The organism is Terrabacter sp. Soil811 (genome assembly GCF_001429655.1).
Taxonomy (GTDB): Bacteria; Actinomycetota; Actinomycetes; order Actinomycetales; family Dermatophilaceae; genus Terrabacter.
The window spans coordinates 1,134,738-1,189,274 of sequence record NZ_LMSX01000001.1; the positions used below are offsets into that span (position 1 = coordinate 1,134,738).

The window sequence follows — 54,537 nt, forward strand, 5'->3', positions numbered from 1 at the left end:
CTGGCAGTTCACGCTGACCGCCACGGACGCCAACCGCCACGCGATCCGCTACGCCCGCCACCTCACCCGTCGCAGCAAGGTCGTCGTCCACAACTGGTGCTACCACGGTTCCGTCGACGAGGCCTTCGCGACGCTGGGCCCGGACGGCTCGACGGTCGACCGGCGCAGCAACATCGGCGCCCCGGTCGACACGTCGGAGACGACGCGGGTCGTCGAGTTCAACGACCTCGAGGCGCTCGAGCGCGCCCTGGCCCACGGCGACGTCGCGGCGATCCTCGTCGAGCCGGCCCTGACCAACATCGGCATCGTGCTGCCCGACCCCGGCTACAACGAGGGCGTGCGCGAGCTCGCCACCCGCTACGGCGCAGTGCTCGTCAACGACGAGACGCACACGATCTGCGCGGGCCCCGGCGGCTACACCGGCGCGCACGGTCTCGATCCCGACCTGCTCGTCATCGGCAAGTCCATCGGTGGCGGCATCCCCTGCGGCACCTTCGGTTTCACCCGGGACATCGCCGACCGGATCGCTCGTTCCATCGAGCTCGAGGACATCGACGTGGGCGGCATCGGCGGTACGCTCGCCGGCAACGGGCTGTCGATGGCGGCCATGAAGGCCACGCTCGAGCAGGTCATGACGGCCGAGGCGTTCGAGCACATGGTGCCGCTCGCCGACGCGTGGGCCGACGGGGTGCAGGCCGGCATCGACGCGGTCGGTGCCGACTGGCACGTCACGCGGCTCGGCGCGCGGGCGGAGTACAACTTCTCGGGTCGACCCTCGCACGACGGCCAGGAGGCGCACGACGCCGACGACTTCGAACTGCAGCAGTACCTCCACCTCTACGCCCTCAACCGCGGGATCCTCCTGACGCCCTTCCACAACATGGCGTTGATGAGCCCGGCCACGAGCGCCGCCGACGTCGAGGCGCACACGACGATGTTCGGCGAGTGCCTCCACGAGCTCTTCGCCTGAGCCGTCACGACCTGGGCGTCACGCCACCCGGGCCGGGCGCCCGAACCGCGTGGCCACTCCGGGTGACCACAACGCGCGCAGCCGCGGCCCGGCCGGGGTGACACCGCTCGCCCCGAGAAGGTCGTCGGCGAGCTCGACGACGTCGGCGGCATACAACGGCCACGGCCCGTGCTCGTTGGGCACCCAGAGCGTGCGCCCGGCGACGCGGGTGTGGGCGCCCCAGCGGGCCGTGAGCCAGGTCTCGAGCGGCGTCGGCTCGACCGGCTCACCGACGCGGACCGTGAGGAGGCTGCGCAGTCCGCGGGCCGGGGCTCGGCGCCGGCTCGTGTAGGTCACGACGTCACCGTCGCGGCGCAGCCGCATCCGGGCCCACGTGTAGGGGATCCCGAGGCCGGCGCGAGCGCCGAGGACGACGAGGGCGCGCTCGGTCTCGAGCGAGCGGAAGAGCACACCGTGCCGCCCGGCGTCGTCGACCGAGTAGAGCCGGATGTTCGTCTCGAGGAAGCTGCCGAGCCAGGGCAGCCGAGGTGAGGGCGCCCGACCGAGCCGCATGCCGTCCATGACGAAGGGGACGAGCGCGACGTACGTGCGCCCGTCGGCGAAGACGTCCGGGCGCGTGCCCGCAGGGAAGAGGTGGCGCACGGAGCCCGGGTCGACGGGCCAGTGGACGAACGTCAGGTCACGCCAGATCTGGTCGAAGACGACGGGCGGGCGCAGCGGCGGGGGCGCCACGGGATAGCCGTCCATCGACGGGACGGCATCCACGGGCAGGTCCACGACCCCATCGTCACACGCCGGGACCCGCCGACCCTCGACACGCGTCAGGAGCCCGGAGGGGCGTCGTAGCGGGACCGCTCCTCCTCGGACGGGGCGTGCCACCACGGCAGGTAGGCGTCGAGCTGCGCGCGCGTGATGGGCACGGAGCCGGGGGAACCGTCGCGGTTGCGACGCTCGATCCGCGCCCAGAGCTCCTCGACGGGCAGGTCGAGCACGTGCAGCTCGACCCCGACGCCGAGTGCCCGGGCCGCTTCGCGCTTCTCCTCACGCTCGGCCTCGGCCCAGAGCCCGTACTCGAGCACGACGCTCACGCCGAGGCGCAGGAGCCGTCGGGTGTCGTCCCAGAGCCGGTGCTCGAGCAGGTCGCGGAAGGTGCCGTCGAGCGGGTCGATGCGCAGGTCGCGCAGCCACTCGTCGGGGCTCATCCGCACGGCGGGACGCTCGGTCTCGAGACGCCTCGCCAGCGTCGTCTTGCCCGCGCCGGGCAGCCCGACGACGAGGACGAGCCGCGGTCCCTCACCAGTCATGCCGTCAGGCTGACACACTCGCAGCGACGACGTGCACGAGCGACGGAGGACCGACGATGACCGTGGAGACACCGGCAGGCAGCACCCGCCGCCGCACGACGAAGCTCGGGATCGTCGGGGCCGGCGCCGTCGGCGCCACGCTGGCATATGCCGCGTTGATGCGTGGTGTCGCCCAGAACGTCGCGCTGTTCGACGTCAACAGCGCCAAGGTGCGCGCCGAGGCGCTCGACCTCAGCCACGGCATCCAGTTCGTCCCGATGGCTCACGTCGACGGCTCCGACGACGTCGAGGTGCTGGCCGACTCCGACGTCATCGTCTTCACGGCGGGGGCCAAGCAGAAGCCCGGGCAGTCCCGGCTCGACCTCGCCGAGTCGACGATCGGCATCATGCGGGCGATCCTGCCGCGGCTCGTCGAGGTCGCTCCCGACGCCGTGCACGTCATGGTGACCAACCCCGTCGACGTCGTGACGTATGCCGCGCTCCAGGTGTCCGGGCTGCCGGCCGAGCGGCTCTTCGGATCGGGCACGGTCCTCGACTCGTCGCGGCTGCGCTTCCTCCTCGCCGGGCACACGGGCGTCGCAGCCCAGAGCGTGCACGCGTACGTCATCGGCGAGCACGGCGACTCCGAGCTGCCGCTGTGGTCGTCCGCGACCATCGGCTCCGTGCCGCTCCTGCAGTGGCGCACGTCGGACGGACGCATCGCCCTCGACGAGGAGGCCCGCGACCGCATCGCGACCGACGTCGTGCAGTCGGCCTACCGCGTCATCGAGGGCAAGGGCGCGACGAACTACGCGATCGGCCTCGCCGCCACGCGCATCATCGAGGCGGTCCTCTACGACGAGCGCCGCATCCTGCCCGTCTCGTCGCTGCTCGACGACTACTACGGCATCAGCGACGTCTGCCTGTCGGTGCCGGCGATCGTCCACGCCGGCGGCGTCGGCGACCGGGTCGAGGTGCCGATGACCGACGATGAGCTGTCGGGCCTGCGGGTGTCCGCGGATGCCGTGCGTGCGACGGCCCGGCGCTTCGGTTTCTGACGACGTGGTGGACACGCGAGGAGTGCCGCGTCCGGGTGCCGTGACGGCGCTCGGCGGCGGGATCGTCCTTGCCCTCGCTCTCGGCGTGGCCGGCTGCGCGGGCGACGGAGGGGCTCCCGCGGACGCCCCGACCAGACTGGCCCGCACCTTCGACCTCCAGGCGCACCGCGGCGGCGCGGACCTGACCTCGGAGAACACCCTGGAGGCCTTCTCGCGCGCGCTCGACATCGGCGTCACGACCCTCGAGCTCGACGCGCAGGTCACCCGCGACGGTGCCGTCGTCGTCGCCCACGACAACCGGGTCAACCCCGACACGTGCCGCGACACGTCGCGGGCGGCCCCGTCCGACGACCTCTTTCCTTACTCCGGCAAGCCCTTCCGGCTCCTGACGCTCGCGCAGGTGCGCACGCTCGACTGCGGCTACCAACCGACCCCCGAACACCCGGACCAGCGCGCCGTGTCCGGCGCGACGGTGCCCGAGCTCCGCGAGGTCGTCGACCTGCTGCGCGAGCGCGGCGCCGACGACGTCGGGCTCAACGTCGAGATCAAGGTGCAGGCGGACGACCTCGGGCTCACCGTGCCGCGTGCCGCGTACGCGGCGAAGGTGTGGGCCGTGCTCGACGAGGGCGGCGTCGCGGGCCGGGCGACGATCCAGTCGTTCGACTGGGCGAGCCTGACCGCGGTCCACCGCATCGCGCCCCGAGCCCGGCTCGTCGCCCTCGTCTCCCCCGAGCGGCTCGAGCGGGGCCAGGAGGGCGCGTCCCCGTGGCTGGGCGGCATCGACGTCGACGACGTGGGCGGCGACGTCGTGCGCGCCGCCTCCCGCATCGCCGGTGTCGTCGCCCTGTCGCCGCGGGAGGACCTCCCCGTCGATGCCGCGCTCGTCCGTTCGGCGCACGCCGCGGGGCTCGCCGTCGTGCCGTGGACCGTCGACGACGAGGACGACATGGGTCGTCTCGTCGACCTCGGCGTCGACGGTCTCATCACCAACCGCCCCGACCTGCTCCGCACCGTGCTGACCCAGCGCGGCCTCGCGACACCCCCGTCCCATCCCGCAGCCGGGTGAGGCCCGCCGGGACCCCCCGGAGCATGATGGGGCTGTGAGCACGTCCGCCGCCTTCGACGCCGACCCGGCACCCGGCACGGCACCCGACCCGTCGGGCACCCCGCCGGCGCGGGCGACGTACCACCACGGTGACCTGCGCCGGGCCCTGCTCGAGGCGGGCACCGACCTCGCCCGCGAGGGCGGGCCCGACAAGGTCGTCCTGCGCGAGGCGACGCGCCGTGTCGGGGTCTCGGCCAATGCGGCATACCGCCACTTCGCCGACCGTGACGCGCTGCTGGGCGAGGTCGTCTCCCGCGCCCAGGCACGTGCCGCCGACGTCATCGGCGCCACGATGGACGCCGTGCCCGACGACCTCGAGACGGGCCAGCGGGCGCGTGCCCGCTTCCGGGCCGTCGGCGTCGGCTACCTGCGCTTCGCGATGGACGAGCCGGGCCTGTTCCGCGCGGCGTTCGCCGTTCCGGTCGACCTCAGCCGGGCCGCCTCCCCGGACGCGGCCGGCACGGGCGGGCGCACCCCCTTCCAGCTGCTCGCCGACTCCCTCGACGCCATGGTCGACGCCGGCGTCATGTCCGACGACGAGCGTCCCGGTGCCGAACTGCTCGCGTGGTCCGCCGTGCACGGCATGGCGATGCTCGCCCTCGAAGGCCCGCTGCGCGACCTGCCGCCCGGCGCCGTCGACGAGCTCGCGCCGCGCCTCGTCCGCATGGTCGACCTCGGGCTCGGCCTCTCCGACGGCGCGGTCTGAGCGGCACCCACCGACACCTAGGGTGGGCGGGTGACCAGCGAGACCCGCGACAGCACCGGCTTCGAGCTCGACCGCGACACCCCGGCCTTCTACCGTCGGCTCGACCGCGGCCGCTACGCCCCGACCGTGCACGTGCAGGGCGCCTGGCGCGACGACGAGCAGCACATGGCTCCCGTCAGCGGCATCCTCGCCCACGAGATCGACCTCCACGAGCCACGCGAGGGGATGCAGCTGGCGCGCATCTCCTTCGACATCCTCGGCATGATCCCGGCGCGACCGAGCCGGGTCGAGGTGCGCACGACGCGCCCCGGTCGCACCATCGAGCTCGTCGAGGCGACGTTGCTCGTCGACGACCGCCCCGTCGTGCGCGCCCACGCGTGGAGGCTCGCCGCCCACGACTCCGAGCCCGTGGCCGGCGTGGAGCTCGAGCCGATCCCCCGACCCGACGAGATGCGCCCCTGGGAGGGGGCCGACACCTGGGAGGGCGGCTACATCGAGGGGCTCGAGTTCCGGGTCGACGCCGAGCGTCGCCCGGGCCGGACCCGGGCCTGGATCCGCGCGCTCAATCCCCTCGTCGACGGCGAGACCTGCTCTCCCACAGCCGATCTCGTGCGCCTCGCCGACACCGCCAACGGCATCGCCGTGCGCGTCTCGCCGCGGGAGTGGATGTTCCCCAACGTCGACCTCAGCGTGCACCTCTTCCGCGAGCCGGTCCGCGGATGGGTCGGTTTCGACACCCGGGTGACGATGGGCCCGACAGGTCTCGGGCTGACCTCGACGACGTTGCACGACGAGCGCGGCCCCGTCGGTCGCGCCGAGCAGATCCTCACGGTCCGCCGCCTCCCGGGAGCCTGACCCCCTCCCCTTCCGACCGGTCGCCGGACCGCGACAACCTTTCGGCACGCCGACGCGTCCGGGGAGGTGTCGGCACGCCGCGCCAAAGCCCGGTTCGCCTGCCACAATGAAGGGCGCGATCGCGCCGACTCACACCCGCCGTCGCGCGGTCAGGACACCAGGGGACACCATGAGGACCATCCGCATGGACAGGAATCGCACCGTGGGCAGCGTCGCTGCCACGCTCGCGGTCATCGCACTCGCCGTGACGGCTCCGGCCGCCCGCGCCGACGACCTGACCGGCACGCCGACACCGCCCGGCACCTCGACGTCCACGGGCTCGACGGGCTCGACCGGCGGAAGCACCGTCGCCGACGCCACGACGACCACGACCTCCAGCAGCACGACGACGACCACGACGACGCCGTCCACCACGACGTCGACCACGACGACGTCGAGCCCCACGACGACGACCCCGCCGCCGCCCGCACCGAGCCCCGTCGTCATTGCGGCCGGCAGCTCCGGCTGGAAGGTCAAGGACCTCCAGGTGCGCCTGCGCCTCGTCAAGGCGTCGTACTGGACGTATGCCGTCTCCGGCTACTACGGCTGGACGCTCGGCCAGAAGGTCCTCGCCTTCCAGACCGACCAGTCCCTCCCTCGCACCGGCGTCGTCGACCAGCGCACCTGGAGCCGACTCCTCGCCCTCACGGCGACCGCGACCCGTCTCAAGGAGGGCTCGTCCGGCTACGCCGTCAAGGACCTCCAGTCGCGCCTGCGTGCCGTCAAGGCGTCCTACTGGTCCTACGCCGTGTCCGGCTACTACGGCTGGACCCTCGGCCAGAAGGTGCTCACCTTCCAGCGCGACCAGAACCTCCCCCAGTCCGGGGTGCTCGACCAGCGCACGTGGAGCCGGCTCGTCTCGATGTCGACGTCCCCGGTCGTGCTCGGCCGCACGGCGGCCGCCGCCAACGTCCGCGAGCTCCAGCGACGCCTCGGCGCCAAGGGCCTCTGGCCGTATGCGTTCTCCGGCACCTACGGCTGGACGCTCGGCCAGAAGGTGCTCGCCTTCCAGCGCGCCTACGACGTGCCGCAGTCGGGTGTCGTCGACAGCCGAACGTGGGCGCGCCTGCGGGCCCTGACCTACACCCCCGGCACCTTCGACCAGCACCGCTACTACGCGGGCCTGCGCCCGCTCGTGCCGACGCTCTCCTCGCTCGACAAGCGCTGCCGCACCGGCAGGGTCATGTGCGTCGACAAGTCGACCCGCACCCTGACGTGGGTCGTGAACGGCAAGCCGCTCACGGCCATGTGGGCCCGCTTCGGCCGCCCCGGCAAGGAGACGCGCGAGGGCACCTTCAGCGTCTCCCGGAAGTACGAGTACGTCATCTCCAACCTCTACTTCACGCCGATGCCCTACTCGATGTTCTTCTCCGGCGGCCAGGCCGTGCACTACTCGTCGAACTTCGCGCGGCTCGGCTACGCCAGCGCGAGCCACGGCTGCGTCAACATCGCCGACCACGCGCAGGTCAAGGCGCTCTTCTTCGCGGTGCGCATCGGTGACAAGGTCGTCGTCTACCCCTGAGCGGGCGTCCTTGCCGACAGAGCAAACCCGATCAAGTACGCGTGGGGCCGGGTCGCGCAGGATCGTGACGTGACCGGCTCCCGTGACACCTTCAGCGCCTGGCTGGACGTGCTCGTCGACACCCTCGACGAGCCCGACCTGACCGGCGAGCAGATCGCGGGCCGGCTGCACCTGTCACGGTTCCACCTCGACCGCATCGTCAGCGCGGGCGCAGGCGAGGCGCCGAGCTCCCTGCGCCGCAGGGTGCTGCTCGAGCGTTCGGCCTACCGCCTCGCGGCGAGCCGCCTCTCCGTCCTCGACGTCGCGGTCGAGGCGGGCTACGGCTCGCACGAGGCGTTCACCCGGGCGTTCCGTCGCGCCTACGGCACGACGCCGAGCGCGTGGCGCGGACGTCCGGGGACGATCCGTCTCGAGGCGGCCAACGACATCCACTTCCACCCGCCCGGCGGCATACGCCTCCCGGCCCAGCGAAAGGTCACTGCCATGGACCTCGTGCAGAGGATGGTCGAGCACCACATCTGGCTGACCGGCCAGCTCATCGAGTGCGCCGGCCAGCTCACCGACGAACAGCTCGACGAGCCGATCGTCATCAACGTCGACGACGATCCCGACCCGTCGACCCTGCGGCGCATCATCAGCCGGCTCGTCGGCCAGATGGCGATGTGGAACGCGACGATGGCGAGCCGCGACTACGACTTCTCCGTCGAGGAGCACGAGTCGCTGACGTCGGCGCGCCGCCGTCTCGCCGACGCCGCACCCGTCTTCCTCGGCCACGTGCGCGACGCGATCGAGGAGGGTCGGCTCGACGACGTCTTCGTCGACGCGTCGTGCGACCCGCCCTACGTCTGCTCCTACGGCGCGATGGTCGCGCACGTCCTGACGTTCGCGGCGCACCGGCGCACCCTCGCGGTGCGCGCGCTCGACAAGCACGGGGTCAGCCGGCTCGGGTGGGGCGACCCCATCGAGTGGCTCGACGCCGCCCACCACGCCTGACGGCATACGCCCTCGGGGACGGCGGGTCTCGGTCACTCGACGGTGGTCGTGACCTGCTGCCCGAGCTCGACGGTGCGGCTCACGGTGCACCACTCGTCGTGCGAGCGCTTGACGAGCTTGGGCAGCATCTCGCGCGCCGCGTCGCCGCCGTCACCCTCGGGGAAACGCACCCGGAAGCGCACCTCGATGTCCTGGAGGTGGTTGCCGTGCTCGTCCTTGACCTTGTCGGCCGTCACCTCGATCTCGAACTGCTCGGGCTCGGCGCGGCGCGTCGTCACGGTGTCGACGTCGACCGCGGTGCAGCCGGCGATGCCGGCGAGGAGCAGCTCGACCGGCGAGAGCTCCTCGGTGCCGGAGCTCAACGTGATCGAGCCTCCGCGGTCGTTGCGGGCCGTGTAGCGGCCGACGCTGTCGCGGGTCAGGGTGACGCGGCGCAGGTCCTTCGGGTCTCTCGCGGTCGTGCTCTCGGTCGTGCTCTCGGTCGTGCTCTCGGTCATGGTGCAAGCCTCTCAGAGGTGGGGGGTGGCGGCTCGTCGCGTCCGTCGCTCAGAGCCAGGCGTCCGCGAGCAGCTCGTAGGAGCGCAGACGTGCCTCGTGGTCGTGGGCGCCGCACGTGACGATGACTTCGTCGACGCCCGTGGCCTCGACGAAGCCGGCGAGACCGTCGCGCACCTCGTCGGGCGTGCCGACGAGCGAGACCCGGGTCATCTCGCTCACGGCCTGGCGCTCGGCCGGAGACCACTGCGCCATGAGGCTCGCGATGTCGCCCTCCGGCTCGGGCAGCCCGGCCCGTCGGCCGGTGACGATGCCGTGGAAGCGCTGGAGGACGCTCGTGAAGAGCCGCTCGGCCTCGGCCGTCGTGTCGGCCACCATGACGTTGACGCCGGCCATCGAGCGGGGGGCGTCGAGGCCGCCGGGCTCGGTCGACGGGGTGAAGCGGGAGCGGTAGACCTCGAGCGCGCTCATCAGCGCGGCCGGCGCGAAGTGCGAGGCGAAGGAGTAGGGCAGGCCGAGGGCGGCGGCCACCTGGGCGCCGCCGTGGCTCGACCCGAGGATCCAGATCGGCACGTGGGTGCCTTCACCGGGGATGGCGCGGACCTTGGCGTCGGGGTCCGGGTCGCCGAGGTAGCCGATGAGCTCCTCGACCTCGCCGGCGAAGTTCATCGCGGCGGCCTCGTTGCGGCGCAGGGCGCGGGTCGTGAAGGGGTCGGTGCCCGGGGCGCGGCCGAGCCCGAGGTCGATGCGGCCCGGGTGGATCGTGGCGAGCGTGCCGAACTGCTCGGCGACGACGTACGGCGCGTGGTTCGGCAGCATGATGCCGCCGGCGCCGACGCGGATGGTCTCGGTCTGGTCGGCGACGTGGCCGATGAGCACGGCCGTCGAGCTCGACGCGACCCCGCGCATGTTGTGGTGCTCGGCCATCCAGTAGCGCTGGTAGCCCCACTTCTCGGCGTGCCTCGCGATGTCGACCGTCGAGGCGATGGCCTCACCGGCCGTGCCACCGTCGAGGACGGGGACGAGATCGAGGATGTTCAGCTGGGCTCTCGGGGCAGGACTCACGTGGGTGCCAACGGGCCGGCCGGGCCGCCGTATTCCGGGACGCGCGGTCCGGGCCGGCCCCTGCGAGCGTCTGCGAGGCGGGCACCGGATGCGGTGGAGGCACTCTTTGGGTACCTATGGATCACCGACACCGACGGCAGGTTCGTGTCGTCCCGACCCCGTGAGCGCCACCACCATGTCGACCGAGACCATCGCCCCCGCCTCCGAAGGCCGAGGTGTGCGCCTGCCGGGCGCTACGCCGCGGCTCGGCGTGCGCCTGCGCGTCGTCGCCGTCATCGCCGCCGCGTTCCTCGTGACCGAGGGGGTCGCTCAGGCGGTCACTCCCTTCATCCGCCAGGACGACTGGGCGTTCCTGCTGCCCGAGGGCTCTCCGGGGGCGGTCCCCCCGTCGTACTACAACGTCAGCGAGGGGCGCTGGCTCAACTCCGGCTGGTGGTGGCTGGTCGGTCAGCACGGCACCGTCACGACCGCCGCCCTGACGTATGCCGCCGCCTACGCGCTGCTCGTGGCGGGCATCTGGCGGCTGCTCCACCGGGCCGGGGTGCGCCCGCGACCCGCCGTCGACGCTCTCCTCGGCGTGGCGCTCTTCGCCTCACCGGTCTGGGTCCAGCTGCTCTACTGGCCCGGGGCGCTGACGCCCTCGGCCCTCGTGGCCGCCGGGACGGTCTGGCTCCTGCCCCGAGCCGCTCGCTCGGGGCGGTGGCTCGCGGTCTGGCTCGTCCTGAGCGGCATCGCCGCCGTGCTCACCTATCCGCCGATCGCCCTCGTGCTGCTCGTCCTCGCCGTCGTGTCGCTCCGTGACGCCCCGTGGCGCAAGGTGCTTCTCGTCGTCGTCGGCTGGGCCGCCGGGTTCGCCGCTGGTGTCGCGGTGGCCTACGCGCTCAACTGGGTCGTCAACGGGCACTTCGGCATCGAGGTCGCCGCCTGGCGTCAGGCCAACCCGTTGACCTCGCTCGACGCCCTCGGCGTCAACGCCGGTCGGTGGCTGTCGGCCACGGGCTCGCTCTGGGCCGCGCAGTGGTGGGTCGCACTCGTCGCCGTCGTCGCCGTCGCCCTCGGCTGGAGGGACCCGCTCGTCCGCCCCCGGCTGCAGCGTCTCCTCCTCGCTCTCGCCGTCGCGTGCGGCGTCGACGCCGCGCAGACCCTCGCGACCGGCCTCGTCACCGAGGCCCGCGGTCAGCTGTGGACGTGGTTCGCGGCGGTGCTGGCCGTCGCGCTGCTCCTCGTCGACCGGGGTGCGGGCTCCAGGGCGCACGTCGGACCAGTGCCCACCAGGCAGCCCGGGATACCGCCCACCGCACGCGTCGCGACGGCGCTGCTCGCGGTGCTCGCCGGGTGCGGGGTCCTGACGTGGCGCGCCGACATCGGCAGGCACCAGGACACGCGCCGGCAGTATGCCGCGATGGCCGAGGCCGCGACGGCGCACCCGACCGGGACCGCCCCGCCGACCGTCGTCGTCTACCAGGACCCCGCGCTCAAGGACACCCGCTCGGGCCGGCTCATGGCGAGCACCCTGTTCATGGCCGTCCGTCTCGAGCAGGACGGCCGCGTGCCACGCTGGTGCATCGGCATCGAGTGCCGGGAGATCGCGGCGCGGTCGACGGCGGGGCCGGTCGTCGACCTGGGTCGGGCCGGGAGCCTGCCCGGCATCGTCGGCATCGTCGTGCCGGCACCGCCCGGCTGGATCTGACGATCCGGGGCCGACCTGAGCCCGACCCGAGGACGGCCTCGCGGCGTGCCCTCAGGGCAGCTTCAGCTGGGAGACCTGGTCGTCGTAGTCGGGGCAGAACGCCTGCACGCCGGCGGCCATCAGCTGCTTCGCGCGCAGCGCGTCCCCGGTGTTGCCGAGCGGCTTGTCGCCGTCGTCGACCGCGATCTGGGCCAGCTCGACGCCGCCGTTCTTCAGGGCCCAGCACGTCGTCGTCCCGGTCTCGATGTCGTCGTCGACGGTGGCGCCCGTCACCGACGCCCCGAGCTTCTGCGCGGCGAGGACGAACTGCGCCTCCTCAGCCGAGATGCTCGGCCGAGCGTCTGCGATCCCCGCCGGCAGGTCGCCGAGGGTCGGGTCCGACCCGCCACAGGCGGCGAGGGACAGGACGACCACGAGGCCGGCCCCGGCAGCGAGCGTCCCGCGCAGTGCCGAGCGGACGGCATACGGCCGCGGAGCGTGCGCCGGTGTCTTCGTGTTCATCGTTACCCTGAACGCGTGAGCGAGCCCGATCGTCCCCGCGGCGCCGCGTCCGCGCGGCTGGCCGCCGAGGCGCCGATCGCCCGGGGTGCGGTCGTCGCGTCGCTGTCGGCCGTCGTGTTCGGGTTCGTCTTCCTGCCGCAGCTGCTCGGTCTGGCGCTCGCCGGGATCAGCCTCGTGCGCCGCGAGCCGGGCGGACGCCGACCCGCGCTGCTGGCCGCCGGCATCAGCCTGCTGCTCACCGTCGTGTGGGGCGTCGTGCTCGCCCTGCTCCTCAAGTGGTGGGCCACCTCCCGCTGACCCGACCCGCCTACTGGGAGTACGTCGAGAGGAACTTCTCGAGGCGTCCGACGGCGTCCTCGAGGTCCTCGACGCGCGGTAGGAAGACGAGCCGGAAGTGGTCGGGCGTCGCCCAGTTGAAGCCGGTGCCGTGCACGATGAGCATCTTCTGGTCGCGCAGCAGGTCGAGGGCGAAGCGCTCGTCGTCGCGGATGTCGTGGATTTTGGGGTCGAGCCGCGGGAAGAGGTAGAGCGCCCCCTCGGGCTTGGTCACCGACACGCCCGGGATCTCGTTGAGCATCTCCCAGGCGACGTTGCGCTGCTCGAGCAGGCGGCCGCCGGGCAGGATCAGCTCGTTGATCGACTGGTAGCCGCCGAGCGCCACCTGGATCGCGTGCTGCGCCGGGACGTTGGCGCACAGGCGCATGTTGGCGAGGATGTCGAGGCCCTCGAGGTAGTTGCGCGCGTGCTCCTTGGGCCCGGTGATCGCGAGCCACCCCGAGCGGAAGCCGGCGACGCGGTAGGCCTTGGACAGGCCGTTGAAGGTGAGGCACAGCAGGTCGGGCGCGAGGGCCGCGATCGAGGTGTGCGTCGCGCCGTCGTAGAGGATCTTGTCGTAGATCTCGTCGGCCATGATGATCAGCTCGTGCTCGCGCGCCACCTGGGCGATGGCGTCGAGCACCTCGCGCGGGTAGACGGCGCCGGTCGGGTTGTTCGGGTTGATGACGACGATGGCGCGCGTGCGGTCGGTGATCTTGCTGCGGATGTCGTCGAGGTCGGGCGCCCAGCCGGCCTGCTCGTCGCAGACGTAGTGGACGGCGTTGCCGCCGGCGAGGCTCGCGGCCGCGGTCCACAGCGGGTAGTCGGGGGCCGGGATCAGCACCTCGTCGCCGTTGTCGAGCAGGCCCTGCATCGCCATGACGATGAGCTCGCTGACGCCGTTGCCGAGGTAGATGTCCTCGACGCCGACCGGCGGGAAGTCGCGGACCTCGTAGTGCTGCTTGACGGCGCGCCGGGCCGAGAGGATGCCCTTGCTGTCGCTGTAGCCCTGCGCCGTCGGCAGCTCCTGGATCACGTCGACGAGGATGTCCTCGGGCGCCTCGAAGCCGAACGGAGCCGGGTTGCCGATGTTGAGCTTGAGGATGCGGTGCCCCTCGTCCTCGAGCCGCTTGGCCTCGGCCAGCACGGGACCACGGATCTCGTAACAGACGTTCTGCAGCTTCTTGCTCTGGGTCACCGCGCGCATGTGGACCAGCGTCCCACCGCCGTGTGCCGTCGGCCGCGTCATTCCCACCATGTGACCCGTGCGGTGGATCACGCATCGGTCACGGTCCGTCGTGGGACGCGTGTGACGACGCGGCCACTCGAGTGTGACTGGGCGCTCACTCGAGTGGGGCGGGGCGCTCACTCGGGTGGGGCGGCGGTCAGGCGGTCAGCGCAGGAGGCAGCCGAAGCCACCGGCCGGGCTCGTCGCCGTGAGCGACTCGACGAGCGAGGACTCGGTCGCCGCGACCACGTCGATGCTCAGCGTGTGCCACGACGCCGTGCGCGTCAGGTGGGCGAAGGCCGGCGGGGCGGCCGGCCGGACGGTCCAGCCGGACTGCTCGAGGTAGCCGACGAGCTCGGCGGCCTGCGGCCCGGTCGAGGGCGGGTAGGTGCGGGTGATGCGCCCGTCGACGCCCTCGCGGCACGGCGGGAGCTCGCTGTGCCCGAGCGGGACGATGGAGCGGTCGAGCACGTCGACCTCGCGCGCGAGCGACTCGTAGGCGGCAACGTCGTCGGCGTGGACGCGGCTCGACCAGGCCCAGCCACCGAAGGCGACCAGGCCGACGAGGAGCACGCCGAGGACGATGGCCGCCGGGCCCGGACGCCGTCGCCTCCGTGCGACCCGCGCGCGCTCAGCGCCGTCGGAGGCGCCGTCAGGGGCGCCGATGGGGGCCTCGTCGACGAAGCCGGAGTCACTCACCGGGACAGTGTCCGGCACCGGGCCCCGTGCCGTCAGGGACCCCGGCAACTGTCGCCGATCCGTGACCCGGCGGCCTCAGCGTCGGACGAGGGGTCGGTCGAGGTCGAGCAGGTGGCGCCAGTCGGTGCGGCGGGCGGTGCGCAGGCCGCGGCGCAGCAGCAGCACGAGGACGACGAGCGCGACCGGGACGCCGACCGCCGTCGTCGTGAGGCCGAGGCTGTAGCCCTCGGGGAGCGTCGCGAAGCAGACGACGGAGGCGACGACAGCGAGGGGCCGTTCGAGCCGCTCCTGCCAGAGGGCCCCGAGCGACACCGCGAAGAACGGGAGCGCCCAGAGGTAGTACCACCCGAGGAAGACCGGGGCGAGCACGACGACGGCGAGCATGGCCCAGGCGATGCCGCGCACCGGCCGCAGGAGCGGCTCGGCCGCGGCATCCTCCGCCGCCAGGCCGCGGGTGTCCGCGGGCTTGAGCGCCGCGAGCCAGACGAGCGCGAGGAGCAGGGCCAGCACGACGAGTCCCACGGCCCGCGCCATCGCGATGCCCGGGTCGCGCCACTCGTCGTGGCCGAGCAGGTGCCCGACGGCACCGACGGCGATACCGATCGAGGTCGGCAGGGAGGTCCACTGCTCGTTCTTGCCCGGGGTCCCCGTCGGGTTGAGCCACGAGAACCCGAGCCCGGTCACGACGCCCCCGAGCGCCAGGGGGACACCCGAGCACAGCACCGTCAGGGCGCCCGCGCGCACGACGTCACCCCAGCGGGCGTATGCCGTGCCGTCCGTCCCCGGGGCCCGTACGGTCGCGACGTGGCGGGCCCAGAGGATGACGACGAACGGCAGCGCGATGACGGCAGTGACCTTGACCATGGCCCCGAGCGCGACGACGACGCAGGCGAGGACGAACCGCCCGCGCAGCGCGAGGGCGAGTCCGCCGAGCGCCGCGGCCACCATGAGGGCGTCGTTGTGGGCTCCTCCGACGAAGTGCGCGCCGACGAGCGGCACCGCGACGCCGAGCCAGAGCGCCCGGACCGGTGACCAGCCGATCCGGCGGGCGACGTCGGGCACGGCCCAGGCCATGATGACGACCCCGGCCACGGCGAGCAGGCGCAGCAGCAGGAGCGCGACCCACAGCTCACCCGAGACCGACGCGACGGCCCGGGCGAGGAGCAGCCAGACGGGTCCGTAGGGTGTCGGGCTGTCGAGCCACGTCGGCGCCGTCGAGGCGCGCCACGGCGAGTCGAGCTCGCGGACGACGTGGTCGTAGGGGCTGAGGCCCTGGTCCCAGAGCAGGCCCTGGGCGGCGTAGGAGTAGAGGTCGCGGCTGTAGAGCGGCATCGCGGCGACGAGCGGCGCGAACCACAGGGCGATCGTCACCCACCACCAGCGCACCGACACGTCGGCGTCACGGAGTCGCCACCAGGCGAGGACGAGCAGGCCCATCGCGAGGACCGCGACGGTGGCGAGCAGGGGTGAGCCACCCTTCGGCGTCCACCAGGCGACGCCCGGCCAGAGCACCCCGGTGTTGAGCCGCGGCAGGGCACCCGAGCCCCACGAGGCGACCGCGAGCACGACGCCGGCGACGGCACCGGCCCAGCGCCACCGGCCGGGGGCGAGGGCAGGCCGCGCCTCAGCCATGCGTGACCGGTTCGTCACCCCACGCGAGCAGGCGCCACCCGGCCTCGGGGTCACCCTCCATCGTCACGACGTGCGCGTTGTCGAGCCTGCGGCCGTCGAAGAAGTCGGCCGGCAGGCTGAGCGAGGCCGAGCACCACACGCGCATGGCGGCCCCGTGGCTCACGGCGAGGGCGGACTCGTGGCCGTCGGCGGCGATGCGGGCGATCGCCGCGTCGTAGCGCTCCATGAAGCCGGCACCGCTGTCGCCGCCGGGGATCGTGTGGTCGGGCTCGTCGCGCCAGCGGATGACCGCGTCGATGTAGGGCTGCCACTCGGTCGACATCTCGTAGTCGCCGGCCTGGATCTCGCGCAGCCCGGGCAGCACGACCATCTCGAGACCGAGCATCTCGGCGAGCGGCGCCGCGGTCTGCTGGGTGCGCACGAGGTCCGAGGTGTAGATCGCGCCGAGGTCCTCACCGCCGAGGCGGTCGGCGAGGGCCCGCGCCTGAGCCCGGCCCTCGTCGGTGAGGTCGAGGCCGGGGACGGCCGTGTCGAGCTGACGGGCGACGTTGGCGTGGGTCTGGCCGTGTCGCACGAGGTAGAGCCGCACGTCAGAGGCTCTTCACGGTGACGCCGCTCAGGCACTCGACGCCCTTGCTCGGCCCGGTGTGGAAGTCCTTGATGGAGACCGGCGCGGTCGCCCCGGCGGCGAGCGTGACGTCGACCTCCTTGCTGGCGACGTCGGAGCCGTCGGAGCTCTTGACGATGAAGACCGCCACGGTGAACGTGTGCTCCTGCGTGTCGGAGTTGGTGAGGGTGCCGGTGAAGCTCCACGACTCACCCGAGGGCGCACACGTCGCGCCCGTGAGGCTCGAGGCCGCGTCGAAGAGGCCACCGTCGCCGGGGTCGGTCGTGTCGACCGGGTCGGGCACGTCGTCGCTCGGGGTCTCGGCCGTGATGGTCGGCTGCACGGGGACGCTCACCGTCGGGGCCACGGAGTCGTCCGGCGACGACGGGGCGGGCTGGCCGCACCCCGCGAGCGCGAGCACCAGCGAGGCGGACAGGCCCAGCGCGACGGTCGGGACGGCATACGCCCGGGGTGTGCGGATGACCCGGGTGGCGGTGCGGGGTCGGCCTGGCATGGGCACGTGCGGCCCCTTCCTGTCGGCAGGTGTGCGCGGCCCATTGTGCCCCGCGAGTCGTCAGGGCAGCGTCAGCCGGGCCGCGACGGCCGCGGCGACCACGACCAGACCGGCGCCGACGGCCAGCGTGTCGGCCGGGCGCCACGGCGCTGGACCCGCCCACGTGCGGCGGCGGGCCTCGGCGAAGCCCCGGGCGTCCATCGCGAGCGCGAGCGTCGAGGCCTGCCCGAGCGCGCCGATGAGGAGTCCACCGGTGACGACGACCGCCTCGCGGCCACGGGCCAGGGCTCCGCGGTCGGCCCTGATGCCGCGCACCCGGCGGGTCGTCATGAGCTCGCCCCACAGGGTGTCGAAGGACTGGAGCCGCTGGAGCGCCGCCGTCGCGGCCACGACGGGCCGGGCCGGGAGACGGAGCCGCTGCGCGAGGTGGTCGCCGAGACCCTCCGGGTCGATGAAGCCGACGACGAACGCGGAGGGCACGAGCAGGCAGAGGACGCGCAGGGCAGCCGCCGCGGCGACCTCGACGTCCCGGCCGCCGAGGAGCCACGCCGACCAGGCGACCCCGACGACGGCGAGCGCGGCAGGGGCGAGGCGCGCGAGGACGCCTCGGAGGCGACCCTCGGGCGCGCGGCCCCGGCCCGGGGCGAGGAGGCCGACGAGGCCGAGGACGACCTCGACGGCGAGGACGGCGAGTCCCTGGCGCCACGTCTCGAGCAGCGCGGGCAGGGGCAGGACGCACAGGGCCGCCCCGAGCAGGGCCAGGGGCCCGACCCGGGAGAGCAGCGGGTGCCGCTCGGGCTCCGGGTCGGCGGGTGGCTGGGTGGGTGCGGCGAGCCGGACGACGCGGTCGGCGTCGTCGACGACCCCGGAGTCGTGGGTCGTGACGACGACGGCAGCGCCCTCGTCGCGGGCCGCGGCGAGCACGCCGGACACGGCGGCCCACGTGAGCCGGTCCTGCCCGACCGTCGGCTCGTCGGCGAGGAGGAGGGCCGGACCGTGCGCGACGGCGGACGCCATGGCCAGGCGACGCTGCTCACCGCCGGAGAGCTGGCGCGGGTCGGCCTGCGCGAGGTGTGCGAGCCCGAGCGCCGCGAGCAGGGCGTCGGCCCGCCGGCCGGCGGCCTCGGGCTCCTGCCCGAGCGCGAGCGGGGTGGTGAGCACGTCGTCGCGCACCGTGCGGCCGACGATCGAGGTCGCCGCGCGTTGCGGCACCCAGGCGACGACGCGTGCGAGGTCGAGCGAGGACCACTCGTGCGGGGGCGTGAGCCGGTCCCGCGCGGGGGCGCCGTCGCCGGTCTCGGCCGGGGTGAGCGGCAGCGCGAGGTCGACGGAGCCGCGCGACGGCTCGACGAGCCCGCCGAGGGCGGCCATGAGCGAGGACTTGCCGGCGCCGCTCGGGCCGACGAGGGCCAGGGACCGACCGGCCCGGGCCTCGAGGTCGGCGCCGTCGACGGCGAGCGTCGTGCGGGACCGCTCCCCCAGTCGCCGGCTCCGGTGCTCGACCCGGACGTCGGAGGCGGCTGCGACGACGCGGCCTTGGGGCACGCGCCCGGCTGCCGCGTGCGGCGCCGGCTCGAGGTCGAGCGGCAGCGGCTCGGGGTCCGGCACCCCGGGGACCCAGATGCCCTGTGCCGCCAGGGATTCACCGTGGGCGGCAAGGACCGCGTGTGGCTTGCCGTCGGCCACGACCGAGCCGGTCGCGTCGAGGACGACGAGCCGGTCGACGAGGTCGAGCCACCCGTCGAGACGGTGCTCGACGACGACGAGGGTGAGACCGCGCCGCTCGACGACGTCGGCCACGACGGCCCGTACGTCCGCAGCCGTGTCGGCGTCGAGCATGGCCGTCGGCTCGTCGAGCAGGAGCACCGAGGGCTCCATGACGAGCGCCCCGGCGAGCGCGAGCCGCTGGGACTCGCCCCCGCTCAGGGTCGACGGCGCGCTGTCGGGCGACATCGTCAGCCCGACCTCGCGCAGTGCCGCCGCGACGCGGGACGGCATCCCGTCCCGCGGCAGCACGACGTTCTCGAGGCCGAAGGCGACGTCACGACCGATGCTCGAGGCGACGGTGCCCGCACCCGGGTCCTGAAGGACGAGGCCCACCGATCCCGGAACCTCCTGTGGCGCATGGCCGCCCACGGTGACCGTGCCCGAGAGCTCGCCGGCGTCCGCGGTGAGCAGCAGCCCGGCGACACCCCGGAGCAGGGTCGACTTGCCCGACCCGCTCGGCCCGGCGAGCAGCACGCGCTCGCCGGGCTCGAGGGTGAGGTCGAGGCCGTCGAGGACCGGACGCGAGCGCCCGAAGGGTCTCCACGTCAGGTCCTCCACGCGCACGCCGACACCCGAGGTCACCGACGGCGACCGCGCGTCGAGGTGTTCGGTTTCTCGTGCCACCGGCGCCTCCGTCCCCGACGGGTCAGACGGCCCGCTGCTCCCGGACCTCCTGGCCCGGCGGGAACGGGTTGAGCGCACCCGCGGCCGCGAGCAGGCGCGTCAGGCCGACGGCGAGGAGCGAGCCGAGGACGGCGACGGACGCACCGAGCAGGAGCAGGTAGGAGAGCTTGTAGCCCCAGCCCCAGTCGGTCCAGTAGGAGTACCACTCGTAGACGGCCTCGAACGCGCCGCCGAGGAAGCCACCGAGCAGCAGCGGCGCCCAGCTGTAGACGGCATACGCGAAGACGGCGAAGCCGAGCTCGACACCGAGGCCCTGCACGAGGCCCGACACGAGCGTGGTCAGGCCCCACTGCGTGCCGATGAGGGCCGACACGACGGCCGCGAGGAGCTCGGTGAAGACGGCCGCGCCGGGGCGTCGGATGATGAGCATGCCGACGATGCCGGCGACGAGCCAGGGCCAGTTGAAGAGGGCACCGAGGGGCGGGAAGGCCGCCGACACGGCGTTCGACGGGACGGCGTAGACGAGCCCCCAGGCCCAGTACGCGACGCCGAAGGCGACGCCGAGGAAGGCGCAGGTGAGCAGGTCGATGGTGCGCCAGCGGGTCAGCGGACCGCTCGCGGTGATGGTCGTGGACATGGTGTGTCTCCCGGGTTCCAGTGGATACGTGTGGATACCTGGGGGAAGCCAGCCGGACGGCACGCGTCGATGACGTGTGCCGTGCGGTGGCCTGAGAAATACCGACTTCCTTCGCCGGTGCTAACCGGAGCAGGTTCGAGGGTCTGCGGCTCGGCCCTTCGGGCTGCCGCACTCTCAGCGCGTGACGCGCTCCCCTGTCGTGATGGGTGGGTGGTGCTCTTCAGTTGTCGGGGTGACTCTACTCCGCAGCACGTGGGTACAGTCACGGCATGGGATCCAAGGACTCGAAGAAGGCCACCAAGGCGCTCGGCAGGGCGAAGGCCAAGGCCGAGGACGCCGCCACACCCCGCACGCCGCTCGGCGGCCCGGTGTGGAAGATCCTCAGCGTCGGCTCGACGATCCTCGCCACGAAGATCGCGACGGACGCGACGCAGAAGGGCTGGAAGCTCGCGACCGGCCGCAACGTGCCCGTCAAGGGTGACTTCGAGCGCGAGCGCACCCGCGACGTCATCCTCTTCACGGCGCTCTCGTCGATGGCCGTGGCCACGGCCCGGGTCGCCGTCGAGCGCGGCGCCGCGAGCTACTACCGCCGATCGACCGGTCACCTGCCCAAGGCTCTCGAGGACGAGAAGGTGTCGCCCACCGACAAGAAGGCCTCGAAGAAGGTGGCCAAGGGCAAGGCCAAGGCCGAGCGCGCCACGAAGAAGGCCATCGACAAGGCCACCGGCAGCCGCTGAGCCCGAGGCGACGTCCCTCAGGCCTCGCCGACGCGGACGAGCCCCGTCTCGTACGCCAGCACGACCATCTGCACCCGGTCGCGCAGTCCCAGCTTGGCGAGGATGCGCCCGACGTGGGTCTTGACGGTCGCCTCCGCGACGAAGAACGTGGCGGCGATCTCGGTGTTGTTCAGGCCCTTGCCGACCGCCTCGAGCACCTCGCGCTCTCGCTCGGTCAGGACGTCGAGCCGCTCGAGGCCGGACGGCTGCGCCGGGCTCGCGAGCACCGGCAGGAAGCGGTCGAGCAGCCGCCGGGTCGGGCCCGGGGCGACGACGGCGTCGCCGGTGTGGACGGCCCGGATCGCCGAGAGCAGCTCCGACGGGCCGGCGTCCTTGAGCAGGAAGCCGGCCGCCCCCGCCCGCAGGGCCGCGTAGACGTACTCGTCGAGGTCGAAGGTCGTCAGGACGAGCACCTTGGGGGTGTCGCCGCGCTCGACGACCCGGCGCGTCGCCTCGATGCCGTCGAGCCGCGGCATCCGGATGTCCATGAGCACGACGTCGACGTCGCGGCCGGGCAGCGCGTCGAGCGCGGCCAGCCCGTCGGCGCACTCCGCGACGACGTCGATGTCGGGCTCGGCGTCGAGGACCATGCGGAAGCCGGCCCGCACGAGGGCCTGGTCGTCGACGATCATGACCCGGGTCGGCCGGTCGGTCATCGCTCCCCCTCCGTCGGCATCGTCGCGAGCACCTCGAAGCCGCCACCGGCACGGGGCCCGGCCGTCAGCGTGCCACCGTGCACGGCGACCCGCTCGCGCATGCCGGGCAATCCGTGGCCGCGCCCGTCGTCGACGCTGCGCGCACCGACCCCGTCGTCGCACACCGAGATCCGCAGCGCCTCGTCGGTCTGCTCGACGTCGACGACGGCGCCCGCGGCCGGACCGGCGTGCTTGATGACGTTGGTCAGCGCCTCCTGGACGACGCGGTATGCCGCCAGGTCGAGTCCCACGGGCCGGGCGCGCTCGGTGCCGCGGACCGTCAGCGTCACCGGGACCCCGGCCGCGCGCACGCCCGCGACGAGGTCGTCGAGCTGGGCGACCCCACCTGTCGGTGCCAGCTCGACGCCCGACTCCGGGTCGCGCAGCACGCCCACGAGACGGCGGGTCTCGGTGAGGGCGTCCCGGGCCGTCGACCCGATGGTCTCGAGCGCGCCCACCGACCGGGCGAGCGCGCCCTCGGGACTGCGCTCGGCGGCATACGCGGCGCCGTCGGCCTGCACGACGATGACCGAGAGCGCGTGCGCCACGACGTCGTGCATCTCGCGGGCGATGGCCGCGCGCTCCTGCTGGGCGGCCAGCCGGAGGGCCTGATCGCGCTCGCGCTCGACCCGCTCGGCGCGGTCCTGGAGGTCGGCGAGGCGCTGGAGGCGAGCGCGCTTGAGGTCGCCGAGCGCCCACGCCGCGAGGGAGGCCGCGGCGCACGCGACGAAGGTGAAGACGAACTCGCCGGGACCGGGCACGCGGCCGCTGACGGCGGTGAACCGTGCACCGGCGATGGCCGACCCGAGCGCCGCGACGCCGAGACCGGCGAGGCGCACGGCGCGACGACGGTCGTAGGCGGCGAGCGAGTAGAGCGCGACGAGGAAGGCGATGTCGCCGGGCAGCAGGCTGCTCGTCGGGACGACCCGGATCGCGAGCGCGATGCTGACGACCGCGAACGCCGTGGCCGGGTGGGAACGCCTCCAGATGAGGGCGAGGTCGGCGAGGCCCACGACCGCCCAGCCGATGCCCTGACCCTCGCCGAGCACGACGAGCCCGAGGAGCGCGAGGAAGACCGCGAGCGGGACGTCGAGGAGCAGCGGCCGGCGCTGCAGCCAGTCGTAGACGCTCCCCTCGCTCACGTCCCGAAGCCTACGAGGACGACGGGGTCGGGTCGTCAGACCGTGGTCGCAGATGCCGGCACCGACACGCGGGCACGGACGGCGCGGGTGTCTCCATCGTCACGCCCCGAACCCGGGTCGTCGGCTCCGGGCCGGGAGGACGATGGAGGTGGACCCGAGGAGGGGCCATGAGCAGTCACGGGAGACCCGAGCGGCACGGACCGGCGCCGGCACTGACGTTCCTCGGCGCGGCCGGGACCGTCACCGGCAGCAAGTTCCTCGTCGAGGGCGAGGGCGCGAGACTCATGGTCGACTGCGGCCTCTACCAGGGCGAGCGGCGCTGGCGGTCGCTCAACTGGGAGCCGCCTCCCGTCGACCCGGCCTCGGTCGACGCCGTGGCCCTGACCCACGCCCACCTCGACCACTGCGGCTACCTGCCGGCGCTCGTCCGGGGCGGCTTCGACGGGCCGGTGCACGCGACGTCCGGGACCGCGGCGCTCGCGGCCGTCATCCTGCGCGACAGCGCGCACCTGCAGGAGGAGGAGGCCGAGGGCGCCCGGCGGGGAGGCTGGTCGCGGCACGACCCGCCACTGCCGCTCTACACCGTCGGCGACGCCGACGTGGCCGTCGCGGCACTGCGCCCCGTCGGCGACGACGCAGCAGTCCGCGTGGGCGGCTCGAACGGGTCGACCGTGACCTTCGTGCCGGCCGGCCACATCCTCGGCAGCTCGAGCGTGCTCGTCGAGGTCGACGGGGCGAGCGTCCTCTTCTCCGGTGACCTCGGGCGGCCGGACCACCCGGTGCTGCTGCCCCGGGCCCGACCGCCGGCTGCCCGCACCGTCGTCGTCGAGTCGACGTACGGCGACCGCGCCCACCCCGAGGTCGACCCCGAGCACCACGTCATGGCCGACGCGATCCGGCGCACGATCAGGCGAGGCGGCAGCGTCGTCGTGCCGGCCTTCGCCGTCGACCGCACCGAGATCGTCCTGCTCGCGATCGCCGACCTCGTCGCGAGCGGCGCGATCCCCGACGTGCCGGTGTGGGTCGACAGCCCGATGGCCCTCGCGGCGCTCGAGATCTACCGCGACCCGACCCACGCAGCGGAGGTGCGGCCGGGCGCCCTCGACCGGCTGCGCCGCCTGTCCGGTCTGCGGACCGCGCACAGCGCGGAGGAGTCGATCCGGCTCAACACCCCGGGCACGCCCTGCATCATCGTGTCGGCCTCCGGCATGGCGACCGGCGGACGGGTCGTGCACCACCTGCGCCACCTGCTGCCCCAGGCGCGCAACACCGTGCTGCTCACCGGCTACCAGGCCATCGGCACCCGAGGCCGCGACCTGCAGGCGGGGGCCCGCGAGCTCAAGATGGCCGGGCGCTACGTGCCGGTCCGGGCCGAGGTCGTCACCCTCGACGACTTCTCGGTCCACGCGGACGCCGACGAGCTGCTCACCTGGATCGGCGAGATGCCGCACCCTCCGGAGAGCGTCCACGTCGTCCACGGGGAGCCCGCGGCCGCGCGGGCGCTGGCGGACGGCATACGCGAGCGGTTCGACTGTGCCGTCTCGGTGCCGCGCCTCGGCGAGCGGGTCCTGCTCGACTGAGGTCTCGTCGGTCACTCGGCCCGCGAAGTCCTTCCCGCCGGGGCGAAGAGGTGGTGTCCTTGGAGGACAGCCCAGCGCGAGGAGGTGTGCCATGGAGGCACGGGTCGGTGACCGCATCACGATGGCCGCGGAGCACGTCGGTCAGAGCACGCGCGAAGGGACCATCCTGGAGGTGAAGGGTGAGGGCGGCGGCCCGCCCTACGTCGTCGAGTGGTCCGACGGGCACACCGGGATCATCCATCCCGGACCCGGTTCGGTGCTGCGCTGCGAGCACCCCGCCGACGACGCCGCCGGCTCCTAGAGGTCGAGCGCTCGCACGATCGGCACCCCGGCCCGGTAGGCCAGGTGCAGGTGGCTCGGCGCGTCGATGACGGCCAGCTCGGCGGGCTGCCCCGGGGCGATCCGACGGTCGAGGCCGAGCGAGCGCGCCGAGACGGCCGTCGCGGCGTGCAGCGCCTCAGCGGGCGTCATCCCCATCTCACGCACGGCGAGGGCGATGGCGAAGGGGATCGACGACGAGTAGCACGTGCCGGGGTTGCAGTCGGAGGCGAGCGCCACGTCCACACCGGCGTCGATGAGGGCCCGCCCGTCGGGGTAGGGCGATCGCGTCGAGAACTCGACGCCCGGCAGCAGGGTCGCGACGGTCGTGCCCCGGGCGGCGGCGAGCGCCTCGACGTCGGCGTCGTCGAGGAACGTGCAGTGGTCGACGCTGCGCGCGCCGAGCTCGCAGGCCAGACGGACGCCCGGGCCGGGGCCGAGCTGGTTGCCGTGGACGCGAAGGGCGAGTCCGGCCGCGCGGCCCGCCTCGAGGATCGTGCGCGCCTCGTCGCCGTCGAAGGCGTGGGCCGAGTGCGGCTCGCAGAAGACGTCGATGCTCTCCGCGAGGCTCGTCGGCCCGTCCGCGGTGACCGCGTCGAGCATCGGGCCCGTGACGAGGTCGACGTAGGCCGCCCGGTCCGACGCGTACTCGGGCGGCACGACGTGCGCGCCGAGGAAGGTCGTGTGCGGGGTGACCTCACGGGCGATGCGGAGGCTGCGCAGCTCGTCGTCGAGGGTGAGGCCGTAGCCGCTCTTGATCTCGACGGTCGTCGTGCCCTGGGCGCGCATCTCGGCGACCCGGGCCGCGACGAGGGCTCGCAGCTCGTCGTCGCTCGCGGCCCGGGTGGCGGCGACCGAGACGGCGATGCCGCCACCGTCGTAGGGCGTGCCGGTCATGCGCGCCGCGAACTCCGCCGAGCGGTCACCGGCGAAGACGAGGTGCGTGTGCGAGTCGACGAAGCCGGGGATGACCGCGCGGCCGCCGAGGTCGCGGCGGGTGTCGGCGTCGGGGGCCTCGTGGGCCGGTCCGACCCACTCGACCAGGCCGTCGGGCGACACGACGAGGGCCGCGTCACGGACGACGCCGAGGAGGGCGTCTCCGCGGTCGGCGTGGCCGTCACCGCGGGCCGGGTCGTTCGTCGTCAGCTCCGCGATGCCCGTGAGGAGCAGGCTCACGCGTGCACCCCTCCGACGACCCCTCCCGCGACGCGGTCGATGGCGCCGACGAGCATCCGGCCGACGTCGCCCATCCGGTGGTGGCCGTCGCTGACGACGACGTCGCCCCCGACGACGACGGTCGACACGTCGGACGCGACGCATGCGTAGATGATCTGGTCCTGCGCGGCGCCCGCGGTGTTGACCGTGTCGGTGCGCACCGTGACGAAGTCGGCGAGCGCCCCCTTGCTCAGGTGGCCGCCGTCGGACCAGCCGAGGGAGCGGTAGCCGTTGAAGGAGGCCGCGAGGAGCAGGTCGTTGGCCGAGAAGCGGTCGCGCTCGTTCGTGACGAGCCGCTCGTGCATCTCGAGCCCCCGCAGCTCCTCGAACGGGTCGATGACGACGTGCTGGTCGGAGCCCAGCGAGAGCGGGCTGCCGGCGTCGTGGAGCGCCCGTGCCGGGCCGATGCCGTCGGCGAGGTCGCGCTCGGTCGTGGGGCAGAAGCACGCACCCGTGCCGGTGCCGCCGAGCAGGTCGATGTCGCGGTCCTCGAGGTGCGTGGCGTGCACGGCCGTCGAGTGGGCACCGAGGGCGCCGGCCTCGTCGAGCAGCTGGGTCGGGCTGGCGCCGTAGAACATCTGGCAGGCAAGGTTCTCGCCGTGTTGCTCCGACAGGTGCACGTGCAGCGGCAGGTCGCCGACCGCCTCGACGACGCGCGGGAGGTCCTCGCGGCGCACCGCACGGACCGAGTGGATCGCCGCACCGAGCCGCACGCGGTCGGTCTCGGGGCGTCGCTCGGACATCCGGGACGCCCAGGCCTCGACGGTGCCGTCGCTGAACCGGCGCTGGCCCGGGTGCAGCTCGACGTGGCCACCGCCGTTGAGGCCGCCCTCGAGGTAGCACGTGTCGAGCAGCGTGAGCCGGATGCCGGCCTCGTCGGCGGCCTGACGCACCGCGAGCCCCATGGCGTTCGGGTCGCGGTAGGGATGACCGCCCGGGCGGTGGTGGACGTAGTGGAACTCCCCCACGACCGTGATCCCGGCCTGCACCATCTCGGCGAACACGGCCCGCGCGAGCGCGAAGTAGGTGTCGGGGTTGAGCTGCTCCGCGGCGGCATACATCTGCTCGCGCCAGCTCCAGAAGTTGCCGCCACCGCCGTTGACCCGGCCCCGGAGGGCGCGGTGGAAGGCGTGGCTGTGCGCGTTGGCCATGCCGGGCAGCGTCACGCCGGCGAGGCGGACGTCGTCGGGCTCGGGGTCAGCGTCGACGAGGACCTCCTTGAAGAGGCCGTCCTGGGTCACGAGGCGGACCCGTCGCGCGAATCCTCCTGTGAGCCAAGCACTCTCGCACCAGAACGCAGTCATCGGGCGTCGCTCATCGACTCGGGGTCCTTCCCTGTGCACAGCTCGGTCACGACGGCTGTCAGGGCCGTGACCCCATGGTGACAGTCATCCGTGCTCGCGAGCTCGGCGGGTGAGTGTGAAACTCCTGTGGGGTTGCGGACGAAGAGCATCGCGCTCGGCACGCCGTGCGTCGCGAGGATGCCCGCGTCGTGGCCGGCGCCCGTCCCGAGCAGGGGCGCGTCGGGGAGGATCCCGCGCAGCCTGCCGACGAGTCCGGTGTCGAAGGTGGTCGTCGGCGTCCACGACTCGGGGGTCGTCGTGGCGCCCAGACGGCCGGCCTCCGACGACACGGCATCGACCGCCGCGTGCACGACGTGCTCGCTGCGGCCGCGGACGTCGAGCCAGGCCGTGACGTGGCTCGGGATCGCGTTGACGCCTCCCGGGACGACGTGGACCTTGCCCACCGTGGCGACGCAGCCGAGCCCGACGGCATACGACCGGGCTGCCTGGATGACCGTGGCGAGGCCGATCATCGCGTCCTGCCGATCGGCGATGCGCGTCGTGCCGGCGTGGTTGGCCTCGCCCGGGATGTCGACCCGCCAGCGGCCGTGCGGCCAGATGTCGGTGCCGATCGCGACGGCCCGGCCGGCGTCGTTGAGGTCCTCGCTGCCGTCGGGGGAGAGCGCGAGCGCCTTGCCCTGCTCGACGTGCAGCTCGACGAAGCGGCCGACGCGTCGCACGGTGTCGTCGTCGCGGCCGAGGGTCTCGGGGTCCCGGCCCGCGCCGCGCCAGGCCTCGGCCATCGACACGCCGTCGGCGTCGGTCAGCGAGCGGGCCCGGTCGGCGTCGAGGGCCCCGGTGATGATGCGGGAGCCCGCGCAGGCGATGCCGAAGCGGGCCCCCTCCTCGTCGACGAAGTTGACGACACCGAGCGGCACGTCGGGCTCGAAACCGGCGTCGCGCAGCGCGTCGACGGTCGCGAGCGCGCTGACGACGCCGAGCGGGCCGTCGAACGCGCCGCCGTCGGGCACCGAGTCGAGGTGCGAGCCGATGACGACGCCGGGCGTCGTGTCGGGGTCGCCCCACCAGCCCCACTGGTTGCCGGCCCGGTCCTCGACGAGGTCGAGGCCGCGGGCCGCGCACTCGGCGGCGAACCACTCCCGCAGGTCGTGGTCGGTCCGGGTCCACGCGTAGCGGCGGTAGCCACCCGAACCGGCGTCGCGACCGACGGGCTCGAGATCAGCCCACATCCGGTCGAAGCTCGTCGTCGTCACCTCGATCACCACTCCTCGCAACGCCGGCGTCTGCGTCCGGCTGTGTAACTAGGCTCTGTCCCATGGATCCTGACCGCGATGACACCGCCGAGCGTAGTGACTCGGGCCCGGAAACGCCGATCCGCACGCCGGCGGTCGACGCGGTCCTCGCGGCGGGCATCGAGCACACGGTGACCCGGCACGGGCGCGTCTCGAGCCTCGAGGAGGCGGCCGCCGCTCGGGGCATCGAGCCGCGTGACCTCATCAAGACCCTCGTCGTGCGCCGGGCCGAGGACGACCACGTCTTCGTCCTCGTACCCGGCGACCGCACCTTCTCGTGGGCCAAGGTGCGTGCCCTGCTCGGCACGAACCGCATCTCGATGCCCGACGCCGCGGCCGCGAAGGCCGTCACCGGCTACGAGCGCGGCACCATCACGCCCTTCGGCTCGGCCGCGCGCCTTCCCGTCATCGCCGACACGCACCTCGTCGGGCGCCGCATCTCGCTCGGCGGTGGCGGCCACGGGATCGGCCTCACGGTCAACGGCGACGACGTCATCCGTCTCTTCGACGCGACGGTCGCCGACATCTCCGACGAGGAGGTCCGCAAGGACCGTTGACGCCCCCGCGGTCCCGAGGGCGCAGACTGTGCACATGTCACGCACCCCGCTGCCCACCAAACCGTGCGCTCGATGCGGTCGCACGATCACGTGGCGCAAGGCCTGGGAGCGCGACTGGGCCACGGTGCGCTGGTGCTCCGACAACTGCCGCAAGCACGGCCTGACCCCCGTCGACCTCGAGCTCGAGGACGCCCTCACCAAGCTCGTCAGGGCGCACGCCGCCTCGGTCACGGTCGACCCGTCGGAGGCGGCTCGAAAGGTCGGCGGCGCGGACTGGGAGGCGCTCGTCGAGCCCGCCCGGAACGCCGCCCGACGGCTCGTCGCCGCCGGGCGCGCCCAGATCATCCAGGGCGGCCGGGTCATCGACCCGGACCACGCGAAGGGCCCGATCACGGTGCGCCGCCCCCGCTGAGCGGTCCACACGACCCAACCGGACGGCATACGCCCTCTCAGCCCTCCTGCATCGGGACGCGGACACCGCGTTCGTGCGCGACGCGGTCGGCGATGTCGTAGCCGGCGTCGACGTGGCGGATGACTCCCATGCCGGGGTCGTTCGACAGGACGCGCGCGAGCTTCTGCGCGGCGAGGTCGGTGCCGTCGGCGAGGGAGACCTGGCCGGCGTGGAGGCTCCGGCCGATGCCGACGCCGCCGCCGTGGTGGATCGAGACCCAGCTCGCGCCCGAGCTCGTGTTGACGAGCGCGTTGAGCAGCGGCCAGTCGGCGATGGCGTCGGAGCCGTCGGCCATCGACTCGGTCTCGCGGTAGGGGCTCGCGACGGAGCCGCTGTCGAGGTGGTCGCGCCCGATGACGATGGGCGCCGAGATCTCGCCCGTGCGCACCATCTCGTTGAACTTCAGGCCGGCCTTGTCACGCTCGCCGTAGCCGAGCCAGCAGATGCGGGCAGGCAAGCCCTGGAAGGCGATCCGCTCCTGCGCGCCGCGGATCCACTTGTGCAGGCGGTCGTTGTCGGGGAAGAGCTCGAGCACGGCCTTGTCGGTCGCGGCGATGTCGCGCGGGTCGCCCGAGAGCGCGGCCCAGCGGAACGGGCCCTTGCCCTCGCAGAAGAGCGGGCGGATGTAGGCGGGCACGAAGCCGGGGAACTCGAAGGCGCGGTCGTAGCCGCCCTGGCGGGCCTCGTCGCGGATCGAGTTGCCGTAGTCGAAGACCTCGGCGCCGGCGTCCTGGAACTCGACCATCGCCTTGACGTGCTTGGCCATCGAGGCGCGGGCGCGGTCGGTGAAGTCCTCGGGCTTCTTCTCGGCGTACTCGGCCCAGTCGGCGACGTCGACGCCCTCGGGCAGGTAGCTGAGCGGGTCGTGCGCCGACGTCTGGTCGGTGACGATGTCGATCTCGACACCCCGGCGGAGCAGCTCGGGGAAGACCTCGGCCGCGTTGCCGACGACACCGACCGACCAGCCGCGACGCTCGCGCTTGGCGGCCATCGCCTTCTCGATCGCGTCGTCGAGGTCGGTCGCGACCTCGTCGAGGTAGCGGTGCTCCACGCGCCGGTGCAGGCGGGCCGGATCGACGTCGACGATGAGGCAGGCGCCGTCGTTCATCGTGACGGCGAGCGGCTGCGCGCCGCCCATGCCGCCGCAGCCGCCGGTCAGGGTCAGCGTGCCGGCGAGGGTCCCGTTGAAGCGCTTCTCGGCGACGGCCGCGAAGGTCTCGTAGGTGCCCTGGACGATCCCCTGGGTGCCGATGTAGATCCACGACCCGGCCGTCATCTGGCCGTACATCGTCAGGCCGAGGTGCTCGAGGCGGCGGAACTCGGGCCACGTGGCCCAGTCGCCGACGAGGTTGGAGTTGGCGATGAGGACACGCGGCGCCCACTCGTGCGTCTGCATGACGCCGACGGGACGACCGCTCTGGACGAGCATCGTCTCGTCCTGCTTGAGCGTGGTCAGCGTGCGGACCATCGCGTCGAAGGACTTCCAGTCGCGGGCCGCGCGACCGGTGCCGCCGTAGACGACGAGGTCGTCGGGGCGCTCGGCCACCTCGGGGTCGAGGTTGTTCATGAGCATCCGCAGGGGGGCCTCGGTGGCCCACGACTGCGCCGTCAGGGTCGTCCCACGCGCCGCGCGGACGGGTCGTGCACCTTCCATGTCACTCTCCTTCGAGGTGGAAAACGTTGGTATGCCGGGTCGCTCAGCGGAGCGGGCCGGTGACGGACTCGGCGGCGGCAAGGACGTCGCCGTCGGTCACCGCCCCGTGGGCGCCCTCGATGTCGGGGGCGAGGAAGCGGTCGGGCCCCGGGGCCGCGTTCGTGCGAGCGGACAGCGCGGCGATGACCGCGCCGGTAGCGGGCGACGGCTCGAGCGGGGACCGCAGCTGGATGCCGCGCGCCGCCGTCAGCACCTCGATGGCGAGGACGCGGCCGAGCGCGTCGACGGAACGGCGCAGCTTGCGGGCACCCGACCAGCCCATCGACACGTGGTCCTCCTGCATGGCCGAGCTCGGGATCGAGTCGACCGACGCGGGGACGGCGAGACGCTTCATCTCCGAGACCATGGCGGCCTGGGTGTACTGCGCGATCATGAGGCCCGAGTCGACGCCTGGGTCGTCGGCGAGGAAGGGCGGCAGCCCGTGGTTGCGGGCCTGGTCGAGGAAGCGGTCGGAGCGGCGCTCGGACATCGACGCGACGTCGGCCGCGACGATGGCGAGGAAGTCGAGGACGTAGGCCACCGGGGCGCCGTGGAAGTTGCCGTTGGACTCGACCCGACCGTCGGGGGTGACGACGGGGTTGTCGACGGCCGAGGCCAGCTCGGCGGCGGCGACGCGGGCGGCGTGCTCGACCGTGTCGCGGGCGCCACCGTGCACCTGCGGCGCGCAGCGGAGGGAGTACGCGTCCTGCACGCGGGTGCACTCCTCGGTGCGGTGCGACTCACGGATCGGCGAGTCCGCCATGACGGCAAGGATGTTCGCCGCCGAGTCCCCCTGACCCACCTGGGGGCGCAGCGCGTGCAGGTCCGGCGCGAAGACGCTGTCGGAGCCGAGCAGGCCCTCGACGCTCATCGCGGCCGACACGTCGGCGACCTTGAGCAGGTGACGCAGGTCGTGGATGGCCAGCACGAGCATGCCGAGCATGCCGTCGGTGCCGTTGATGAGGGCGAGGCCCTCCTTCTCGGCGAGGACGACGGGCTCGATCCCGTGGTCGCGCAGGGCGGTTGCCGCGTCGGTGAGCGTGCCGTCGGCGAGGCGCACCGGCCCCTCGCCCATCGCGGCGAGCGCGCAGTGCGACAGCGGCGCGAGGTCGCCGGAGCAGCCGAGCGAGCCGTACTCGTGCACGACGGGGGTGATGCCGGCACTCAGCAGGGCGGCATACGTCCGCGCCGTCTCGAGGCGGACGCCGGTCCGGCCCGTCGCGAGGGTCGACAGGCGGAGCAGCATGAGGGCGCGCACGACCTCGCGCTCGACCTCCGGACCGGCGCCGGCGGCGTGCGAGCGCACGAGCGAGCGCTGCAGCTGGGCGCGCAGCGCCGTCGGGATGTGACGGGTCGCGAGCGCGCCGAAGCCGGTCGAGACGCCGTAGTGGGCGACGGTGTCGTTCGCGAGGTCCTCGATGACGGTGCGGCTGCGGGCGATCTCCGCCTCGGCACCGGGGGAGAGCTCGACCCGGGCGCCGTGGCGGGCGACGGCGACGACGTCCTCGAGGGAGAGCGGACCGGTGCCGACCGTGACGGTGCCGGCGCCGGTCACCGAGTGGGCGGCGGTGGCGGGTGCTGCGTTCATGGACCCATCGAACCGCCGAACGGCTGGCGTGTCGGCCCGCGAGGGAGGACAATTGTCTCGGATGCGAGACTTCCTCGATCGCGGACCGGAGGTGGCCCACATGTCCAACGCCCCCGCCGCCGCCAACGCGCTCGACGTCCTCGAGCACCTCTCGCGCCACGCCGAGCCGGTGCCTGCCGCGTCGATCGCCCGCGACCTCGGCCTGCCCCGCAGCTCGGTCTACCACCTGCTCAAGGTGCTGCACAGCCGGGGCTACGTCACCCACTACGTCGAGGAGCGACGCTTCGGGCTCGGCCAGGCGGCGTACGAGCTCGGGTCGGCCTACCAGCGGCAGGCGCCGCTGGCCCGTGTCGCGCGGGCGGCCATGCGCCGGCTCGTCGACCAGTGCGGCCGCAACGCCCACTTCGCCACCCTCGACGGACGCGACGTCATCTACCTCCTCGAGGAACGCGCCCCCGGGCAGCCGATGCTCGTCACCGACGTCGGTGTGCGCCTGCCCGCCCACCTGACGGCCAGCGGGCTCGCCATGCTGTCCGCCCTCCCCGCGACGCAGGTGCGGGCGCTCTACCCCGACCGGGCCTCGTTCGTGCAGCGCAGCGGAGGGGGGCCGCGGTCGCTCGGCGAGCTGCGGAGCGTGCTCACCCGCACGCGCACCGACGGCTACGCCCGCGAGGAGGGCACCGTGACGGCCGACCTGTCGTCGGTCGCCGTGCCGGTGCTCGACCGCGCCGGCCGGCCGCTCGCGGCGATCGCCATGACGCTGCGGACACCCGACGCGAGCACGGAGCACGTCGCCGAGCTCGTGGGCCGGGCCCGTCTCGCCGCCGAGGACATCGCCCGCCGTCTCAGCCCCAGCCCGACCGGTCGCCGCTGAGCCCCCCACCGGGCACCGGGGTCTCCTAGGGTGCCGACATGGACGTCCACCTCATCGGCGGCGGCTGGGACGACGCCCTCGCCCCCACGCTCTACGGACCCTTCGTCGAGGCCGCCGCGCGTCGCGCCGGCGGCACCCCGCGCATCCTGCTCGTCGTCATGGGCACTGACCCCGAGTCGCTCGAGTACCACGAGAAGTACGTCCACACGCTCGGCCTCGTGGGTGGCCACGACCTCGTCGTGGAGCGGGTGTCCGAGGGCACGCCGCTGGAGCCGGCCGTCCTCGACGGGATCGACGGCCTCTTCGTCGGCGGCGGCCCCACGCCGGAGTACCACGCGTCGCTCGCGGGCAGCTACCACCGGATCCGAGCCCTCGTGTCCGCAGGTGTGCCGTATGCCGGGTTCTCCGCGGGGGCTGCGATCGCGGGCTCCCACGCGGTCGTCGGCGGCTGGCTCCTCGACGGGCGGCCCGTCTGCCCCGAGGACAGCAACGAGGAGCTCGACGACGTCGCCGTGGTCGGGGGCATCGGCCTCGTGCCGGGAGCCGTCGACGTGCACGCCGCCCAGTGGGGCAACGTCTCGCGCCTCGTCGCCGTGGTGGCCGCGGGGCTGGCCCCGAGCGGTGTCGCGATCGACGAGGGGACGCTCCTGCGGTCGGACGGTGCGGTGGCCGGCGCCGGACGCGTGTGGCACGTCACGCCGGACACGGCGACGCCCGGCGGGGCGCTCGTGCGGGCTCGGGCCGGAGGTCAATAGGCTCGGCCCCATGCGCGCGATCACGATCCCCGAGCCCGGAGACGCCGACAGCCTCGTCCTCGACGAGGTGCCCGACCCCGAGGTGACGGCCGGCCACGTGCTCATCGACGTCGCCGCCGCGGGCGTCAACCGCGCCGACGTCATGCAGCGCCTCGGTCACTACCCGCCGCCAGCGGGCGCGTCGGAGTATCCCGGCCTCGAGGTGAGCGGCACCATCGCGGCGCTCGGCGAGGGCGTCGAGGACTGGCAGGTCGGCGACGAGGTGTGCGCCCTCATCGACGGCGGTGGCTACGCCGAGCGTGTCGTGGCGCCGGCCGAGCAGCTCCTGCCGGTGCCGCGCGGCGTCTCGCTCGTCGACGCGGCCGGCCTGCCCGAGGTGACGTGCACCGTCTGGTCCAACGTCTTCCTCGTCGCCAACATCCAGCCGGGCCAGGTGCTCCTGGTCCACGGCGGCAGCTCGGGCATCGGCACCATGGCCATCCAGCTCGCCAAGGCGGTCGGCGCGCACGTCGCCGTCACGGCCGGCAGCCAGGCCAAGCTCGACGTGTGCCGCGACCTCGGTGCCGAGTTCCTCGTCAACTACCGCGAGGAGGACTTCGTCGAGCGCGTCCGCGAGCTGACGAAGGGTCACGGTGCCGACGTCATCCTCGACAACATGGGCGCGAAGTACCTCTCCCGCAACGTCGAGGCCCTCGCCATCAGCGGACGCCTCGTCACGATCGGCCTCATGGGCGGCCGCACGGGCGAGCTCGACATGGGCATGCTGCTGGCCAAGCGCGCCGCCGTCATCGCCACCTCGCTGCGGGCCCGCCCCGCGACGGAGAAGGCCGCCATCGTCGCCGCCGTCCGTGAGCACGTCTGGCCCCTCATCGAGGCCGGCGCGGTGCGTCCGGTCGTCAACTCGCGCCACCCCCTCGAGCACGCCGCCGAGGCGCACCGCGAGATGGAGGCCTCGGGCCACATCGGCAAGATCCTGCTCACCACGTGAATCCGGTCGTGTCGGACTCGTCCCCTGACGCGTCCGACGCGACCGGCGTACCGTCGATCGATGGACCACTTCGGCTCGAAGCGGCCCCCGATCGCAACGGGAGGTTCACGGTGTTCATCCAGGTCATCCAGGGTCGGTGCACTGACGCCGACGCCCTCCACCGGCAGATGGACCGGTGGAGCGAGCAGCTCGAGCCCGGCGCGTCCGGCTGGCTCGGGGGGACGTACGGCATGACGGACGACGGCGAGTTCGTCGGGGTCGTCCGCTTCGACTCGCGGGCCTCGGCCGAGGCCAACTCGGCCCGGCCCGAGCAAGGCGCGTGGTGGGAGGAGACGGCCCGGCTCTTCGACGGCGAGGCCAGCTTCCACGACTGCGACGACGTGACGATGATGCTCGACGGCGGCAGTGACGACGCGGGCTTCGTCCAGGTCATCCAGGGCCGGCTCAGCGACCCGGAGCGCTTCCGCCACATGATGGAGGGGCCGATGGACATGCTCCACGAGGCCCGGCCCGAGATCATCGGCGGCACCATCGCGATCGCCGCAGACGGGTTCTTCACCCAGACGATGGCCTTCCGCACCGAGGACGCCGCCCGCGAGGGCGAGCAGAAGAGCCCGCCGCCCGAGGCCCAGGCCGAGATGGACCAGATGATGGCGTTGATGAGCGACGTCAGCTACCACGACCTCCACCACCCGTGGTTCGCCACAGCCGGCGCGCACTGACGCCCGGCACCTGAGCACGCCAAGGGGCCCGTGCGACCTGACGGGGGACGCACGGGCCCCGTCCCTCTGCCTCTTCGGGTGAGGCAGGATGGAGCGCATGAGCGACGACGCGAGCCGACAGGGCCAGGGCACCGACACCGACTCCCAGCGCGACGAGCCGCGCATCGTCGTCGTCACGCCCGACGGCATGGGGGTGGCGCACGCCCAGGACGAGGACCGCCCCGACGGCCAGGGCGCCCACCCTGAGGGCCGCGAGGAGCGACGCGAGCGCGAGCGCACCAACCCGGCCGACCTCGTCGAGGAGCCGGCCAAGGTCATGCGCATCGGGTCGATGATCAAGCAGCTGCTCGAGGAGGTGCGCAACGCGCCCCTCGACGAGGCCGGGCGCCGTCGACTCGCCGACGTGCACCACCGCTCCATCGAGGAGCTCAAGGACGGTCTCGCGCCCGAGCTCGTCGCCGAGCTCGACCGGATCGCCCTGCCCTTCCGCGACGACTCACCGACCGACGCCGAGCTGCGGATCGCCCAGGCCCAGCTCGTCGGCTGGCTCGAGGGACTCTTCCACGGCATCCAGACCGCGCTCGTCGCGCAGCAGATGGCGGCGCAGCAGCAGCTCCAGCAGATGCGCGCCCTGCCGCCCGGCCCGGGGACCACCTACGGCACGCCCCCCGGCGTGCAGCCCGGCGAGCACCACCCGGGCGAGCCCGGCCCCACCGGCCAGTACCTCTGAGCCGAGGCGGTCAGATCCAGCTCGAACGCTCGCGCTCGGTCGGCGCGACGTCGGTGTTCCACTGCGTGAAGGGCGCCTCGAGCTTGAACCGGAAGTCCTTCTGGCGCAGCAGCACGACGGGCTGGGCGTTCTCGGGGTTGTCGAGCGACTCGAAGTAGTCGACGCTCCAGTGGAACCACCGCATGCAGAAGAGGCGCATCGTCAGGCCGTGCGTCACGATGACGACGTTGCGCGGCGCCGCCGGCGTCTCGAAGTTGCGGTGCATCGACTCGAGGAAGGTCGACACCCGGTCGTAGACGTCCGACCCGGACTCGCCGTTGCTGAACCGGTAGTAGAAGTGGCCGTAGCGGTCGCGCTCGGCCTTCTGCTCCGCGATGTCGACGGGGTCCTGGAAGTTGGCCCAGTCCTGCTCGCGCAGGCGCGGCTCGACCCGCACGTCCCGCTCCGCCACCGGCAGCGCGAGCGCCTCGAGGGTCTGCCGGGTGCGCACGTAGGGCGAGACGTAGGCCTCCACGGACTCCCCGTCGAGCACCTCCCGGATCGCGGCACCCGTGTCGCGGGCCTGCTCGAAACCCTTGGGCGTCAAGCTGATCCGGTGGTCCGGCACGCGCTCGTAGACAGTGTCGTCGAGGTTGCCCTCGGACTCGCCGTGCCGCACGAGGATGATCCGGTTCGGTCGGTGCTCGAGGCTCACCGCCTCAGACTACGGTCGCGACCGCGTGCCCCGACCGTGTGTCGCCCCTCGGGCCGCGCCTCGGGCCGCCCACGGAGCGACGAGCAGCACGAGCCAGGCGAAGCCGACGACGAAGCTCGCCACGAGGATGACGACCCCGGCCGACCCGCCGAGGACCCGCGGGCCGACAGCCAGCAGGACGGCATACGCCATGAGCGCCGTGACGACGACGGCCCTGCGACGAGTCGACCCCATGACTCCCCCTCGCTGCGATGCGCTGACCACCCCATCGCACCACCCGCACGTGAACGGGCGGTGCCGTCCGGGTGACACGTCCCGGTCCGGTTAGGGTGAGGCGATGCGACAGGTGGGCGACCTGCTGACCGGTGACAGCCCCTGGCTGCGCCGGGCCTCGCACGTGCTCAAGTGGCTCGCGGTCCTCGTGGCCTGCTACCTCGGTGGCGTGGCCGCGACCAACCTCGCGCCGACCGTCGCCGAGACCTCCCAGTACCGCGCGGTCCTGCGTCTCGACCCGGTGCCGCGTCACTCCCCCGTGCTCCACGCGCCGACGATCGTCGGTGACGTCGACGTCCAGTTCGCCTCTCCCATCGTCGCGCCCGGCCTCGACGTGCAGGTCGCGGTGCGCGAGGAGATCACCAACCTCTTCACCCGGCCCAACGTCGACATCAGGGCGCTGCAGCCCTCGCCCGACGAGATCTCGTCGGCGATCGCGCAGGCCGCCGTCGGCGTCGGCATCCGCTTCGTCCTCGGCGCGACGGCGATCGCGGTGCTTCTAGCCCTGGCCTCGCACTACATCAGGCAGCGCACCACCCGTCGCCACCACGTGCTCTTCGTCGCGTCCGCGATGGTCGTGGCGACCGCCGTGACCTTCGGCGGGATCGCCCTGACCTACCAGCCGGGCCGCTTCGCGGAGTACCGCACGAGCGGCGTCCTCGGCGTGGTGCAGCGCAACGCCGGCCTGCTCGCCGACGTCGAGGCGCGCGCCACCCAGGTGACGCCGTACTTCCGCAACCTCCTCGCGGTGACGCAGGCGCTCCAGCAGAAGTACGTCGCCGGCAACGTCAACGAGCCCGTCTCGGCGCGCTTCCTGCTCGTCTCCGACATCCACGGCGCGAACCAGTACGCCCTGATGCGCACGATCATCGCGGAGGAGGACATCGACGCCGTCATCGACAGCGGCGACCTCGTCAACTTCGGCCGGGTCCAGGAGGGCGACGCCGCCGGGCTCTACCGCTCGATCCAGTCCCTCGGCGTGCCCTACGTCTTCACCAGCGGCAACCACGACCAGTCCTCGGCGAGCGACCGGGCCGTCCTGGCTCGGCTCGCGCGCATCCCCAACGTCGTGCTCCTCGAGGACGCCGCCGGGTCGCTGCGCCAGGTGACCTTCCACGGGCTGCGCATCACCGGCTTCAACGACCCCCGCTACTTCGGCGACGACAACGCCGACCCGACGGCCAAGGCCAAGCCCGCGGCCGACCGCTACAACGCGGCCGTCGCCGGCCAGCCCGAGCCCGACCTCGTCGTGACGCACGAGCCGTATGCCGCCGAGCAGGTCGAGCGGGGACGCCTGCTCATCAACGGGCACATGCACACCCCCGCGATCGAGGGCAACCGGATCCAGGTCGGCACCTTCACCGGTGGCGGGGTCGTCTCGCACTACTCCGAGGGTCCGGGGCAGGAGCTCGACGGCCAGCCGTACTCCTTCGACATCGCGCAGTTCGGCACGTCGTGCGAGCTGACCTCGCTGACCCGCTACTCCTTCCGCAACCTGCTCGAGGGCCGGCCTGCCTACGACAGCGTGCAGGTCATCAGCGGAGCCCGCATCGACCCCTACCGGCCCGCCGCACCGACCGTCCAGCAGCCGGGTCAGGACCAGCCGGACCCGGCCAAGCGCATCTGCAGCCGCATCGACGAGACGACGGTGCGATCGCTGCCGCTCGCCCCGGACGACCCGACATCGTCGGGCACCACGACCCCTGCCGTGCCGTCCGGGCTGTCGGTCACCCCTTGAGGTCGGGGAACTGGTCGTCGCGCCACTCGTTCGCGGGCTGGTCGGCGCCGGTCGCCTCGAGGTCGGTCTCGCGGCCCCGCAGCTCGACCCGGCGGATCTTGCCCGAGATCGTCTTGGGCAGCTCGTAGAACTCGATCCGCCGGACCCGCTGCCACGGCGCGAGCTTCGCACGGGCGTGGGCGAGGATCGAGCGCGCCACGTCCTCACCGGGCTCGTGGCCCGGGGCGAGGGCGATGTAGGCCTTGGGCACGGCCAGGCGCACGGGGTCGGGCGCGGGCACGACGGCGGCCTCGGCGACGGCCGGGTGCTCGATGAGCACCGACTCGACCTCGAACGGGCTGATCTTGTAGTCGCTCGCCTTGAAGACGTCGTCGGTGCGTCCGACGAAGGAGATGTAGCCGTCGGCGTCGACCGACGCGACGTCGCCCGTGTGGTAGAAACCGCCGGCCATGGCGTCGGCGTTGCGCTGCTCGTCGCCCTGGTAGCCGGTCATGAGCGGGACGGGGTGCTGGGACAGGTCGAGACAGATCTCGCCCTCGCGGTTGCCATCCGAGTCGGCCTCCGTGACAAGGACATTCGTGATCGGGTCGACGACGACGACCGGACAGCCGGGGAGCGGCCGGCCCATCGAGCCCGGCTTGACGGTGGAGCCGGGGGTGTTGCCCACCGCTGCGGTCATCTCGGTCTGTCCGTAGCCGTCGCGGATCGTCAGGCCCCACGCCTTCTCGACCTGCGCGATGACCTCGGGGTTGAGCGGCTCGCCGGCGCCGATGACCTCGCGCAGCGACCCCGGGCCGCCGGTCAGGTCGCTCTTGATGAGCATCCGCCACACCGTCGGCGGCGCGCAGATCGAGGTGACCTCGTGCGTGCGCAGGACCCGCAGCAGTGCGGCCGGGTCGAACCGGCTGTAGTTGTAGACGAATGCCGCCGCCTCGGCCGCCCACGGCGCGAAGAACGACGACCATGCGTGCTTGGCCCAGCCGGGGCTGCTGATGTTGAGGTGCACGTCGCCGGGCTGCAGCCCGATCCAGTACATCGTCGACAGGTGCCCGACGGGGTAGGAGCGCTGGGTGTGCTCGACGAGCTTGGGCCGGCTCGTCGTGCCGGACGTGAAGTAGAGGAGCATCCGGTCGTCGGGCGCCGTGCCCGGGTGCTCGGTGGGCGTGACCTCGAGGTCGTAGGCCGCCTCGTGGCGTTCCCAGCCAGCCGTGGCGGTCCCGGCCGGATCGGCCCCACCGACGGCGACGCGCAGGTAGTCGCCCGGCACGTCGTCGAGCTTGTGCACCTCGGACGCGTTGGTGATGACGGCGCGGGCCGCGCCGCGCTCCATCCGGTCGACGAGGTCGCCGGGGCCGACGGCGGTCGTCGTCGGCATGACGACGGCGCCGAGCTTGATGACGGCGAGCATCGACTCCCAGAGCTCGACCTGGTTGCCGAGCATGAGGATCACCGAGTCACCGCGGCGCACACCGAGCGCGGCGAGGTGCGCGGCCACCTGGTCGGAGCGGCGGGCCATCTCGTCCCAGGAGTACGACGCCGACGACTCGTCCTGCTCGACGATCGTCAGGCAGGCGCCACCGTTGCCCCGGGCGATGGCGTCGAACCAGTCGACGCCCCAGTTCCAGCGGTCTCCCACGTCGGGGAAGGTGAACTCGCGGACGGCTCTGGCGTGGTCGCCGCGCAGGGCGAGGAGCTCGTCACGGGCGGCCCGGTAGGTCGCGGTCACACCGGCTTCGTCGACAGTGGAGGTCATGACCCGACGATGCCACACGCGCCTGCCGTGCGGCAGGGGACGGCGACGGGCTCAGAGCGACTGGTCGCTGCTGTCACCGAGGTCGCGCGGGCGGCGGCGCTCCTCCGCGAGCTCGGGTCGGTCGGGCCGGTCGGACCGCTGGCGCGGGATCGCCGTCGTGTCCTCGCTGTAGTCGTCGTCGCCGGCCGCGAAGGCCGGGTCCGAGCCGGGAGCGTCGGCCATGCCGCGGCCGTGGGTGCGGCGGCGCAGGTCGTCCTCGTCGATGAGGCGGTTGATGAGCTGCTGGACCTCGTTGCTGCGCGGGATGTTCGTGAGGTTCTCGTCGGGGCTGTCGCCGGCCGACTCGATGTGCAGCGAGCCCGCGCCGATGATCCGGTCGACCACGGTCTGCTGGAAGCTCACGTCGGTGATCTTCGAGAGCGTGATGTCCTTGCCGTTCTTCGTCAGGATGCCTCGGCGCACCATGACGCGGTGCGAGGTGATGACGTAGTGGGTGGTGCGCCAGCGCAGGTAGGGCACGAAGACCGCCGGGACGGCGACGAGGACGAACACCGCCACGGCGATCCACTGGATCCGGTTGCCGGTGTCGTCGTCGGGGGTGGCGCGGGCGACGGTGATGCAGGCCGCGGCCAGCAGCAGGCCGAAGATCGTGGGCACGACGACGGTGAGCCAGTGCGGGTGCAGGTCGCGCTCGACCTTCTCTCCCTTGGCGAGCACGTTCTCCGGGAACCCCACGGTCATCCTCCTGTCGTCAGGTCCGCTCGGACCACGCGTTGCCACTCAGCCTAGGCGGTCACGACTCCCCGTCGGTCGGGTCGGACTCCGCGAGCAGCCGCAGGCCGTCGGCCCGGGCCCGGCGCGTGGTCTCGCCGAGCCACTCGGTGCCGAGGTAGACGTGGTCGGGTCCGACGAGCCCGACGAGCCCCTCGGCCTCCATCTGGTGCAGCACCTGCCGGTTGTCGACGACGAGCTTGAGGACGCCACCGTGGGCCTGGAGCTCCCTCGCGTAGCCGCGGAGCACGTCGATGAGGGTCAGGCCGATCTGGTCGACGCCGCGGAGACGGAGCACCACGACGGCGTGCCGCGACCCGTCGTCGACGCGTGGTAGCAATGCGCGGAACGTCGGGGCGCTGGCGAAGAAGAGGGAGCCGTACGGCTGGAGCACGAGCACCTCGCCGCCCGGCACGGTGACCGGTGGCTCGCCCTGACGCACCCTCCCGTCTCCGTCGAGGTCGAGGCGCGTGACCCGCACCCGGTTGGACTGCTCGACGACATGGAGCACGATCGCGAGGGCGACCCCGACGAGCACGGCGTACTGCACCGGGATGAGGAGGGTCAGCACGAAGGTGAGCGCGAGGACGACGGTCTGGACGGTCCCCGTGCGCATCACCGACTGCACCCTCGCCGGCTTCACGGCGCCGGCTCCGACGACCATGAGCAGCGCCGCGATGGACGGCAGGGCGACGAGGGCCACGACGTCGGCGAGCACGAGCACGACGAGCGCCATGACGCCGCCGGCGAAGCCGAGCGAGAGGCGCGTCCGGGCGCCCGCGGTCGCGACGAGCGAGGACGCCGACATCGAGCCGCCGACCGGCATACCCCGGAAGAGACCGGAGACGATGTTGCCGACTCCCTGCCCGATGAAGTCGCGCGAGGCGACGGACGGGCGCCCGTCGGGGTTGGGCACCGCAGCCGACACCGCGGCGCCCTGGACGAGTCCGATGAAGGCCAGAGAGACCGCGGGCAGCGCGAGGTAGGGCACGTCGCCGAGCGACGGCAGCGCCGGCAGCGGCAGGGAGTGCGGGACCGCGGCGATGTCGCCCACGACCGCGACGTGCGCGTCGAAGAGCGACCCCAGCACGCCGGCGAGGAGCGAGCCGACGGCCATCGCCACCACGAGGCCGAGAGCGCCCAGGCGGGTGCGCTGGAGCCCGACGATGAGCACGAGGGTCACCGCCCCGACGAGCAGGGTCATGAGGTCGATCCGCGACGGATGGAGGACCAGGTCGAAGGTGCGCATGACCCGGTTGGCGCCGGACGTCTCGGCTCCCGTGAAGTCGCCGAGCTGGCCGAGCACGATGTTGACGCCGACGGCCGTGACGAAGCCGGTCATGACCGAGCTCGGCACGAACCGCAGCAGCACCCCTCCCCGCAGCAGGCCGGCCGCGATCATGACGACGCCGGTCAGCGCGGCCAACGTCCAGAGCGCCCGCTCCGGGTCAGGTCGAGACCCCAGGTCGGCGTCGGCGACGACGAGTGACATGGCGCCCGTCGCCTGGACGGCCATGAGCGTGCTGCTCGTGAAGAGCGCCGCGCCGACCATGCCGTAGAGGTAGCCGTAGAGACCGGCGAGCGGGTTGACGCCCGCGAGGACGCCGCTCGCCAGACCGTCGGGGACGCTCTCGACACCGAGCACGACCCCCGCCTTGACGTCGGCGCCCCAGGGCCGGCTCCTCAGCCGAGCGAGGGCTCCCCGAGCCGCCCCGCCCGTCACGGTGCCGCCGGCGTCGTCACCGATGGCGGCGCCAACATCCGGATCAGCCGCCCAGGATGCGGGCCTTCTGCTGCGCCAGCTCCTCGTCGGTGAGGATGCCCTGCGCGTGCAGTGCCGCCAGGCGCTCGAGCGAGTCCAGCATGTCGTCGGCTGCGGGCGCGGCAGGCGGGGGCGGCGGGGGCGGCGGGGGCGGGGGCGCCTGGGCAGCCATGTCCTGGGCCTCCTGCTGCTGCCGGTAGGCCTCGGCATCCGCGGCCTGCTGCGCCTTGGCCTGCTGGCCCTGGTGCACCTTGCCGCTCACAGCGGTGGCGGTGCCGGCGACGACGGCCGTACGGGCGGCCACCCCCAGCAGACCGGGCCGGCCCCTGCGTCCTCTCATGACCCCTCCTCGTTCGATGCGATCGCGCTGAGCGCCACCTCGATGTCCTCACGCGGCAGGCGTTCCATGACGAGCAGCTGCCCGTCCAGCTCGCGCACCTCGGCAGCGATCTCGGACGCCCACACGTTCTCCCAGGCGATGACGAGCACCGTCGTGCCAGGATCCATCTCGGCGGCGATGGCGAGGGCGTCCTCCTCGCCGACGAGGTCGGGCATGACGGTCGGGAAGCCGAGCAGCTCCTCGGCACCCTCGGGTGACTCGGCGTCGTACATCAGCACGCTGCCGTCGTCGTCCTTGCGGACGAGCAGCACGTCGAGCACGCGGACCGCGCCCTTGTCGACCGCTCGCGCCACCGCATCGCGTATGCCGCCCTGCCGCAGCTCTCCGCGGAAGCCGATGACCGCCAGGTCCACTGGCCCGATCGGCCCTGTCGTCGCAGTCGACATGGGACTCCTCCCGGTTCGTGGCGGAGTCGTGACCGGCACCGCTCGCCTTCATGCTCCGGTGCGCCCGCGCCGTGGGCATCACCCCGACGGGGTGACGCCCGCCGTGCGCGCCGGTGGTGACATGACAGGCATGAGCGGAACGGACGTGCCGAGGGCCCGAGATCCTGGGGATCCGGTCCCCGGGGCGCCGTCCGGGCTCGTTCCGGCGGGGCGAGCACGCCCCGCGATCCCGCGGGGCGTGCTCATCCTCGTGGCGCTGGCGGCCGGCTTCGTCGTCGCCTTCGGCATCCACCTCGTGTCGGGCATCCTCGGGCCGCTCTTCCTCGCCCTCGTCCTGACCATCGCGGCCTTCCCGGTGCGCAACGCCATGGTCCGGCGCGGCCTGCCCCACTGGTTGGGCACGCTCGCGGTCGTCTTCGTGATCTACCTCGGCATCGTGGGGCTCGCCCTGCTCGTCGTCGTGTCCGGCGCCGAGCTCGCAGGCCTCCTCCCCCAGTACGCCGACGACCTAGCGGCCCTCGTCGCCGACGTGACCGACTGGCTCGCCGCCCGTGGGGTCAAGCCCGAGCAGACGCAGGCGATCGCCTCGTCCTTCGACCTCGGGCGCGTCAGCGCGCTCATCACCTCGCTCCTCTCGGACATCCTGTCGCTCGTGACGAACCTCGTCTTCGTCCTCGCGCTCGTGCTCTTCTCCGCGATGGACGCCCGGGGCTTCTCCGAGACCCTCACGACACTCCGCACCGAGCGGCCTGCGTTCGTGTCGGCGATGATGTCCTTCACGCACGGCACGCGCCGATACCTCGTGGTGGCAACGGTGTTCGGTGCCATCGTCGCCGTCTTCGACACCATGTTCCTGTGGCTCGTCGGGGTGCCGGGCGCGCTCCTCTGGGGCCTGCTCGCCTTCATCACGAACTACATCCCCAACATCGGCTTCGTCATCGGCCTCGTGCCACCGGCGATCCTCGCGCTGCTCGAGGGGGGGTGGAGCCTGTTCGCCCTCGTCGTCGTGGTCTACAGCGTCATCAACCTCATCATCCAGTCGGTCATCCAGCCGAAGATCGTCGGCGACGAGGTGGGCCTCTCAGCGGTCGTGACGGTCCTGTCGCTCGTCGTCTGGTCCGTGCTGCTCGGCGGCATCGGCGCCGTGCTCGCCATCCCGCTGACGCTGCTCGTCAAGGCCCTGCTCGTCGACGTCGACCCTCACGCGCAATGGCTCGGCAGCCTCCTCGGGGACCGTCGCGAGGCGCCGTCCTGACGAGCCGACCGGCCGGCTGCAGTTCGGCTCGCGGGTCGGGCACGGTGCCCCTACTGTCCGGTAGTGGGACGTGTGACGCAGGGCACAGCGTGGCCGGCGGGCGGCGCCCCGGCAGGTTGCAGTGCTCGGCGTCAGCAAGCCTTCCACCCACAAAGGAGTGTGTCGTGAAGAGCAGGTCCGTCATGTCATCCACCCGCCGGCGTGCCCTCGGGGCCGGTCTCTCCGCCCTCATCGGAGCCGGAGCCGCCCTCGCCCTCGGCGCCCCGGCCGTCGCCGCGGGCACGGGCTACGTCGCCCTCGGCGACTCCTACTCCTCGGGCACGGGGACCCGGACGTACATCAGCGACGGCACGTCGTGCCAGCGCTCCGTCTACGCCTACCCGTCGCTCGACGCCTCGGCCCTCGGGCTGGCACTGAGCTTCCGCGCGTGCTCCGGCGCGACGGTCGCCGACGTCACGAACACCCAGCTGTCCGCGCTGTCGAGCACGACGGCATACGTCACGATCTCGGTGGGCGGCAACGACGCCGGCTTCGCGAGCGTCCTGACGACGTGCGCGCAGCCGAGCTGGCTCAGCAACTGCAACGGCGCCATCGACACGGCCCAGGGCACCATCACCAACACGATCCCGGGCCGGCTCGCGACGCTCTACTCCTCGATCCGCGCCAAGGCCCCGAACGCCCGCGTCATCGTCGTCGGATACCCACGCATCTTCAACGGCGAGGACTGCAACGCGTTCACGTGGTTCTCCCCCACCGAGGAGTCGCGCCTCAACGCGACCGCCGACCTGCTCAACGCGAAGACCGCCACGGCCGCCTCGAACGCCGGCTTCACCTTCGTCCACCCGACCTCGAAGTTCGTCGGCCACGCCGTGTGCGACAACGTCGAGTGGCTCAACGGCCTGTCCAACCCGGTCGGCGAGAGCTACCACCCCAACATCGCCGGGCACCGTGACGGCTACGCGGTCGTCACCAAGCCCGCCTTCGGGCTCGCCCTCACGCTCTCGGCGTCGCAGGCCGAAGCCAGGGCCGTCGCGTCCGCCGACGCGCTGGCCCGGGACGCGAGGAGGTATGCCGCCGTCGACCGCACGATCACACCGGAGCGTTTCGTAGCTCCCGACCTCACGACCCCCGCGGCCCGCGCCGCCGCCGCGCGCGCCGGGGTCGACCTGAGCAGCCGCGCCAGCATCGACGCCGCGGACCGGCTCTACTCGGCCCGTCAGGACGCCGCGAGGAGGTCCGTGGCTCCGCGGTGAGCCCGCGGTGAAGAAGTGGTGAGGTCGTCGGGCGTCGCCCGGGCACGGCACCTAGTCTGACCGGGTGCGCTACGACGACATCATCATCGGGGCCGGTCACAACGGCCTCACGGCCGCCGCCTACCTGGCCCGCGCGGGAAGGACTGTCCTCCTCCTCGAGCGATCGGACCGGGTGGGCGGCGCTGCCGTGTCCGCCCGCGCCTTCGAGGGGGTCGACGCACGACTGTCGCGCTACTCCTACCTCATCTCGCTGCTGCCACGTCAGGTGCTCACCGACCTCGACCTCGACCTGCGGCTCATCCGGAGGCGGTACTCGTCCTACACGCCGGTCCCGTCGGACCCCGCCCGCGGCCTCCTCGTCGACCACGGTGACGCCGCGGCGACCCGAGCGGCCTTTCGCGCGCTGACCGGTGGTGACGACGCGTACGCCGGGTGGAGTGACTTCTACGGCCGGATGGCCGACGTCGCCGCGCGGGTCTTCCCGACGGTCCTCGAGCCGCTGCGCTCCCGCGACGACGTGCGCACGCTCTCCGGGGACGGCGACCTCTTTGACGCACTGACGACGCGGCCCATCGGCGAGCTCATCGAGTCGGTCACCGACGACGACACGCTCCGCGGCATCATCGCCACCGACGCCCTCATCGGCACGTTCGCCTCGCTCGGCGAGGGCGACCTGCGCCAGAACGTCTGCTTCCTCTACCACCTCATCGGCGGCGGCACCGGAGACTGGGACGTCCCCGTCGGGGGCATGGGCGCGCTCACGGACTCCCTTGCGGCAGCGGCGGTCTCGGCCGGCGCGACGATCGTCACGGGCGCCGAGGTCACGTCGGTCGACCCCTCGACGGGCGAGGTCGCCTGGTCCGGCGGGAGCGCCGGCACCGGCAGCGCCGTCGGCGGCACCCTCGTGGCCGGTTGCGCACCCACTGTCCTCAACCGCCTCCTCGCCGCTGCGGGTGCGGCACCGGTCGACACCGAGCCCGACGTCGAGGGCGCCCAGCTCAAGGTCAACATGCTGCTGACGCGCCTGCCGCGCCTGCGCGACGCCGCCGTCGATCCCGCCGCCGCGTTCGCCGGCACCTTCCACATCAACGAGGGCTACGGCCAGCTCGAGCAGACGTATGCCGTCGCGCGCGACGGGAGCATCCCCGACCTTCCCCCGTGCGAGATCTACTGCCACACCCTCTCGGACCGCTCGATCCTCGGAGCGGATCTCGCCGCCACGGACGCACAGACGCTGACCCTCTTCGGCCTGCACCTGCCGGCCCGGCTCTTCCGCGCCGACAACGAGACCGCGACGAAGGAGGCCCTGGCCGCCACCCTCCGCTCGCTCGACTCGGTGCTCGGCGAACCGATCGAGTCGGTCCTCGCCCGCGACGCCGACGGCAACCCCTGCATCGAGGTCAAGAGCCCCGTCGACCTCGAGCAGTCGGTCGGCCTGCCCGGCGGCAACATCTTCCACCGCTCGCTGCAGTGGCCCTGGGCCGAGCGGGACGTCGAGGTGGGCACGTGGGGCGTCGAGACGGCATACGACAACGTGCTGCTCGGCGGTGCGGGGGCCCGGCGGGGCGGCGGTGTCAGCGCGATCCCCGGCCACAACGCAGCGCGGGCGATCCTCGGCTGAGGGCTAGGCGGGCCAGACGCCCGAGCTACCGCGCCGGTGGCTGCTCATGAGATGGGTGTCGACGATGCCGACGGCCTCCATCAAGGCATACATGGTCGTAGGTCCGACGAACGCGAAACCCTTCTTGCGCAAGGCTTTTGAGAGCGCCTTGCTCTCGTCGGACACGGTCGGAACGTCGGAGTGGCCCTCCGGGCGCGGGGTGTCGGGCGGCTGGAAACCCCAGACGAAGTCGACGAGCCCGCCCTCGTCGCGCAGCGCGATGGTGGCCCGGGCGTTGGTGATCGTCGCCTGGATCTTGCCGCGGTGGCGGATGATGCCGGCGTCACCGAGCAGCTGCTCGACGTCGGCGTCGGTGTAGGTCGCCACGACGTCGGGGTCGAAGTCGGAGAAGGCCGCCCGGAAGTTCGGGCGCTTGCGCAGGATCGTCGCCCACGACAGGCCGGCCTGGAAGCCCTCGAGGCAGATCCGCTCGTAGAGGCCTCGCTCGTCACGGATCGGCACCCCCCACTCGGTGTCGTAGTAGTCCATGAGGAGCGGGTCGACCGACGCCCACGTGGGGCGGGCGAGCCCGTCAGCGCCAACGACCGTCATGCCGCGACCCTAGGACAGCGCCCGGCGCATGACGACGCGGGGGAAGCCCCCGGACACGGAGTCGGTGTCGGCCGCCTTGGCGAAGCCGGCTCGCTCGAAGAGCACGCGCGTGCCGACGTAGGCCATCGTGAGGTCGACCTTCTGGCCGCGGTTGTCGACGGGGTAGCCCTCGACGGCGGGCGCGCCCTGGTCGCGGGCGTAGCCGACGGCGCCCTCGAGGAGCGGTCGGGCGATGCCCTGGCCGCGGTGACCGGGGCGGACCCGGATGCACCAGATCGACCACACGGCGACGTCGTCGACGTGCGGGATCTTCGCCGACCGCGCGAAGGGCAGCTCGGACCGGGGCGCCACGGCGGCCCAGCCGACGACCTCGGCGCCGTCGTAGGCCAGCACTCCCGGCGCGACGGCGCGGCGCGTCAGGTCGCGGACGAACTCGCCGCGCTCAGGACCGACGAGCGCCCTGTTGGTCCTCGAGTCGAGCCGGTGGCTCAGGCACCAGCACACGGTCGAGGCCGGGCTCCTCGGGCCGAGCATCGTCGCGACGTCGTCGAACCGCGCGAGCGTCGCGGGGCGCACCTCGAAGGTCATGGCGCCAACGCTAGCCAGAGGCGGTGACGGTGGCCGGTCCACCGCGCGGGCATGATGGGCCCGTGACGCCGGACCCGCATGCCGGACTCGACCTCGAGTCGCTCGACCTGCGCGAACCACCCCGGAGGACGAGGTCACGGCCGCGGCGGCCCGGGTGTTCAAGGCCGCCTGGGACGCCGTGAAGGAGGTCACCGAGTACACCGACTGGCGCGCGCAGCACCGGGAGCGCCACGGCTGACATCGTCGTCGCGCGGTTGATATGTCCGATTTGTCGACCGGCGGCCACCGACCTCCGTACCGTGGCCGGACGGCATACGCCCGCAGTCATCTCGGAGGACCCATGCAGCCCAACGGCACTTCCACCCGCACCCGCGTCGGCCTCGTCATCGCCGCCTCGGCCGCGCTCGCGGCCACGCCGGCGATCGGCTCGTCGCGGCCGGCCGAGGCGGCCACGGTGAGCGTCCAGAACCAGGTCATCCAGCTCGTCAACGTGCAGCGGGCCAAGGTCGGGTGCCGCGCCCTCGTGCTCGACGCGCGCCTCTCACGAGCGGCGCAGGCGCACTCGATCGACATGGCGAAGCGCCGCTACTTCTCGCACACGAGCCTCGACGGCCGCACTTTCGCGCAGCGCATCCGGGCGCAGGGCTACACCGGCTCGCTCATCGGCGAGAACATCGCGGCCGGGTACCCCACACCCAAGGCCGTCATGGACGCGTGGATGAAGAGCCCGGGACACAAGGCCAACATCCTCAGCTGCCGCTACAAGGCCATCGGCGTCGGCTCGGCGGTCGGCGGGCCCTACCGCTACTACTGGACGCAGGACTTCGGCGGCTGAGGCCGAAGCACCTCAGTCGTCGAAGACGTGCCAGCAGATGGCACTGCGGCGACGCTGGTCGTCGAGCACGAGCTCACGGATGGCGCATGCCGCCGCGCCCAGCTCGTGCGCGGGCGACCTCCATGGCGTCCTGCGGACGGGTGTCGTCCGGGTGCGCGGACTCGAAGAGCGGCAGCACGTGCGTGGCACACCCGAGGGCCCACTCGGCGAGGAGCCGGTGGTGCTCGTCCGTCAGCGTGCCTCCGCGCCGGATCGTGATGACCGCGGGTCACGCTCGGTCGGCAGGATCGGCACGCTTCGTTCCTACCATGCAGAGGGCCGTGGTTGTTGATTACCCTTGCGGGTACATACCAGGTTGGGTACATTCACTACATGGACGCGGTACTGCAGGCCTTGAGCGACCCGAGCCGACGCACGGTGCTCGAGATCCTGCGCAACCACGAGGCGACCGCCGGCGAGCTCGCCGACGCCCTGCCGATCGCCCGGCCGGGCGTGTCCCGGCACCTGCGGGTGCTCCGCGAGGCCGGGCTCGTCGACGTGCGCCAGGAGGCGCAGCGCAGGATCTACACCCTGCGCCCCGAGGCGCTCGTCGAGGTCGACGAGTGGCTGGCAGGCTACCGCGCCCTGTGGCAGAACCGGCTCGATGCCCTGCACACGGAGATCGCACGAGGAAAGAAGGCACGGAAGTGAAGATCACCGGCACGATGCGCGCCCTCGACGACACCCGCGGAGCAGTCCGCGTGGAGGACGTCTACGACACGGACATCAACGACCTCTGGGAGGCGTGCACGAACCCCGAGCGGCTGGCCCGATGGATCGCCGAGGTGTCCGGGGACCTCCGCGTGGGCGGGACGGTGCACGCCGTCTTCACGAGCACGTGGACCGGACCGGCGACGGTCGAGGTCTGCGACGCACCGCACCACCTGCTGCTGACGACCGAGCCCGGCACCGACGACGAGAGCCAGATCGAGGCCTGGCTCACCGTCGAGGGGGCGCAGACCCGACTCGTCGTCGAGGAGCGCGGCCTGCCGGTCGGGCAGCTGCACTTCTACGGAGCCGGCTGGCAGGTGCACCTCGAGGACCTCGGGCGTTCACTGGTCAGCGGCGGCTCGGCCCACGCCGGTGGCTGGTCGCAGGAGGTGCCCGCACCGGCCTGGAAGGAGCGCTGGACGGCGCTGACCCCCGCCTACGAGAACCTGTCGGACCACTGATGTCCGGCACGATCAGGTTCGACGGGACCACGGTCAACGCTCCCGACGCGCTCGCGCTGGCGACGTTCTACGCCGAGATCACCGAGGGCGTCGCGAAGGGCTCGGCGCACTGGGCTGCGGTCAGCACCGGTGGTGCGCTCATCGCCTTCCAGCAGGTCGAGGACTTCGCGCCACCGACCTGGCCGGGCGGGTCCGCGCCGATGCAGCTGCACCTCGACTTCTTCGTCGACGACCTCGCGGCGAGCGGGGCACGCGCGACCGCGGCCGGGGCCCGACTCCTCGAGGTCCAGCCCAACGACCACTGCCGCGTCTATGCCGACCCGGCCGGCCACCCGTTCTGCCTGTCGACGTGGAAGGGACAGCAGCTCTTCGACAGGTGATCCGCGTCAGGTCGGGGTGAAGTCGACGAGGTGCAGGTGCAGGGTGCCACCGGAGGGGGCGGGGTAGCGCCGCCCGAGTCGGGTTGGTGGTCTGCGACGGTCCGGCTGGTCCGACCCGTCCGGTTGGTTCGGGTCGGGGGCCACGGCGAGGCGGGGCGGCGCGTGGGGTGGGGGTGGTTGCTGGGGTGGGCCGATGAGCAGGCCGGTGTCGGTGTGGAAGGTGAGCCCGTCGGGGCGGGTGGGGTCGCCGGTGAGGGTGAACTCGCCGCGGTGGTGTCCGTCGTGGTGGAAGGTGCACAGGGCGAGCAGGTTGGTGGTGTCGGTGGGGCCGCCGTCGCGCCAGTGGGTCAGGTGGTGGATCTCGAGGTGGTGGGTGGAGGCGCAGCCGGGGAAGCGGCAGCCACGGTCGCGGTCCAGGACCAGGATGCGGGTGCGGTGGGGGACGACGCGGTGGGCGCGGCCGACGTTGACGGGGTGCCCTTGCGTCTCCCAGACCGGGGTCAGGGTGCCGTCGCAGGTGAGCTGGTTGGTGATGTGCTGGGGCAGGCGGGGGCGGCCGGTGAGCCAGCCACCGTCCGTGTCGAGGTGGACCTGCACCCGGTAGCGCGCCCGCCGGGCTGCACCACCAGCCCTGTCACTGCCTGCGGCGTCGAGGGAGCGGGTGGCGAGCACGAGCAGGGCGTCGGCCCACGTGACGCGGGGCCGGCCGCCGTCGATCTCGGTCCAGGTCGGGTGCAGGACGTCCCCGTTGAGGGCCTGCTTCTGCTCGTGGCTCACGCTGCCGTCAGCGTCGTGGTCGCTCTCGGGGGTGAGGGTGTGGAAGAGGTGGTCCTTGGCCTCGGCCAACGCTGACTCGACGAGGGCACCGACCTCGGCCGGGGCGTCGTAGCGCAGCCGGAACCGGCCGTCGACGTCGAGGCCCATGCTCAGGTGCGCCGGCTCGACCGGCATCCGCTTCCGTGACCCACCGCGTCCGTCCTCCCCGCCGCTCTCGTCACCGGGCGGCATCTCGCCGGGCAGGCCCCGGCCGCGGTCGTCGACGCTGTCGGGCTGCAGGGTGAAGTCGTAGCGGGTCACCGAACGCTGCAGCTGGGTCACCGTCGCGTGCTGGGCGAACTGCGCGACCGTGGGGTCGAACGCGGCCGGGGTGTGCCGGGCCACGACCGCCGCCTGGTCCAGGCTGATCCGCCCCTCCCGCAACGCGGCAACGGTCGCGGGCAGCTCCCCCGCCCGGCGGGCCAGCAGCACCACCGCACCGGCCTGACCCCGGGACAGCCCCGCCCGGAGCATCAGCCAGTGCTCGGGCGAGCGCAGCCCCGCGGCCTGCCACGACCCGTCGGCCAGGACCGCGACGACGAAGTCGACGAGCCGGGCGTGCGCGTCGTGCAGGTCGGCGGCCAGGGACGCGACGTGGTCCCAGTCCTGCTCCTCTGCTCCATACCCACAATCGTACAGGTGTTCGACTGGCTGCACCAGAGTTGTCCACACCGAAAACGACTGTCCCACAATGGTTTACGTCGCAACGGGACGCGCCGGACGGCATACCTCCGCGCCCGGTGACCGCTGCTGGGTAAGGATGGGGCATGCCAGAGCCCACGCGCCCGCCGACCCCGGACGACACGATCGGGGCACGCGACCTCACCACCTGGCACACCCGCTTCGGGCGGTGGCTCGTCGACGTCTTCGCCGGCCTGGCCCGCGTGTCCCGACCGGCAGCCCGCCGCATCCGGTCGTGGTCCTCCGCGCACGTGGCCTTCGTCGTCTTCGCGGTCATCGCGCTCGTCGTCATGGTCGCCCTCGTCGAGGGCATCGAGACGGTCTACGAGGGTGTCGTCGGGCGCGACGGCCTGACGGCCGTCGACCAACCGGTGCTCGACACGGCGATCACCCTCCGCTCGCCCGGCCTCGACTCCGCCGTCACGGCCTTCACCGACGTCGGCGGCCCCGTCGGCATGCCGATCCTCGCCCTCGTCGCCGTCGCGATCATCACGTGGCGCCGTCGCCGGTGGACGCCGATCGTCCTCACCGTCATCGCCGCGGC

At 72.9% G+C, this 54,537-nt stretch carries 58 protein-coding genes and 1 riboswitch (2 of these 59 running past the window's edge); of the genes, 28 read left to right on the forward strand and 30 right to left on the reverse strand.

Going from position 1 to position 54,537, the window contains the following annotated elements; genetic code table 11:
- Positions 1–970, forward strand: the 3' portion of a protein-coding gene (locus ASH01_RS05280) for an aspartate aminotransferase family protein (protein ID WP_056772187.1). It extends 386 nt beyond the left edge of the window; 970 of the gene's 1,356 nt are visible here — the last part of the coding sequence; its start codon lies beyond the left edge, outside the window; its stop codon occupies positions 968–970.
- An 18-nt stretch (positions 971–988) separates the two neighbouring features.
- Here ASH01_RS05280 and ASH01_RS05285 read toward each other — a convergent pair whose 3' ends face one another.
- Complete coding sequence (locus ASH01_RS05285; protein WP_200961748.1) at positions 989–1,747, reverse strand: YqjF family protein; 759 nt, start codon at positions 1,745–1,747, stop codon at positions 989–991.
- A 44-nt stretch (positions 1,748–1,791) separates the two neighbouring features.
- On the reverse strand, positions 1,792–2,274 hold the full coding sequence (locus ASH01_RS05290) for an AAA family ATPase (RefSeq protein WP_056772190.1): 483 nt from the start codon (positions 2,272–2,274) through the stop codon (positions 1,792–1,794).
- Positions 2,275–2,330: 56 nt separating this feature from the next.
- Here ASH01_RS05290 and ASH01_RS05295 point away from each other — a divergent pair, with 56 nt between their 5' ends.
- From ASH01_RS05295 to ASH01_RS05325, 6 genes are all read left to right on the forward strand, one after another.
- On the forward strand, positions 2,331–3,311 hold the full coding sequence (locus ASH01_RS05295; RefSeq protein WP_056772192.1) for an L-lactate dehydrogenase: 981 nt from the start codon (positions 2,331–2,333) through the stop codon (positions 3,309–3,311).
- 7 nt (positions 3,312–3,318) lie between these two features.
- Complete coding sequence (locus ASH01_RS05300; RefSeq protein WP_162263862.1) at positions 3,319–4,377, forward strand: glycerophosphodiester phosphodiesterase family protein; 1,059 nt, start codon at positions 3,319–3,321, stop codon at positions 4,375–4,377.
- A gap of 34 nt (positions 4,378–4,411) precedes the next feature.
- The gene (locus ASH01_RS05305; RefSeq protein ID WP_056772195.1) at positions 4,412–5,122 is read left to right on the forward strand and encodes a TetR/AcrR family transcriptional regulator; all 711 of its coding nucleotides are present in this window, start codon (positions 4,412–4,414) and stop codon (positions 5,120–5,122) included.
- 30 nt (positions 5,123–5,152) lie between these two features.
- A complete protein-coding gene (locus ASH01_RS05310) occupies positions 5,153–5,977 on the forward strand; it encodes a thioesterase family protein (protein ID WP_056772197.1) in 825 nt (274 codons plus the stop codon).
- A 184-nt stretch (positions 5,978–6,161) separates the two neighbouring features.
- Complete coding sequence (locus ASH01_RS22385; protein WP_156415437.1) at positions 6,162–7,538, forward strand: L,D-transpeptidase family protein; 1,377 nt, start codon at positions 6,162–6,164, stop codon at positions 7,536–7,538.
- A 69-nt stretch (positions 7,539–7,607) separates the two neighbouring features.
- Positions 7,608–8,531, forward strand: a complete 924-nt coding sequence (locus ASH01_RS05325) for a helix-turn-helix transcriptional regulator (protein WP_056772203.1) — start codon at positions 7,608–7,610, stop codon at positions 8,529–8,531.
- Between the two features lie 32 nt (positions 8,532–8,563).
- Here ASH01_RS05325 and ASH01_RS05330 read toward each other — a convergent pair whose 3' ends face one another.
- Together ASH01_RS05330 and ASH01_RS05335 are read right to left on the reverse strand one after the other, a co-directional pair.
- Complete coding sequence (locus tag ASH01_RS05330; RefSeq protein ID WP_200958952.1) at positions 8,564–9,028, reverse strand: OsmC family protein; 465 nt, start codon at positions 9,026–9,028, stop codon at positions 8,564–8,566.
- Positions 9,029–9,077: 49 nt separating this feature from the next.
- The gene (locus ASH01_RS05335) at positions 9,078–10,091 is read right to left on the reverse strand and encodes an LLM class flavin-dependent oxidoreductase (protein ID WP_235508517.1); all 1,014 of its coding nucleotides are present in this window, start codon (positions 10,089–10,091) and stop codon (positions 9,078–9,080) included.
- Positions 10,092–10,251: 160 nt separating this feature from the next.
- On the opposite strand from ASH01_RS05335, the gene ASH01_RS05340 reads away from it, so the two are divergent.
- A complete protein-coding gene (locus ASH01_RS05340) occupies positions 10,252–11,781 on the forward strand; it encodes a hypothetical protein (protein ID WP_056772206.1) in 1,530 nt (509 codons plus the stop codon).
- Positions 11,782–11,832: 51 nt separating this feature from the next.
- On the opposite strand, the gene ASH01_RS05345 is transcribed toward ASH01_RS05340, so the two are convergent.
- Complete coding sequence (locus tag ASH01_RS05345; RefSeq protein WP_056772209.1) at positions 11,833–12,282, reverse strand: DUF732 domain-containing protein; 450 nt, start codon at positions 12,280–12,282, stop codon at positions 11,833–11,835.
- Positions 12,283–12,297: 15 nt separating this feature from the next.
- On the opposite strand from ASH01_RS05345, the gene ASH01_RS05350 reads away from it, so the two are divergent.
- Complete coding sequence (locus ASH01_RS05350; protein WP_056772212.1) at positions 12,298–12,579, forward strand: hypothetical protein; 282 nt, start codon at positions 12,298–12,300, stop codon at positions 12,577–12,579.
- Positions 12,580–12,589: 10 nt separating this feature from the next.
- Here the strand turns inward: ASH01_RS05350 and ASH01_RS05355 are convergent, their stop codons facing one another.
- The 7 genes from ASH01_RS05355 to ASH01_RS05385 all read right to left on the reverse strand — a co-directional run bounded on the left by ASH01_RS05355 (position 12,590) and on the right by ASH01_RS05385 (position 20,305).
- Complete coding sequence (locus ASH01_RS05355; protein ID WP_056772762.1) at positions 12,590–13,804, reverse strand: pyridoxal phosphate-dependent aminotransferase; 1,215 nt, start codon at positions 13,802–13,804, stop codon at positions 12,590–12,592.
- Between the two features lie 186 nt (positions 13,805–13,990).
- A complete protein-coding gene (locus tag ASH01_RS05360) occupies positions 13,991–14,524 on the reverse strand; it encodes a hypothetical protein (protein WP_056772214.1) in 534 nt (177 codons plus the stop codon).
- A gap of 75 nt (positions 14,525–14,599) precedes the next feature.
- Positions 14,600–16,156: a polyprenol phosphomannose-dependent alpha 1,6 mannosyltransferase MptB gene (mptB, locus tag ASH01_RS05365; RefSeq protein WP_056772216.1), complete on the reverse strand. Its 1,557-nt coding sequence runs from the start codon at positions 16,154–16,156 to the stop codon at positions 14,600–14,602.
- Positions 16,149–16,745, reverse strand: a complete 597-nt coding sequence (locus tag ASH01_RS05370) for a histidine phosphatase family protein (RefSeq protein WP_056772219.1) — start codon at positions 16,743–16,745, stop codon at positions 16,149–16,151. Before ASH01_RS05370 ends, mptB begins: the two co-directional genes overlap by 8 nt.
- A gap of 1 nt (position 16,746) precedes the next feature.
- On the reverse strand, positions 16,747–17,277 hold the full coding sequence (locus ASH01_RS05375; protein WP_056772220.1) for a hypothetical protein: 531 nt from the start codon (positions 17,275–17,277) through the stop codon (positions 16,747–16,749).
- A 60-nt stretch (positions 17,278–17,337) separates the two neighbouring features.
- Positions 17,338–19,668: an ATP-binding cassette domain-containing protein gene (locus ASH01_RS05380; RefSeq protein WP_056772223.1), complete on the reverse strand. Its 2,331-nt coding sequence runs from the start codon at positions 19,666–19,668 to the stop codon at positions 17,338–17,340.
- Positions 19,669–19,690: 22 nt separating this feature from the next.
- Complete coding sequence (locus ASH01_RS05385; RefSeq protein ID WP_056772225.1) at positions 19,691–20,305, reverse strand: ECF transporter S component; 615 nt, start codon at positions 20,303–20,305, stop codon at positions 19,691–19,693.
- Positions 20,306–20,394: 89 nt separating this feature from the next.
- Positions 20,395–20,511: riboswitch (TPP riboswitch) on the reverse strand.
- Positions 20,512–20,574: 63 nt separating this feature from the next.
- Between ASH01_RS05385 and ASH01_RS05390 the strand changes: the two genes are divergently transcribed.
- On the forward strand, positions 20,575–21,042 hold the full coding sequence (locus tag ASH01_RS05390) for a DUF4235 domain-containing protein (protein WP_056772229.1): 468 nt from the start codon (positions 20,575–20,577) through the stop codon (positions 21,040–21,042).
- A 17-nt stretch (positions 21,043–21,059) separates the two neighbouring features.
- On the opposite strand, the gene ASH01_RS05395 is transcribed toward ASH01_RS05390, so the two are convergent.
- Positions 21,060–21,737: a response regulator transcription factor gene (locus ASH01_RS05395; protein ID WP_056772231.1), complete on the reverse strand. Its 678-nt coding sequence runs from the start codon at positions 21,735–21,737 to the stop codon at positions 21,060–21,062.
- Positions 21,734–22,918, reverse strand: coding sequence for a sensor histidine kinase (locus ASH01_RS05400; protein ID WP_056772233.1), 1,185 nt, complete (start codon positions 22,916–22,918; stop codon positions 21,734–21,736). The genes ASH01_RS05395 and ASH01_RS05400 overlap by 4 nt, the downstream gene beginning before the upstream one ends.
- Before the next feature lie 167 nt (positions 22,919–23,085).
- On the opposite strand from ASH01_RS05400, the gene ASH01_RS05405 reads away from it, so the two are divergent.
- A complete protein-coding gene (locus tag ASH01_RS05405) occupies positions 23,086–24,498 on the forward strand; it encodes an MBL fold metallo-hydrolase RNA specificity domain-containing protein (RefSeq protein WP_056772235.1) in 1,413 nt (470 codons plus the stop codon).
- A 91-nt stretch (positions 24,499–24,589) separates the two neighbouring features.
- The gene (locus tag ASH01_RS05410; protein ID WP_056772237.1) at positions 24,590–24,799 is read left to right on the forward strand and encodes a DUF1918 domain-containing protein; all 210 of its coding nucleotides are present in this window, start codon (positions 24,590–24,592) and stop codon (positions 24,797–24,799) included.
- On the opposite strand, the gene hutI is transcribed toward ASH01_RS05410, so the two are convergent.
- From hutI to ASH01_RS05425, 3 genes are read right to left on the reverse strand one after another with little or no spacing between them, the layout of a single operon-like run.
- Positions 24,796–25,992: an imidazolonepropionase gene (gene hutI / locus ASH01_RS05415; protein ID WP_056772239.1), complete on the reverse strand. Its 1,197-nt coding sequence runs from the start codon at positions 25,990–25,992 to the stop codon at positions 24,796–24,798. The two genes, ASH01_RS05410 and hutI, sit on opposite strands and share 4 nt — an antisense overlap.
- Positions 25,989–27,335 (reverse strand): formimidoylglutamate deiminase, encoded by a 1,347-nt coding sequence (locus tag ASH01_RS05420; protein ID WP_056772242.1) that lies wholly within the window; start codon positions 27,333–27,335, stop codon positions 25,989–25,991. The genes hutI and ASH01_RS05420 overlap by 4 nt, the downstream gene beginning before the upstream one ends.
- Entirely contained in the window at positions 27,332–28,597 is a 1,266-nt protein-coding gene (locus ASH01_RS05425; protein WP_082619437.1) for an allantoate amidohydrolase, read from the reverse strand. The genes ASH01_RS05420 and ASH01_RS05425 overlap by 4 nt, the downstream gene beginning before the upstream one ends.
- A 53-nt stretch (positions 28,598–28,650) precedes the next feature.
- Between ASH01_RS05425 and ASH01_RS05430 the strand changes: the two genes are divergently transcribed.
- Together ASH01_RS05430 and ASH01_RS05435 are read left to right on the forward strand one after the other, a co-directional pair.
- Positions 28,651–29,184: an aminoacyl-tRNA deacylase gene (locus tag ASH01_RS05430; protein ID WP_082619406.1), complete on the forward strand. Its 534-nt coding sequence runs from the start codon at positions 28,651–28,653 to the stop codon at positions 29,182–29,184.
- A 34-nt stretch (positions 29,185–29,218) separates the two neighbouring features.
- Entirely contained in the window at positions 29,219–29,596 is a 378-nt protein-coding gene (locus tag ASH01_RS05435) for a DUF2256 and DUF3253 domain-containing protein (protein WP_056772244.1), read from the forward strand.
- Positions 29,597–29,633: 37 nt separating this feature from the next.
- Here the strand turns inward: ASH01_RS05435 and hutU are convergent, their stop codons facing one another.
- Together hutU and hutH are read right to left on the reverse strand one after the other, a co-directional pair.
- Complete coding sequence (gene hutU / locus ASH01_RS05440; RefSeq protein WP_056772246.1) at positions 29,634–31,289, reverse strand: urocanate hydratase; 1,656 nt, start codon at positions 31,287–31,289, stop codon at positions 29,634–29,636.
- A 43-nt stretch (positions 31,290–31,332) separates the two neighbouring features.
- Complete coding sequence (hutH, locus tag ASH01_RS05445) at positions 31,333–32,916, reverse strand: histidine ammonia-lyase (protein WP_056772248.1); 1,584 nt, start codon at positions 32,914–32,916, stop codon at positions 31,333–31,335.
- 100 nt (positions 32,917–33,016) lie between these two features.
- On the opposite strand from hutH, the gene ASH01_RS05450 reads away from it, so the two are divergent.
- From ASH01_RS05450 to ASH01_RS05470, 5 genes are all read left to right on the forward strand, one after another.
- A complete protein-coding gene (locus tag ASH01_RS05450) occupies positions 33,017–33,790 on the forward strand; it encodes an IclR family transcriptional regulator (RefSeq protein WP_056772771.1) in 774 nt (257 codons plus the stop codon).
- Positions 33,791–33,828: 38 nt separating this feature from the next.
- Positions 33,829–34,545 (forward strand): Type 1 glutamine amidotransferase-like domain-containing protein, encoded by a 717-nt coding sequence (locus ASH01_RS05455; protein WP_056772251.1) that lies wholly within the window; start codon positions 33,829–33,831, stop codon positions 34,543–34,545.
- A 10-nt stretch (positions 34,546–34,555) separates the two neighbouring features.
- Positions 34,556–35,533 (forward strand): NAD(P)H-quinone oxidoreductase, encoded by a 978-nt coding sequence (locus tag ASH01_RS05460; RefSeq protein ID WP_056772253.1) that lies wholly within the window; start codon positions 34,556–34,558, stop codon positions 35,531–35,533.
- Between the two features lie 110 nt (positions 35,534–35,643).
- Positions 35,644–36,255 (forward strand): hypothetical protein, encoded by a 612-nt coding sequence (locus tag ASH01_RS05465; protein ID WP_056772773.1) that lies wholly within the window; start codon positions 35,644–35,646, stop codon positions 36,253–36,255.
- Positions 36,256–36,352: 97 nt separating this feature from the next.
- A complete protein-coding gene (locus tag ASH01_RS05470; protein WP_056772256.1) occupies positions 36,353–36,985 on the forward strand; it encodes a proteasome activator in 633 nt (210 codons plus the stop codon).
- A gap of 10 nt (positions 36,986–36,995) precedes the next feature.
- Here the strand turns inward: ASH01_RS05470 and ASH01_RS05475 are convergent, their stop codons facing one another.
- A complete protein-coding gene (locus ASH01_RS05475; protein WP_056772258.1) occupies positions 36,996–37,679 on the reverse strand; it encodes a histidine phosphatase family protein in 684 nt (227 codons plus the stop codon).
- Between the two features lie 9 nt (positions 37,680–37,688).
- Positions 37,689–37,913, reverse strand: coding sequence for a hypothetical protein (locus ASH01_RS05480; protein WP_056772259.1), 225 nt, complete (start codon positions 37,911–37,913; stop codon positions 37,689–37,691).
- A gap of 103 nt (positions 37,914–38,016) precedes the next feature.
- On the opposite strand from ASH01_RS05480, the gene ASH01_RS05485 reads away from it, so the two are divergent.
- Positions 38,017–39,690, forward strand: a complete 1,674-nt coding sequence (locus tag ASH01_RS05485; RefSeq protein ID WP_235509530.1) for a metallophosphoesterase family protein — start codon at positions 38,017–38,019, stop codon at positions 39,688–39,690.
- Here the strand turns inward: ASH01_RS05485 and ASH01_RS05490 are convergent.
- From ASH01_RS05490 to ASH01_RS05510, 5 genes are read right to left on the reverse strand one after another with little or no spacing between them, the layout of a single operon-like run.
- Positions 39,680–41,443, reverse strand: a complete 1,764-nt coding sequence (locus ASH01_RS05490; protein ID WP_056772267.1) for an AMP-binding protein — start codon at positions 41,441–41,443, stop codon at positions 39,680–39,682. The genes ASH01_RS05485 and ASH01_RS05490 overlap by 11 nt on opposite strands.
- Positions 41,444–41,494: 51 nt before the next feature.
- The gene (locus ASH01_RS05495) at positions 41,495–42,184 is read right to left on the reverse strand and encodes a PH domain-containing protein (RefSeq protein ID WP_056772270.1); all 690 of its coding nucleotides are present in this window, start codon (positions 42,182–42,184) and stop codon (positions 41,495–41,497) included.
- 52 nt (positions 42,185–42,236) lie between these two features.
- Positions 42,237–43,937, reverse strand: a complete 1,701-nt coding sequence (locus ASH01_RS05500; protein WP_056772272.1) for a SulP family inorganic anion transporter — start codon at positions 43,935–43,937, stop codon at positions 42,237–42,239.
- A gap of 43 nt (positions 43,938–43,980) precedes the next feature.
- A complete protein-coding gene (locus ASH01_RS05505; protein ID WP_056772275.1) occupies positions 43,981–44,316 on the reverse strand; it encodes an SHOCT domain-containing protein in 336 nt (111 codons plus the stop codon).
- On the reverse strand, positions 44,313–44,762 hold the full coding sequence (locus ASH01_RS05510; RefSeq protein WP_156415439.1) for a DUF6325 family protein: 450 nt from the start codon (positions 44,760–44,762) through the stop codon (positions 44,313–44,315). The genes ASH01_RS05505 and ASH01_RS05510 overlap by 4 nt, the downstream gene beginning before the upstream one ends.
- 238 nt (positions 44,763–45,000) lie before the next feature.
- Between ASH01_RS05510 and ASH01_RS05515 the strand changes: the two genes are divergently transcribed.
- From ASH01_RS05515 to ASH01_RS05525, 3 genes are all read left to right on the forward strand, one after another.
- Complete coding sequence (locus tag ASH01_RS05515; RefSeq protein WP_235508520.1) at positions 45,001–46,017, forward strand: AI-2E family transporter; 1,017 nt, start codon at positions 45,001–45,003, stop codon at positions 46,015–46,017.
- Between the two features lie 182 nt (positions 46,018–46,199).
- Positions 46,200–47,270: an SGNH/GDSL hydrolase family protein gene (locus ASH01_RS05520; protein ID WP_056772779.1), complete on the forward strand. Its 1,071-nt coding sequence runs from the start codon at positions 46,200–46,202 to the stop codon at positions 47,268–47,270.
- A 64-nt stretch (positions 47,271–47,334) separates the two neighbouring features.
- Positions 47,335–48,891 (forward strand): phytoene desaturase family protein, encoded by a 1,557-nt coding sequence (locus tag ASH01_RS05525; protein ID WP_056772281.1) that lies wholly within the window; start codon positions 47,335–47,337, stop codon positions 48,889–48,891.
- Positions 48,892–48,894: 3 nt separating this feature from the next.
- On the opposite strand, the gene ASH01_RS05530 is transcribed toward ASH01_RS05525, so the two are convergent.
- Positions 48,895–49,482 (reverse strand): DNA-3-methyladenine glycosylase I, encoded by a 588-nt coding sequence (locus tag ASH01_RS05530; protein WP_056772285.1) that lies wholly within the window; start codon positions 49,480–49,482, stop codon positions 48,895–48,897.
- 9 nt (positions 49,483–49,491) lie between these two features.
- Complete coding sequence (locus ASH01_RS05535; protein ID WP_056772288.1) at positions 49,492–50,070, reverse strand: GNAT family N-acetyltransferase; 579 nt, start codon at positions 50,068–50,070, stop codon at positions 49,492–49,494.
- A 340-nt stretch (positions 50,071–50,410) separates the two neighbouring features.
- Here ASH01_RS05535 and ASH01_RS05540 point away from each other — a divergent pair, with 340 nt between their 5' ends.
- Positions 50,411–50,905: a CAP domain-containing protein gene (locus ASH01_RS05540; protein ID WP_056772292.1), complete on the forward strand. Its 495-nt coding sequence runs from the start codon at positions 50,411–50,413 to the stop codon at positions 50,903–50,905.
- Positions 50,906–50,978: 73 nt separating this feature from the next.
- Here ASH01_RS05540 and ASH01_RS23975 read toward each other — a convergent pair whose 3' ends face one another.
- A complete protein-coding gene (locus tag ASH01_RS23975) occupies positions 50,979–51,083 on the reverse strand; it encodes a hypothetical protein (RefSeq protein ID WP_369793453.1) in 105 nt (34 codons plus the stop codon).
- Between the two features lie 194 nt (positions 51,084–51,277).
- Between ASH01_RS23975 and ASH01_RS05545 the strand changes: the two genes are divergently transcribed.
- From ASH01_RS05545 to ASH01_RS05555, 3 genes are read left to right on the forward strand one after another with little or no spacing between them, the layout of a single operon-like run.
- Positions 51,278–51,595, forward strand: a complete 318-nt coding sequence (locus tag ASH01_RS05545) for an ArsR/SmtB family transcription factor (protein ID WP_056772294.1) — start codon at positions 51,278–51,280, stop codon at positions 51,593–51,595.
- Positions 51,592–52,116 (forward strand): SRPBCC domain-containing protein, encoded by a 525-nt coding sequence (locus ASH01_RS05550; RefSeq protein WP_056772296.1) that lies wholly within the window; start codon positions 51,592–51,594, stop codon positions 52,114–52,116. The genes ASH01_RS05545 and ASH01_RS05550 overlap by 4 nt, the downstream gene beginning before the upstream one ends.
- Positions 52,116–52,496: a VOC family protein gene (locus tag ASH01_RS05555; protein ID WP_056772301.1), complete on the forward strand. Its 381-nt coding sequence runs from the start codon at positions 52,116–52,118 to the stop codon at positions 52,494–52,496. The genes ASH01_RS05550 and ASH01_RS05555 overlap by 1 nt, the downstream gene beginning before the upstream one ends.
- A 6-nt stretch (positions 52,497–52,502) precedes the next feature.
- On the opposite strand, the gene ASH01_RS05560 is transcribed toward ASH01_RS05555, so the two are convergent.
- The gene (locus ASH01_RS05560) at positions 52,503–53,969 is read right to left on the reverse strand and encodes an HNH endonuclease signature motif containing protein (RefSeq protein WP_056772304.1); all 1,467 of its coding nucleotides are present in this window, start codon (positions 53,967–53,969) and stop codon (positions 52,503–52,505) included.
- Positions 53,970–54,079: 110 nt separating this feature from the next.
- Here ASH01_RS05560 and ASH01_RS05565 point away from each other — a divergent pair, with 110 nt between their 5' ends.
- A protein-coding gene (locus ASH01_RS05565) for a phosphatase PAP2 family protein (protein ID WP_056772307.1) crosses the window boundary here: on the forward strand, positions 54,080–54,537 show its 5' portion. 388 nt of this gene lie beyond the right edge of the window; only the first 458 of its 846 coding nucleotides appear in the window; the start codon lies at positions 54,080–54,082; its stop codon lies beyond the right edge, outside the window.

What these genes read in the sequence shown, in the direction of transcription:
- ASH01_RS05495 (WP_056772270.1), bottom strand. Translation starts at nt 42,184, where the DNA reads ATGACCGTGGGGTTCCCGGAGAACGTGCTCGCCAAGGGAGAGAAGGTC.
- ASH01_RS05290 (WP_056772190.1), bottom strand. Translation starts at nt 2,274, where the DNA reads ATGACTGGTGAGGGACCGCGGCTCGTCCTCGTCGTCGGGCTGCCCGGC.
- ASH01_RS05385 (WP_056772225.1), bottom strand. Translation starts at nt 20,305, where the DNA reads ATGTCCACGACCATCACCGCGAGCGGTCCGCTGACCCGCTGGCGCACC.
- ASH01_RS05490 (WP_056772267.1), bottom strand. Translation starts at nt 41,443, where the DNA reads ATGACCTCCACTGTCGACGAAGCCGGTGTGACCGCGACCTACCGGGCC.
- ASH01_RS05510 (WP_156415439.1), bottom strand. Translation starts at nt 44,762, where the DNA reads ATGTCGACTGCGACGACAGGGCCGATCGGGCCAGTGGACCTGGCGGTC.
- ASH01_RS05295 (WP_056772192.1), top strand. Translation starts at nt 2,331, where the DNA reads ATGACCGTGGAGACACCGGCAGGCAGCACCCGCCGCCGCACGACGAAG.
- ASH01_RS05450 (WP_056772771.1), top strand. Translation starts at nt 33,017, where the DNA reads ATGTCCAACGCCCCCGCCGCCGCCAACGCGCTCGACGTCCTCGAGCAC.
- ASH01_RS05540 (WP_056772292.1), top strand. Translation starts at nt 50,411, where the DNA reads ATGCAGCCCAACGGCACTTCCACCCGCACCCGCGTCGGCCTCGTCATC.
- hutU (WP_056772246.1), bottom strand. Translation starts at nt 31,289, where the DNA reads ATGGAAGGTGCACGACCCGTCCGCGCGGCGCGTGGGACGACCCTGACG.
- ASH01_RS05530 (WP_056772285.1), bottom strand. Translation starts at nt 49,482, where the DNA reads ATGACGGTCGTTGGCGCTGACGGGCTCGCCCGCCCCACGTGGGCGTCG.
- ASH01_RS05435 (WP_056772244.1), top strand. Translation starts at nt 29,219, where the DNA reads ATGTCACGCACCCCGCTGCCCACCAAACCGTGCGCTCGATGCGGTCGC.
- ASH01_RS05470 (WP_056772256.1), top strand. Translation starts at nt 36,353, where the DNA reads ATGAGCGACGACGCGAGCCGACAGGGCCAGGGCACCGACACCGACTCC.
- mptB (WP_056772216.1), bottom strand. Translation starts at nt 16,156, where the DNA reads ATGGCTGAGGCGCGGCCTGCCCTCGCCCCCGGCCGGTGGCGCTGGGCC.
- ASH01_RS05355 (WP_056772762.1), bottom strand. Translation starts at nt 13,804, where the DNA reads ATGCGCGCGGTGACCCAGAGCAAGAAGCTGCAGAACGTCTGTTACGAG.
- ASH01_RS05520 (WP_056772779.1), top strand. Translation starts at nt 46,200, where the DNA reads ATGTCATCCACCCGCCGGCGTGCCCTCGGGGCCGGTCTCTCCGCCCTC.
- ASH01_RS05545 (WP_056772294.1), top strand. Translation starts at nt 51,278, where the DNA reads ATGGACGCGGTACTGCAGGCCTTGAGCGACCCGAGCCGACGCACGGTG.
- ASH01_RS05345 (WP_056772209.1), bottom strand. Translation starts at nt 12,282, where the DNA reads ATGAACACGAAGACACCGGCGCACGCTCCGCGGCCGTATGCCGTCCGC.
- ASH01_RS05555 (WP_056772301.1), top strand. Translation starts at nt 52,116, where the DNA reads ATGTCCGGCACGATCAGGTTCGACGGGACCACGGTCAACGCTCCCGAC.
- hutH (WP_056772248.1), bottom strand. Translation starts at nt 32,916, where the DNA reads ATGAACGCAGCACCCGCCACCGCCGCCCACTCGGTGACCGGCGCCGGC.
- ASH01_RS05535 (WP_056772288.1), bottom strand. Translation starts at nt 50,070, where the DNA reads ATGACCTTCGAGGTGCGCCCCGCGACGCTCGCGCGGTTCGACGACGTC.
- ASH01_RS05430 (WP_082619406.1), top strand. Translation starts at nt 28,651, where the DNA reads ATGGATCCTGACCGCGATGACACCGCCGAGCGTAGTGACTCGGGCCCG.
- ASH01_RS05410 (WP_056772237.1), top strand. Translation starts at nt 24,590, where the DNA reads ATGGAGGCACGGGTCGGTGACCGCATCACGATGGCCGCGGAGCACGTC.
- ASH01_RS05455 (WP_056772251.1), top strand. Translation starts at nt 33,829, where the DNA reads ATGGACGTCCACCTCATCGGCGGCGGCTGGGACGACGCCCTCGCCCCC.
- ASH01_RS05395 (WP_056772231.1), bottom strand. Translation starts at nt 21,737, where the DNA reads ATGACCGACCGGCCGACCCGGGTCATGATCGTCGACGACCAGGCCCTC.
- ASH01_RS05330 (WP_200958952.1), bottom strand. Translation starts at nt 9,028, where the DNA reads ATGACCGAGAGCACGACCGAGAGCACGACCGAGAGCACGACCGCGAGA.
- ASH01_RS05460 (WP_056772253.1), top strand. Translation starts at nt 34,556, where the DNA reads ATGCGCGCGATCACGATCCCCGAGCCCGGAGACGCCGACAGCCTCGTC.
- ASH01_RS05375 (WP_056772220.1), bottom strand. Translation starts at nt 17,277, where the DNA reads ATGCCAGGCCGACCCCGCACCGCCACCCGGGTCATCCGCACACCCCGG.
- ASH01_RS05505 (WP_056772275.1), bottom strand. Translation starts at nt 44,316, where the DNA reads ATGAGAGGACGCAGGGGCCGGCCCGGTCTGCTGGGGGTGGCCGCCCGT.
- ASH01_RS05420 (WP_056772242.1), bottom strand. Translation starts at nt 27,335, where the DNA reads ATGACTGCGTTCTGGTGCGAGAGTGCTTGGCTCACAGGAGGATTCGCG.
- ASH01_RS05405 (WP_056772235.1), top strand. Translation starts at nt 23,086, where the DNA reads ATGAGCAGTCACGGGAGACCCGAGCGGCACGGACCGGCGCCGGCACTG.
- ASH01_RS05390 (WP_056772229.1), top strand. Translation starts at nt 20,575, where the DNA reads ATGGGATCCAAGGACTCGAAGAAGGCCACCAAGGCGCTCGGCAGGGCG.
- ASH01_RS22385 (WP_156415437.1), top strand. Translation starts at nt 6,162, where the DNA reads ATGGACAGGAATCGCACCGTGGGCAGCGTCGCTGCCACGCTCGCGGTC.
- ASH01_RS05480 (WP_056772259.1), bottom strand. Translation starts at nt 37,913, where the DNA reads ATGGGGTCGACTCGTCGCAGGGCCGTCGTCGTCACGGCGCTCATGGCG.
- ASH01_RS05485 (WP_235509530.1), top strand. Translation starts at nt 38,017, where the DNA reads ATGCGACAGGTGGGCGACCTGCTGACCGGTGACAGCCCCTGGCTGCGC.